This is a genomic window from Helicobacter heilmannii (genome assembly GCF_001283065.1).
Classification (GTDB): Bacteria; Campylobacterota; Campylobacteria; order Campylobacterales; family Helicobacteraceae; genus Helicobacter; species Helicobacter heilmannii.
Genome location: NZ_CDMK01000003.1, coordinates 168,594 through 225,854 on the forward strand (window position 1 = coordinate 168,594; position 57,261 = coordinate 225,854).

General features: G+C 48.8%; 55 protein-coding genes and 2 pseudogenes (1 of these 57 cut by a window edge). 25 read left to right on the forward strand and 32 right to left on the reverse strand.

Features of this window, described 5'->3' with window-relative positions; all coding sequences use genetic code 11:
- Positions 1-149: 149 nt before the first annotated feature.
- From AOG36_RS09405 to AOG36_RS07370, 4 genes and pseudogenes are all read left to right on the forward strand, one after another.
- Positions 150-695: pseudogene (locus tag AOG36_RS09405) on the forward strand (PAS domain-containing protein); the annotation flags it as partial.
- A 93-nt stretch (positions 696-788) separates the two neighbouring features.
- Positions 789-1,208: pseudogene (locus AOG36_RS09410) on the forward strand (methyl-accepting chemotaxis protein); the annotation flags it as partial.
- A gap of 180 nt (positions 1,209-1,388) precedes the next feature.
- Positions 1,389-2,279, forward strand: coding sequence for a DMT family transporter (locus AOG36_RS07365; protein WP_015107354.1), 891 nt, complete (start codon positions 1,389-1,391; stop codon positions 2,277-2,279).
- A gap of 176 nt (positions 2,280-2,455) precedes the next feature.
- On the forward strand, positions 2,456-3,556 hold the full coding sequence (locus AOG36_RS07370) for a hypothetical protein (RefSeq protein ID WP_231850655.1): 1,101 nt from the start codon (positions 2,456-2,458) through the stop codon (positions 3,554-3,556).
- On the opposite strand, the gene gatC is transcribed toward AOG36_RS07370, so the two are convergent.
- From gatC to AOG36_RS07385, 3 genes are all read right to left on the reverse strand, one after another.
- Positions 3,553-3,837: an Asp-tRNA(Asn)/Glu-tRNA(Gln) amidotransferase subunit GatC gene (gene gatC / locus AOG36_RS07375; protein WP_015107356.1), complete on the reverse strand. Its 285-nt coding sequence runs from the start codon at positions 3,835-3,837 to the stop codon at positions 3,553-3,555. The two genes, AOG36_RS07370 and gatC, sit on opposite strands and share 4 nt — an antisense overlap.
- Before the next feature lie 9 nt (positions 3,838-3,846).
- Positions 3,847-4,800, reverse strand: coding sequence for a Gfo/Idh/MocA family protein (locus tag AOG36_RS07380; protein ID WP_015107357.1), 954 nt, complete (start codon positions 4,798-4,800; stop codon positions 3,847-3,849).
- A gap of 67 nt (positions 4,801-4,867) precedes the next feature.
- A complete protein-coding gene (locus AOG36_RS07385) occupies positions 4,868-7,390 on the reverse strand; it encodes a TonB-dependent receptor domain-containing protein (RefSeq protein ID WP_202903441.1) in 2,523 nt (840 codons plus the stop codon).
- 325 nt (positions 7,391-7,715) lie between these two features.
- Between AOG36_RS07385 and AOG36_RS07390 the strand changes: the two genes are divergently transcribed.
- The gene (locus AOG36_RS07390; RefSeq protein WP_053825822.1) at positions 7,716-8,669 is read left to right on the forward strand and encodes an outer membrane protein; all 954 of its coding nucleotides are present in this window, start codon (positions 7,716-7,718) and stop codon (positions 8,667-8,669) included.
- Between the two features lie 14 nt (positions 8,670-8,683).
- Here AOG36_RS07390 and AOG36_RS07395 read toward each other — a convergent pair whose 3' ends face one another.
- The 8 genes from AOG36_RS07395 to AOG36_RS07435 all read right to left on the reverse strand — a co-directional run bounded on the left by AOG36_RS07395 (position 8,684) and on the right by AOG36_RS07435 (position 17,575).
- On the reverse strand, positions 8,684-9,706 hold the full coding sequence (locus AOG36_RS07395; RefSeq protein ID WP_015107362.1) for a GDP-L-fucose synthase family protein: 1,023 nt from the start codon (positions 9,704-9,706) through the stop codon (positions 8,684-8,686).
- Positions 9,700-11,229, reverse strand: coding sequence for a hypothetical protein (locus tag AOG36_RS07400; protein WP_015107363.1), 1,530 nt, complete (start codon positions 11,227-11,229; stop codon positions 9,700-9,702). Before AOG36_RS07400 ends, AOG36_RS07395 begins: the two co-directional genes overlap by 7 nt.
- Positions 11,226-11,765: a HyaD/HybD family hydrogenase maturation endopeptidase gene (locus tag AOG36_RS07405; RefSeq protein WP_053825787.1), complete on the reverse strand. Its 540-nt coding sequence runs from the start codon at positions 11,763-11,765 to the stop codon at positions 11,226-11,228. Before AOG36_RS07405 ends, AOG36_RS07400 begins: the two co-directional genes overlap by 4 nt.
- Position 11,766: 1 nt before the next feature.
- On the reverse strand, positions 11,767-12,435 hold the full coding sequence (gene cybH / locus AOG36_RS07410; protein ID WP_015107365.1) for a Ni/Fe-hydrogenase, b-type cytochrome subunit: 669 nt from the start codon (positions 12,433-12,435) through the stop codon (positions 11,767-11,769).
- Positions 12,428-14,185 carry a nickel-dependent hydrogenase large subunit gene (locus AOG36_RS07415; RefSeq protein ID WP_015107366.1) on the reverse strand — a complete coding sequence of 586 codons (1,758 nt, stop codon included), beginning with the start codon at positions 14,183-14,185 and terminating at the stop codon, positions 12,428-12,430. The genes cybH and AOG36_RS07415 overlap by 8 nt, the downstream gene beginning before the upstream one ends.
- On the reverse strand, positions 14,185-15,351 hold the full coding sequence (locus AOG36_RS07420; protein WP_015107367.1) for a hydrogenase small subunit: 1,167 nt from the start codon (positions 15,349-15,351) through the stop codon (positions 14,185-14,187). Before AOG36_RS07420 ends, AOG36_RS07415 begins: the two co-directional genes overlap by 1 nt.
- Positions 15,352-15,937: 586 nt before the next feature.
- Complete coding sequence (locus AOG36_RS07430; RefSeq protein ID WP_015107369.1) at positions 15,938-16,282, reverse strand: restriction endonuclease subunit S domain-containing protein; 345 nt, start codon at positions 16,280-16,282, stop codon at positions 15,938-15,940.
- 816 nt (positions 16,283-17,098) lie between these two features.
- Positions 17,099-17,575: a restriction endonuclease subunit S gene (locus AOG36_RS07435; RefSeq protein WP_015107371.1), complete on the reverse strand. Its 477-nt coding sequence runs from the start codon at positions 17,573-17,575 to the stop codon at positions 17,099-17,101.
- 1,259 nt (positions 17,576-18,834) lie between these two features.
- Here AOG36_RS07435 and AOG36_RS07440 point away from each other — a divergent pair.
- The 5 genes from AOG36_RS07440 to purB are packed head-to-tail and all read left to right on the forward strand — an operon-like array spanning position 18,835 to position 23,311.
- Complete coding sequence (locus AOG36_RS07440; RefSeq protein WP_015107377.1) at positions 18,835-19,395, forward strand: pyruvate flavodoxin oxidoreductase subunit gamma; 561 nt, start codon at positions 18,835-18,837, stop codon at positions 19,393-19,395.
- Positions 19,396-19,405: 10 nt separating this feature from the next.
- Entirely contained in the window at positions 19,406-19,834 is a 429-nt protein-coding gene (locus tag AOG36_RS07445; RefSeq protein ID WP_015107378.1) for a 4Fe-4S dicluster-binding protein, read from the forward strand.
- Positions 19,824-21,047: a 2-oxoacid:ferredoxin oxidoreductase subunit alpha gene (locus AOG36_RS07450; protein WP_053825788.1), complete on the forward strand. Its 1,224-nt coding sequence runs from the start codon at positions 19,824-19,826 to the stop codon at positions 21,045-21,047. Before AOG36_RS07445 ends, AOG36_RS07450 begins: the two co-directional genes overlap by 11 nt.
- A gap of 9 nt (positions 21,048-21,056) precedes the next feature.
- Positions 21,057-22,001: a thiamine pyrophosphate-dependent enzyme gene (locus tag AOG36_RS07455; RefSeq protein WP_053825789.1), complete on the forward strand. Its 945-nt coding sequence runs from the start codon at positions 21,057-21,059 to the stop codon at positions 21,999-22,001.
- Entirely contained in the window at positions 22,001-23,311 is a 1,311-nt protein-coding gene (gene purB, locus AOG36_RS07460) for an adenylosuccinate lyase (RefSeq protein WP_015107381.1), read from the forward strand. The genes AOG36_RS07455 and purB overlap by 1 nt, the downstream gene beginning before the upstream one ends.
- A gap of 138 nt (positions 23,312-23,449) precedes the next feature.
- Here the strand turns inward: purB and AOG36_RS07465 are convergent, their stop codons facing one another.
- Genes AOG36_RS07465 through AOG36_RS07485 form a run of 5 tightly spaced genes read right to left on the reverse strand, consistent with a single transcriptional unit; the run spans position 23,450 to position 28,157 of the window.
- Positions 23,450-23,941, reverse strand: coding sequence for a methylated-DNA--[protein]-cysteine S-methyltransferase (locus AOG36_RS07465; protein ID WP_015107382.1), 492 nt, complete (start codon positions 23,939-23,941; stop codon positions 23,450-23,452).
- Entirely contained in the window at positions 23,938-25,317 is a 1,380-nt protein-coding gene (glcD, locus tag AOG36_RS07470) for a glycolate oxidase subunit GlcD (RefSeq protein WP_015107383.1), read from the reverse strand. The genes AOG36_RS07465 and glcD overlap by 4 nt, the downstream gene beginning before the upstream one ends.
- Positions 25,318-25,325: 8 nt before the next feature.
- Entirely contained in the window at positions 25,326-26,414 is a 1,089-nt protein-coding gene (locus AOG36_RS07475; protein ID WP_015107384.1) for a plasminogen-binding N-terminal domain-containing protein, read from the reverse strand.
- Complete coding sequence (locus AOG36_RS07480; RefSeq protein ID WP_015107385.1) at positions 26,407-27,006, reverse strand: NUDIX hydrolase; 600 nt, start codon at positions 27,004-27,006, stop codon at positions 26,407-26,409. Before AOG36_RS07480 ends, AOG36_RS07475 begins: the two co-directional genes overlap by 8 nt.
- Positions 27,006-28,157, reverse strand: coding sequence for a peptidoglycan DD-metalloendopeptidase family protein (locus tag AOG36_RS07485; RefSeq protein WP_015107386.1), 1,152 nt, complete (start codon positions 28,155-28,157; stop codon positions 27,006-27,008). The genes AOG36_RS07480 and AOG36_RS07485 overlap by 1 nt, the downstream gene beginning before the upstream one ends.
- Positions 28,158-28,229: 72 nt before the next feature.
- Between AOG36_RS07485 and AOG36_RS07490 the strand changes: the two genes are divergently transcribed.
- The 4 genes from AOG36_RS07490 to flgK all read left to right on the forward strand — a co-directional run bounded on the left by AOG36_RS07490 (position 28,230) and on the right by flgK (position 31,026).
- On the forward strand, positions 28,230-28,436 hold the full coding sequence (locus AOG36_RS07490) for a hypothetical protein (protein ID WP_015107387.1): 207 nt from the start codon (positions 28,230-28,232) through the stop codon (positions 28,434-28,436).
- 59 nt (positions 28,437-28,495) lie between these two features.
- Entirely contained in the window at positions 28,496-28,696 is a 201-nt protein-coding gene (locus tag AOG36_RS07495) for a flagellar biosynthesis anti-sigma factor FlgM (protein WP_015107388.1), read from the forward strand.
- Between the two features lie 68 nt (positions 28,697-28,764).
- Positions 28,765-29,193 carry a hypothetical protein gene (locus AOG36_RS07500; RefSeq protein ID WP_015107389.1) on the forward strand — a complete coding sequence of 143 codons (429 nt, stop codon included), beginning with the start codon at positions 28,765-28,767 and terminating at the stop codon, positions 29,191-29,193.
- A 9-nt stretch (positions 29,194-29,202) separates the two neighbouring features.
- Positions 29,203-31,026 carry a flagellar hook-associated protein FlgK gene (gene flgK, locus AOG36_RS07505; RefSeq protein ID WP_053825790.1) on the forward strand — a complete coding sequence of 608 codons (1,824 nt, stop codon included), beginning with the start codon at positions 29,203-29,205 and terminating at the stop codon, positions 31,024-31,026.
- A 113-nt stretch (positions 31,027-31,139) separates the two neighbouring features.
- Here flgK and AOG36_RS09160 read toward each other — a convergent pair whose 3' ends face one another.
- The 12 genes from AOG36_RS09160 to fliW all read right to left on the reverse strand — a co-directional run bounded on the left by AOG36_RS09160 (position 31,140) and on the right by fliW (position 44,096).
- Positions 31,140-31,823, reverse strand: coding sequence for a hypothetical protein (locus tag AOG36_RS09160; RefSeq protein ID WP_231850656.1), 684 nt, complete (start codon positions 31,821-31,823; stop codon positions 31,140-31,142).
- Between the two features lie 10 nt (positions 31,824-31,833).
- The gene (locus AOG36_RS07515; RefSeq protein ID WP_015107392.1) at positions 31,834-32,754 is read right to left on the reverse strand and encodes a DNA cytosine methyltransferase; all 921 of its coding nucleotides are present in this window, start codon (positions 32,752-32,754) and stop codon (positions 31,834-31,836) included.
- Between the two features lie 396 nt (positions 32,755-33,150).
- Positions 33,151-33,306: a hypothetical protein gene (locus AOG36_RS07520; protein WP_015107397.1), complete on the reverse strand. Its 156-nt coding sequence runs from the start codon at positions 33,304-33,306 to the stop codon at positions 33,151-33,153.
- Positions 33,307-33,398: 92 nt separating this feature from the next.
- A complete protein-coding gene (locus AOG36_RS07525; protein WP_015107398.1) occupies positions 33,399-35,765 on the reverse strand; it encodes a hydantoinase B/oxoprolinase family protein in 2,367 nt (788 codons plus the stop codon).
- Positions 35,766-35,774: 9 nt separating this feature from the next.
- Complete coding sequence (locus tag AOG36_RS07530) at positions 35,775-37,910, reverse strand: hydantoinase/oxoprolinase family protein (RefSeq protein WP_053825792.1); 2,136 nt, start codon at positions 37,908-37,910, stop codon at positions 35,775-35,777.
- Complete coding sequence (locus AOG36_RS07535) at positions 37,907-38,350, reverse strand: acetone carboxylase subunit gamma (protein WP_015107400.1); 444 nt, start codon at positions 38,348-38,350, stop codon at positions 37,907-37,909. Before AOG36_RS07535 ends, AOG36_RS07530 begins: the two co-directional genes overlap by 4 nt.
- Positions 38,351-38,359: 9 nt before the next feature.
- Positions 38,360-40,270: a hydantoinase/oxoprolinase family protein gene (locus AOG36_RS07540; RefSeq protein ID WP_015107401.1), complete on the reverse strand. Its 1,911-nt coding sequence runs from the start codon at positions 40,268-40,270 to the stop codon at positions 38,360-38,362.
- 34 nt (positions 40,271-40,304) lie between these two features.
- A complete protein-coding gene (locus AOG36_RS07545) occupies positions 40,305-40,922 on the reverse strand; it encodes a 3-oxoacid CoA-transferase subunit B (RefSeq protein WP_015107402.1) in 618 nt (205 codons plus the stop codon).
- Positions 40,923-41,618 carry a CoA transferase subunit A gene (locus tag AOG36_RS07550; protein WP_015107403.1) on the reverse strand — a complete coding sequence of 232 codons (696 nt, stop codon included), beginning with the start codon at positions 41,616-41,618 and terminating at the stop codon, positions 40,923-40,925. It lies immediately after the preceding gene.
- Positions 41,619-41,626: 8 nt separating this feature from the next.
- Positions 41,627-42,802: a thiolase family protein gene (locus AOG36_RS07555; RefSeq protein WP_015107404.1), complete on the reverse strand. Its 1,176-nt coding sequence runs from the start codon at positions 42,800-42,802 to the stop codon at positions 41,627-41,629.
- A 123-nt stretch (positions 42,803-42,925) separates the two neighbouring features.
- Positions 42,926-43,699, reverse strand: a complete 774-nt coding sequence (locus tag AOG36_RS07560; protein WP_015107405.1) for a pyrroline-5-carboxylate reductase — start codon at positions 43,697-43,699, stop codon at positions 42,926-42,928.
- Positions 43,689-44,096 (reverse strand): flagellar assembly protein FliW, encoded by a 408-nt coding sequence (gene fliW, locus AOG36_RS07565; protein ID WP_053825794.1) that lies wholly within the window; start codon positions 44,094-44,096, stop codon positions 43,689-43,691. Before fliW ends, AOG36_RS07560 begins: the two co-directional genes overlap by 11 nt.
- A 116-nt stretch (positions 44,097-44,212) precedes the next feature.
- Here fliW and AOG36_RS07570 point away from each other — a divergent pair, with 116 nt between their 5' ends.
- The 5 genes from AOG36_RS07570 to AOG36_RS07590 are packed head-to-tail and all read left to right on the forward strand — an operon-like array spanning position 44,213 to position 49,138.
- Positions 44,213-44,854 (forward strand): outer membrane protein assembly factor BamD, encoded by a 642-nt coding sequence (locus AOG36_RS07570; protein ID WP_015107407.1) that lies wholly within the window; start codon positions 44,213-44,215, stop codon positions 44,852-44,854.
- Between the two features lie 8 nt (positions 44,855-44,862).
- Positions 44,863-47,265, forward strand: coding sequence for an endopeptidase La (gene lon / locus AOG36_RS07575; protein WP_015107408.1), 2,403 nt, complete (start codon positions 44,863-44,865; stop codon positions 47,263-47,265).
- Positions 47,265-48,098 (forward strand): prephenate dehydrogenase, encoded by an 834-nt coding sequence (locus AOG36_RS07580; RefSeq protein WP_015107409.1) that lies wholly within the window; start codon positions 47,265-47,267, stop codon positions 48,096-48,098. Before lon ends, AOG36_RS07580 begins: the two co-directional genes overlap by 1 nt.
- A 9-nt stretch (positions 48,099-48,107) precedes the next feature.
- Entirely contained in the window at positions 48,108-48,374 is a 267-nt protein-coding gene (gene fliQ, locus AOG36_RS07585; RefSeq protein WP_015107410.1) for a flagellar biosynthesis protein FliQ, read from the forward strand.
- A complete protein-coding gene (locus tag AOG36_RS07590; protein WP_015107411.1) occupies positions 48,374-49,138 on the forward strand; it encodes a UDP-N-acetylmuramate dehydrogenase in 765 nt (254 codons plus the stop codon). The genes fliQ and AOG36_RS07590 overlap by 1 nt, the downstream gene beginning before the upstream one ends.
- Positions 49,139-49,145: 7 nt before the next feature.
- On the opposite strand, the gene AOG36_RS07595 is transcribed toward AOG36_RS07590, so the two are convergent.
- The 4 genes from AOG36_RS07595 to rpoD all read right to left on the reverse strand — a co-directional run bounded on the left by AOG36_RS07595 (position 49,146) and on the right by rpoD (position 54,168).
- Complete coding sequence (locus AOG36_RS07595; protein ID WP_015107414.1) at positions 49,146-50,501, reverse strand: FAD-dependent oxidoreductase; 1,356 nt, start codon at positions 50,499-50,501, stop codon at positions 49,146-49,148.
- A 67-nt stretch (positions 50,502-50,568) separates the two neighbouring features.
- Positions 50,569-51,834 (reverse strand): C40 family peptidase, encoded by a 1,266-nt coding sequence (locus AOG36_RS07600; protein ID WP_053825796.1) that lies wholly within the window; start codon positions 51,832-51,834, stop codon positions 50,569-50,571.
- Positions 51,827-52,273 (reverse strand): low molecular weight protein-tyrosine-phosphatase, encoded by a 447-nt coding sequence (locus AOG36_RS07605; protein WP_015107416.1) that lies wholly within the window; start codon positions 52,271-52,273, stop codon positions 51,827-51,829. The genes AOG36_RS07600 and AOG36_RS07605 overlap by 8 nt, the downstream gene beginning before the upstream one ends.
- Positions 52,270-54,168: an RNA polymerase sigma factor RpoD gene (gene rpoD, locus AOG36_RS07610; protein ID WP_015107417.1), complete on the reverse strand. Its 1,899-nt coding sequence runs from the start codon at positions 54,166-54,168 to the stop codon at positions 52,270-52,272. Before rpoD ends, AOG36_RS07605 begins: the two co-directional genes overlap by 4 nt.
- A gap of 135 nt (positions 54,169-54,303) precedes the next feature.
- Between rpoD and tatB the strand changes: the two genes are divergently transcribed.
- The 6 genes in view from tatB to AOG36_RS07640 are tightly spaced (each overlapping or abutting the next) and all read left to right on the forward strand, a layout consistent with a single transcriptional unit that may run on beyond the window.
- The gene (gene tatB, locus AOG36_RS07615) at positions 54,304-54,738 is read left to right on the forward strand and encodes a Sec-independent protein translocase protein TatB (protein ID WP_015107418.1); all 435 of its coding nucleotides are present in this window, start codon (positions 54,304-54,306) and stop codon (positions 54,736-54,738) included.
- A complete protein-coding gene (gene tatC, locus AOG36_RS07620) occupies positions 54,731-55,477 on the forward strand; it encodes a twin-arginine translocase subunit TatC (protein WP_015107419.1) in 747 nt (248 codons plus the stop codon). The genes tatB and tatC overlap by 8 nt, the downstream gene beginning before the upstream one ends.
- A complete protein-coding gene (queA, locus tag AOG36_RS07625; protein WP_015107420.1) occupies positions 55,470-56,498 on the forward strand; it encodes a tRNA preQ1(34) S-adenosylmethionine ribosyltransferase-isomerase QueA in 1,029 nt (342 codons plus the stop codon). Before tatC ends, queA begins: the two co-directional genes overlap by 8 nt.
- Positions 56,495-57,019, forward strand: a complete 525-nt coding sequence (gene rsmG / locus AOG36_RS07630; protein WP_015107421.1) for a 16S rRNA (guanine(527)-N(7))-methyltransferase RsmG — start codon at positions 56,495-56,497, stop codon at positions 57,017-57,019. Before queA ends, rsmG begins: the two co-directional genes overlap by 4 nt.
- Positions 57,019-57,231 (forward strand): PP0621 family protein, encoded by a 213-nt coding sequence (locus tag AOG36_RS07635; RefSeq protein WP_015107422.1) that lies wholly within the window; start codon positions 57,019-57,021, stop codon positions 57,229-57,231. The genes rsmG and AOG36_RS07635 overlap by 1 nt, the downstream gene beginning before the upstream one ends.
- Positions 57,225-57,261 carry the beginning of a hypothetical protein gene (locus AOG36_RS07640; protein WP_015107423.1) on the forward strand. It continues 347 nt past the right edge of the window, so the window shows 37 of its 384 coding nt (coding positions 1-37); the start codon lies at positions 57,225-57,227; its stop codon lies off the right edge, out of view. Before AOG36_RS07635 ends, AOG36_RS07640 begins: the two co-directional genes overlap by 7 nt.

A 57,261-nucleotide genomic window follows, 5' to 3' on the forward strand; every position in this document is an offset into this window, starting at 1 on the left:
CAAACCAACACACATCATTAAGGAATGCAATATGAAAAGAAACTTTTAGACCATACATTGTCTTGCCATCTGCCCTTTGGTTTGTAAAGGCTTTGAGGACAAGTTTGGGAATTTGTGAGATAAAAGCGATCTTTTGCGACCCTAATTTGGTGTCCTCGGCCAGATACACGCAAATTTGGGGAGAGCTCACCAGCGGGCAGTTCAAACAAGGCACATTTAAACGCATCACCAAATCAGGCCAAGAAGTCTATTTAGAGGCCACCTACAACCCCGTGTTTGACAATGAGGGCAAGGTGGTGAAGGTGATTAAATTCGCCACGGATGTCACCGATAAAATTTTAGAATTGAAAGAATTGCGCGCCATTTACAAGACGGCTTTAGGATCCATGGCCCTGATTGAGTTTGATACAGAGGGCAAGGTCATATTCGCCAATGAGAACTTTTTAAAAGTCGTGGGTTATACTTTAGAGGAAATCAAGGGCAAGCCTCACGCGATCTTTTGCGACCCCGACTATGTCAAAACCCCCCAATACACGCAGTTTTGGGACCGCTTAAAATCCGGGCAATTCACTAGAGGAACTTTTAAACGCATCACCAAATCAAGCCAAGAAGTTTATTTAGAGGCCTGTTACAACCCGGTATTTGATGAAGAAGGCAACATTTATAAATTCATTAAATTCGCCCTAGATGTCACCAGCAAAGAAGAGAAGATTTTAATGACCCTAGATTTGATCAAGCAAAACCAGCGGCTCACCAGCGATGGGGACAACATGATCAAAAAGACCACGGACAGCATCCAAAGTGTCGCCAACACTATGAAAAACAATGTATGCTTGGTAGACAATTTGAGCGCGCAATCTGATTCGATCTCTAGCATCACCCAAACCATCAAAGACATCGCCGATCAAATCAACCTCCTCGCCCTAAACGCCGCCATTGAAGCCGCGCGGGCAGGCGAGCATGGACGGGGCTTTGCGGTGGTGGCCGATGAAGTGCGTAAACTAGCCGAGCGCACCGGTAAGTCCGTGACTGAGATTGCAACAATCATTGGCTCGATCAGAGAAATCACCACCAAGGTCGTGACCAACACCAATACCGGCACAGAGGAAGCCGAAAAGACGGCTCATCTCTCTTGTGAAACTGCGAATCTCATGGGTAGGATCAAGGCTGCTAGTGACTGCGTGGCGCAGGGTATGGGCGTGGTCTAACCTATAGATTTAGGTTGGTTATGCGCCCCAAAAGGGTGGATACAGCCCTGGCCTTTTTCTCTCTACAAAGCCATCTTTAGCCCCTGCTTAGGGGAAGTTTTATCCATACTTGTTTGCTTTAAAGAGATTGTGCTATGGTTATGCCATCCGTCTTTGTTGGCATTGAAAGAAAGGCGTTTCATGGAAGTGAAAAAAGGTTTGGTTTTTATGGCTCTTGGGGCGTTGAGCTTTGGAGTGATGAACGCCCTCATCAAGATCACAAGCCATCACTACTCCCCCCTAGAAAATGTCTTTTACCGCGCCTTTTTTATGATCTTGTTCACGGGTTTGCTTCACCTGGCCAAGCCGTTTAGGTTTAGGGCGTATAAAAAGGGTGGGGGCAAACTCTTGGCCTGGCGCATGGCCCTGGGAGCGGTGGCCATGGTACTTTTGTGCTACAACATTTATGCCATGCCCCTTGGCACGGCGATCGCCTTTGGACAAAGCGCGCCCATTTACGCAATCTTCATTGCATGGTTGGTGTTTAAAGAGCCCTTAACCTGGCATTTAGTTTTAGCGGGGGTGTTGGGGCTTGTGGGCGTGATCTTGATCGCCAATCCACACACCAGTGGCCTTAGTTGGGGTTTGATTTTGTGTGGGGTGCTTAGTGCCCTATTTAAAGCCATCGCCTACACGAGTTTAAGCCGACTGAAGGCCTATTATGACAGCGGGTTTGTGATCTTCATTTTTTCGCTTTTTTTATGTGTTATTGGATCGTTGGGGTTTTTTATAAACCTCCCGCCCTTTGCCACAGGACATCATCCCATCCGCTTTAGCGGGGCGTGGTGGCGATGGGATATTTGGCTTTTAATGGGCATGGGCTTTTTTGGCATGCTGGGGCAGTATTTTTTAACCAGGGCATATATGTGCGCGCCGGCGGGGTTGGTTTCGCCTATTGATTACACCCGCTTGCTGTGGGCAACCCTCTTTGGCATGGCACTGGGCGATCCGTGGCTTGGCGTGTATGAAGGGCTTGGCATGGCTCTTGTGGTGGGGGCGGGGCTGCTCATCATCTTTAGCAAAAAGAAGTGATGGAGGTTTATGTTTGTAGGGTATAATGCCGGTTTTCACGCTAAGGATTTTAATGTGTATCCCAAATCGCTTTAACCCCATTGAGTAGTCTGCCCCAAAACACCCCCACCACAATCTACCACTTGGGCTTAGGTCTGCTCGTACTCGTGAGTTTGGGCTTAGGGGTATGCAAGAGCTTGGAAATCTCCATCAGCTACAAAGAAGCCTTGCTTTACTTTAGCCCCTCGCATTTTTTCCTAGACAAACTCCTTTTAAGTGTCCTGCACGCTTTTGTTAACAGCGCACTGCTGCCAAAAGACCTGGCCCTGCGCCTGCCCGGTTTGCTCTTGCATGGCTTGAATATTGTCCTGATCTACCTTTTAAGTGTACGCATCTGTGCCCAAAAGCCCTACGACCCACTCTTAGTGGCCATCACCTTTGCTCTCCTGCCCGGCGTGCAATTGGGAGCGGTGTTGCTGAGCAAAGCAAGCCTACTCATCACTTTAACCCTCTTATGTCTACTTTTGTATAAGACCTATGCGCTCTATCTCTTGGCGGCTTTAGCCACCTTCTTGGATGCGAGCTGTGCAGTGTTGCTGGCTGGCTTGTTGCTCAACGCTTTGAAACACAAACAGTGGCTGCTTGCGGGATGTTTGTTTGCCGCCTTTTGCGTGAACTTCTACATCTTCGCACCCATTATGGGCATCCCGCAGGGCTTTTTCTTAAACACTCTCTTTTTAATGCTCATCCTCTACTCCCCCGGCCTTTGTATTTACTATCCCTACACCCTCTACGCCCAAGTGGTCAAAGACTACAAGCAAGAAAGTTTAGTGGGGATTGTGGGGGCTGTGGGTTTTTGTGCCCCCCTATTGCTCTCCTTGCGCCAAGAGCCGGCTCCTGAGTTTTTGAGCTTTGGGGCTTGCGGCATGCCTATTCTACTACAAAGAGCCCTTTCAAGCATCCGCTCACATTTGCCCATTTTCCGCAGCCATTACCGCATCCGCTATAGTCTAGTCTTTGGTACGCTTTTACTAGAGAGCGTGTTTTTGCTGGGTGGGGGGTATAACCAGTTTGTGCGCACCCACTATGTCGCTAAAGAACTCGCCAGTGCACTACAAAAGCGGGGGATCGATCGCATCAACACCCTTTCTCCCAAAATGGCACTCCGTTTAAAGTTTTATGGAATCGGTTTTGGGGGAGATTTATATTTGATCCAGCAAGACCAGCATGCAGATATACAAATCCGCTACAGGCACAAGACCATCGCCCGCTACGCGGTGTTGCAAAAACACCCCTAGGTTTCTATGATCTTAGGCACAATGAAATAGCCCTCTTGGGCCTTTGGAGCGTGGGCTAAAATGTCTCTAGAGATGTTGGGGTCGTTAGCGGGCGTGTCCTCTCTTAGAGGAGTGGGCGCGCTTTGGTGTGGCTGCACGCTGCTTAAATCGATTTCATTTAGACTATCCACAAATTCCAACACCTCTTTTAAATGCCCCTTCAGGTCTTCTTTTTCATCAGGAGCAATCTCCAACATAGAGAGTTTGGCAAGTTTGTTTAAGAGTGCATCGTCAATTTGCATGTTTATCCTTTAATCGTGGTGGTGGCAAGCGACCTTGTGGCAGAGCGGGTGGCACTCCTCATCGGTGTGCGTGAGGTTAGCGTGCCTAATGTCAGAAGCTAACTCTAAAGAGGGACGCACATCCTCTAAACCCAGCCCCTCCCCGCTCAAAATTTCTTGATAACTCTTGGTACATAAATCCTCCATGCCATGGCTAAAGTCGATCTCTTGCCCTTCTAGCACTAAAGAGCGGTAAGAGCCGTTGCGGTGCAAGCCCAGTTTAGCTGGGTTGATGGAGAGAAACCACAACACATGGGCGTGCTCCAGGCGTAAAGTCCCGCCGATGCAATCGTGTTTGTGCACATGCACAGCAAAGTCCACCACTGCCCCAAAAATGTCCAAGAGAATGTCAAAAAAATGGATACACAGATTGAGTGCTAGTCCGCCGCTGCGCTCCTCATCGCCCTTCCACGAGTTGAAATACCATTTGCCCCGCAAGATCAAATAGGTCAAAGAGATGTTGTAGATTTTATCCGGCTCGTCTAGCAGTGCGGCCTGCACACTCTTTTTTAGATCGATCACATTGGGGTGTAAGCGCAACTGCATGATGTTGAACACCCGCCTATCATACTTTTTCTCTAGGTTACGGATCTCATTGAGTTCGCCTGGATCGAGCACCAAAGGTTTCTCACAAATAACATTGATCCCATGGCTTAGGGCAAATTCGATGTGCTCGAAGTGTAGGTAGTTGGGCGTGCAAATCACCATAAAGTCCAAGAACTTCTCATCAGCCTTGCACTCTTGCAGGTATTGGTGCAGGTCCTCTAGACTCGTGAAAAACTCACAATCTAGATAGTATTGGTCCAAGACCCCCACGCTATCGTGGATGTCCACAGCGCAATCCAACACATGTCCGGTTTCATAAATGGCTTTAATGTGCTTGGGGGCGACAAAGCCCCCCACCCCAATGATCCCAAACAGCATGCAAGCTCCTCGAATGGTTTAAATCCTAAGAACCCCCATGCTAGCAAAACTCCCTTTAGGCTGTACTTTAATACTGGTAAGAAATCTCAAAGCGGGCATTAAAGCCGGGCTCGGGTAGTGCCATGCGGATTTGCCCAGCGCGGGCAACCATGTCCTCGTGTGGTGCATCCGCACTGGCCTGCCACACGGAGGTTTGGTTGACATAGTATTTGTTGAAGATGTTGTTGAACACCGCTGAGAGTCTGAGCCCATTCCAATGTTTATAGGGCGGAACCCAGTTGACAAAGATACTGCTCACGCCATAGCCGGGCTTGTGCACGGGCATGAGCCCATAGCCGGGGTAGTAAATGCTGTAGCCATTGTAGAACATGTTCGTGACAAAGCGGCTAAGCCATGTGAGGCTAAGCCCGGCGTGTTTGAAAACATAGTCGGCTTTTAAAATGAAGACATTGCCATAGGTGGCGGCCAGCGCGTAAGTGTCGGCTAGCAGGTAATAGCCCCGATGATAGCCCGTAGGATTAGCCACCGTGGGCCACGAGCGTGCGATGGAGAAGGTTCCCGTAAAGCCTTTGTACTTGACATTCCCACTCACCTCATACCCGAAAATGGCGATGGTTTCAGGAAGGTTACCTGTGAGGTTTTTAGCCGTGGCGTTGCCCCCGCCGTTTTTAGAGATGTCTTGCCCATAGGAGTTAACAAAGTTATTGATGACCTGATAGAATGCAGCTCCTCGGACATTAAAATAAGGGCTATTATAGTCAATGTTAAACTCTACATTTTGCCCAATAGTGGGTTTTAAGTTCTTTTCATAAATGACAGTTGGATCGCGCATGAGCACCCCATCCCCAGGCAATGCCCCCTTTGTAACATAAGCATAGGAGAGTTTCAAGCCCAAAGCTTCAATGGGGTTATATAAAATCGTGGCACTGGGGCTAAAACCAGATGTCAAGTGGTTGTACCCATCCTTATCTTTGAGGGTGTAGATGTCATAGCGCGTACCCGCCCCTACGATGAGGTTTTTAAGAAAATTATAGTTGGCCTGCACATAGCCCCCGATGATGTTGCCGATGCCATAGGAGTTTTGGGGCAAGCCACGGTAGGCGGGGTTAGCGGTACTCATGTTTTGATCATATTCGTCGGTTGTTGGATCAACATAGTAATGGCGGTAGGGCAGGCCTGGGCCAGTGGGGTCGTTAGGATTAATATTGCCCGGATACAAGCCGTTTTTCTTGTCAAGTCCTGAAAAGGCACTGAGGTTTTGGTAAATTGCCCCGTATTCAAAGACATTGCCATAATCGGGTGTGATGGGGTGCTGGACCTTGACATTGACCCCGGAGTTGATGAGGAAAATATCCCTTTGCAGCGTCCCTTCAGCGTCCGCGTTGCCCAGTGTCCAGTCATTGGGGGTGGGGTTTTGGGCGTTGGGGGGAGTCATGTCATAGGCTTGGTGGGTAGGGACCATTTGGTCACCACTACCATAGCCAATGTTATAGCCACCCCCGGCAACGGGGGTGATGGTGCCTTTCTCGCATTGGCTAGGATTTGCAGTACACCAACTATTGACTTCTGAAACATAGTAGGGATTAGTGGGCTCATTGGAAGTGTAGGCAAAAGGATTGCGCACGGGTTTATAATTGCCGTTGCGGACATTTAAAAAGGTGGTGGCGGTGATGCGCGGCTCGCCAAAGCTATCGCCCCCTTCGTGGTTGTATTTAAAAGATAAGTTGTGGTTCACATTGATCAAATACGCCAGCTCTTTGCCAAAGTCAATCAAAAAAGGGGCGGGCTGGGTGCCCGGGTCGTTGGCTTTGCTCAGCGCACTGGTGGCGTTGGGGCGCAACAAGCGCTCGGAGTTGTAGCGGGTCATGTTATAGCTCATGGCGAGGCTGTCTTTTTCATTGAAGTAGCCATTGATTTTAAAAAGAATGTTGTTTTGTTGGCCACTACTGCCGATCACCTTGTCGCTTTTGGGCGGGTTGTCGACATCGTAAGTGGGGTGGAAGAGGTTTTTCATGTCATTTGTACCATCGCGGTAGTAAAAGATATTTTGGTTGGTGTAGTAACCCAAAATGTCCCACTTAGTGGCCCGGTAAGCTGCGATAGTGTTGATGCGGTAACCAAAGTTTGTGTAAAAGCTCACCGCTGCCTGTCCGCCATAGGTCTGCCCTCGGCGCAAGAAGTCGTTCGCCCCGATCGTCTCCATCGCCATTTTGCCCGCAATGGCTCCAGGCCCAGCCGAGGCATTGGCCGCCCCCTTGATCACATCAATTTCTTTGAGCATCCCCGGGTCGATGATGGTGTTCGCGTCGTGGTGAAAGATGTTGCCATTTTGCGCTGCGCCGTCAATTGTAACACGCAGCAAGCGGCTCTCCATGCCCCGCACATAGACCTTTTGTGCCATATAACCCCCACCGGCGACATTCACATCCGCCCTTGTTCGAAACAAGTCATTGACTTGGTTGCTCTGGCGTTGTTGTAACTCTTTGCGGCCGATGGTCATGCGGTTGTTGTACTCAAAGGTGCGCTCGCCTAGGGTTGTAACCTTGCCCAAGGTGTGCGACTCTTGAGCGTCCAAAGTAACCCCGCCCATCGCCCCCAGCACACAAAAAGCGTGGGGAACATAGGATTTTAAACCGCCAATAGGGCGGTGTTTACGCTTAACTCTCATCGATAATCCTAAAGAAGTGGAATAAATGAGAGTATTCTATATGCAAAAAGCTTATATCTTATTTAAAAATATTATTTTAGTAATATTTAAATGATTTTCAAAATTGGATTTAATGTTGTCTTTTTGGTTTTGTTTTATTTGCTTTTTATAATTGTTTTTGATATAATAAAAAATCTATCTTTAATAATACCTACAAGGAAAATGCGATTTTATGGAAAATCAAAGTCAAGCTTGTTATGGGCGTAAAATGCTCAAGATGTGGTTACTTTTTGGGACCTGCGTACTGCAAGCCGAGCAGAGCGGAGCTTTCATTGGCGTGGGGTTGGAAGTGGGGCGCGCGAACAAACAGGTTGTGGGCGAGAGGAATGGTCAAGTTTTTCAAGTGCCCAGCGGCACGGTCGTACAATCCGCCTCCTATGTCCCCGGCCACGGCAGCGATGAATGCGTGGAGGGCAATTGCAAGGCAGTTTGGACACCCGGGGTTAATGGCGTGATGAACAGCACAAATGCCACCAACTATGGGCGCAACCAACCCATGTTTGGTCTCAATGTCTTAGCCGGTTATAAACAATTCTTTGGTAAGAAAAAATGGTTTGGCTTGCGCTACTACGGGTTTTTTGACTATGGGCATAGCAACTTCTCTAATGCCACGGCGGCTAATCGCGTGAGCGTGTTCTACCTCAACAACGACAAAGTGGATATGTACACCTATGGGGCAGGCATCGATGCGCTCTTTGACATCATCAATAAAAAGAAATTTGCCATTGGGCTGTTTGTGGGCGTGCAATTTGCCGGCAATTCTTGGACGAGCAATAAAACGGGCTATTACAACCAAGGTTTTGTGATCGGCACCGTGAGTGGGCAATGCGCCTACATCCCCGAGGGCAATGTCAACCCTTGCAATCCAAGCGCACACCTCACCAATCCAGTGGGCACCACGGGTGTGGTTAATCCCGCTAGCCTCATCTCCACAGGTCCTTTAGCGCACCGCATCAACAGCACGCATTTTCAATTCTTGGTGGATGTGGGTCTGCGCACCAACTTCATCAAGCACCATGGCGTGGAGTTTGGGATCAAAATCCCCACTATCCCCAATATGTACTACAAGGGCAACACCACCAAGGGTGGCGATCTTTATACGCTTACCGAAACCTTTAGACGGCAATACTCCATGTATTTGCGCTACATCTATAGCTTCTAAATTTTTAGCTCGCCCTAGTGGTGCGCCAAATACCACGCATACACCCCTTTAATCCCCTCCTCTAGCTTAATGCCCGCCCTCCAGCCCAAGCTAGAAATCTTAGACACATCGCAGCACTTCAATAAAGTCCCATCAGGTTTAGAAGCATCAAACTCCAACTCCCCTTGAAAGCCCACAATCCCCTTGATCAAATACGCCAAGTCTTGAATGCTGATGTCCTCACCCGTGCCTATATTGGTGTGGTTTAATGTCGGTGTGCCCTTTTGGTGTTTTAAGAGGAATAAACAGCCATGCGCCAAGTCCTTGACATGCAAAAACTCGCGCCTAGCTTTGCCACTACCCCAAATGCGCACACTCTGGGCACTGATGCCATGCTGGGCTAAGAGATTTAGGGCCTGCTCTTCGGGGAGATTCAAGTCTTTAAGCACGGCATCCATTTGCTTGTTTGCCAAGAGTTTGGCTAAATGCAACTTTCTAAGCAGGGCGGGCAGGACATGGGAGTTTGAGAGATCGAAGTTGTCAAACTCGCCGTATAAATTTGTGGGCATGGCAGCAATGAAGTTTGTGCCGTGTTGAGCGTTGTAGGCCTCACACATTTTCAGTCCTGCGATTTTGGCGATGGCATAAGGTTCGTTGGTGGCCTCTAGGGGGCTATTTAATAAATACTCTTCTTTAATGGGCTGGGGGCATTCTTTGGGGTAAATGCAAGTCGAGCCCAAGAACAAGAGTTTTTGCGTGCCGTTTTTGTAGGCGCAGTGGATGGTATTGGTTTGGATCGCCAAATTCTCATAGATGAAGTCAGCTTTATAGGTATTGTTGGCTAAGATCCCGCCCACTTTGGCCGCTGCTAGCACCACCACTTCAGGCCGCTCCTTCTCAAAAAACGCCTCCACCGCGCTTTGCTTGCTTAAATCCAGCTCGGCGTGGGTTTTAAAAATGAGGTTGCTATAGCCCTGCTCTTGCAGGCATGCGCTGATGGCGCGCCCAACCAGCCCTTGATGTCCCGCGACAAAAATGCGGCTACTAGGTGTTAGCATGTGTAATCCATCCCATAATCAGGGAAGATTAAGGGGCACTCTTTGGGGAAGTATTGCAAGCACAAGTCTAAAAAGACTTTTTGTAAAAACACTTCCCCGCATAAATACATCTGCGGGCAACTAAACTTCGTGTGAGCATCGTAAATGAGATTGCCTAAAAACTCGGCTAGAGAGTCTAAAATCCCAAAGCACATGGTGGGCGCGTCCGTGCCCCCCAGCGTGTAACTCACCGCACTTTTGAGCGTGGAGGCTGTATTTAGGCTCAAGGGTTCTTTGGTGAGTTTAAAATCCACTCGCGGGCCCTTGTTGCGTAAAAAGCTGGTGGCAAGCTCAAAAATCGCGCGGGGGTTAGGTTCTTGGCTAAAGCCCAAGACTTGCAAGAGCCCGGCTAGAAAGTCTAAAAGGTTTTGGCTTGGCGGGGTGGCGGGGGTTTGCTCTAAGCTTTGGCACAGATCGGGGAAGGCCTCCTTGTAATTAGCATAGAGTTTGCGCCCCTTGGCGTTGCTTTGCAACTGGGTAAGCAGGGCAACAGGGTGGGTTTCTTGCTCTATGCTTAAAAGCTGCTTGTAGCCTCCCTCTTGATACACCCAAAAGCAACTGGGGCGTGTGAAGTTCAGGTAAATGAGTAAATGGGGCTCTTTGGGGGCTTCTTTCTGGATAAAGTCCGGGGTATCCTTAGCGTAGATGAGGGTATGGGGCAACATAAGACCGCTTTGCGCCACGCTGTAGAGTTGCCATGTCGTGCTTGGGGCGCGGCACTCATAGGTAAAAATGGGCGGGCTTTGGGGGGTCTTGCTTAAAAAGAGATAGGAAATGCCCTTTTGAAGGGCAAAATGCGCCAAGAGGGCCAGCCCCAAATCATAGGGCAACAGCGCACTGATCTCTAAGCATCCAAATTCTTTAGCAAAGACTTCTTTAAGCGTGGCACGGATCGCGGGCTTCTCATAGGTGCATAGCACCTGCGCGCTCTTGGGCTCTAGCCTTGTTACCGATAACACACTCGCCAAGTCCATGAACAACACACTGGCCTCTTTACTTGGCGTGCTTGAAAGGCTAATCACCCCCCTAGAGGTTTGCACCACAAGAGCCCCGCTCTGTAGGGTTTGCAAGGCTTCTTGCATCGCCTCTTGCACCTTGGCAGCGGTGTCTAATTCTTGGTGGTTGTAGCTTAGGCTTTGAAAATGCGCTTTTGGGGCTAAAAAGTCTTTATGCGTGGGGTCTAAAAAGGCTTTGGCGTGGCTGATGTCAATGGGCGGGCAGACGACTTCTTGCTCCTGCCACTTCAAGGCCTCTTTAGCCACTTCTATGCCCGTAAAACTAAAGCTAAAGGCTAGGGGCAGGCGTTGGCTTAGTTCTGTGGCAAAGTTCTCCGCCTTTTTAAGGGGAGCTTTTAGGTAAAAGACCTCTTTGCTCGTGGCGTAAGGCAGCCCCTGAGCGTAGGCGTGGTGCGCCATAAAGTCCATAAACAGGGGAGCCAATCCTTGTGTGCCGGCAGATTTAAACTTAAACGCAAAGGTGTTCATAGAGCACTCCTATAAGAGTTGTTGGCAATGTCTTGTAAGCTTAAGGGTGTGGGCTTTGGCGTGGCTTTTAACCCCCATGCGGTCAAAATCTCTAGGGCTTTTTCTGTGGCAAGTTGCGCGCCTTGTTGCAGGGCGGGGCTTAAATTAAAGGTGGTGTTCTCTAGGGCAATTTCAGGGACAAGCCCGATGATGGTTGTGGGGGGTAGGTCGCCCATTAAGGCGGTGAGCTTTAAGGTTTGTAGCATCTCCACCTCGTGCGCACTCCCCGCCCATGTGATGTTGGGGGGGATTTGCACAAAATCAAAGCAAAAAACTTCACCCACTTGCGCCCCCTCCACGCTCACGCAGTCTAAGAGCAGGATTTTTTCATACTCCACAATCCAGGGGATCAACGCCTGCGCCATCGTGCCCCCATCCATAAAATCTACATCCTGCCCGCTAAAGGCGTAATTGCGTTGCAGTTGGTTACACAAGTGCACCCCCACCCCCTCATCGCCAAGGAGAATGTTGCCGATCCCAAGCACTAAGATTTTCAGGCTAATCTTTCACATAGCGGATGCCGCTTACCATCACATCCGCCCCACCATCGGGGAATTTGATGGAGTGGAAAACGACCATGTAAACATGTACGGGGATGAAGAGACAAATGCCCCAAGTGGCCAAGTGGTGCAAATAGCGCACATTAGAAAGCCCCCCGCACAGCACTTCAAACCACTTAAAACAAGGCTCCAACACCCCGCCTAGCCCCAAGTGGTAGACATTGTAATACAGCACCAACCCGCTCAAAATCACAAGCACCAGCAAAACACAAAAGGTGAAGTAAGCCACAAATTGCATGGGGTTGTAGGCCCCTTGTTCGTGCTGGGGCTTGCCTAGCCAAAAATAGACTTTCAGCTGAGAAACCCACGCCCCCACACTGGCAAGATTTTTTGCCGCCGCGCGCTCGCCCTTACTCTTGCGGTCGAAAAAGAAGAGGTAAAAGCGGAAAAGACAAATGGCGATCAAAAGAAAGCCTAACATGATGTGGGTGCTTCTAATGTAGGCTTGCAACAAGCCCATGTGCTTATACACGCTCGAGTGGGGGGCTAGGAAGGGGTAAGCGATGTAAAAGCCCGTCCCCATGAGCGCAAAAATCGCCAACGCCCGCCCCCAGTGGAACAAGCGCACCAGTCCGCTAAACTCTTGTGTTTTGTGGTAACTATCCATGTTGTCCCCCCTTGTCAAAACGGGCAAAGCTGGGATCGACCCTAAACTCTCCAAAGTTCTGCCCCTTGCTGTCGATGACATGCACGGAGCAGGCGATGCAGGGGTCAAACGAGTGGATCGTGCGGATGATCTCTAGTGGCTGAGTCAAGTCGGCGAGTCTTGTGCCAATGAGACTCATTTCATAGGGCCCCTTTTGCCCCTTAGAATCTCTAGCCCCCGCATTCCAAGTGGAAGGCACCACGGCTTGATAATTCTCCACCACCCCATTTTTGATCCGCACCCAGTGGCTAAGCATCCCCCGGGGCACCTGCCCGATGTAACGCCCCTTGTATTCTTTATCTTTATCGATCACATAGGGGGCACAAGTGCTTTGATCGGATTTTAAATTTTCTACCAAAGAGTCCCAAGTCTGCAACCCATTGTCCACTAAAATTTTTGCCTCCAAACAACGCGCCGCCGTGCGTCCTAGCGTGCTAAAGATCGCCTCAATGGGCAATCCCGTGTCTTTTAAAAACTGCGTGGCGACTTTCGTGGTGTAGGGGTTTTTGGCCGCAAGCCCCACGGCTAAGGACGCTAAGGGCCCCACCTCCATAGGCATGCCGTCGTAGCGGGGGGATTTGATCCACGAGTATTTATTATGTGGGTCTAGAACTTTGCTTTTTTCTAATTTGTCGCTAAGACCGATGCTTTCGCCGTCCTTAAAGCCCGTGTAGTGTGGATTTGTCTGCCCATCATAGGGGTGCAACTGGATCTCTTTGGTGCCTTTGTATTCATACCAAGAGTGCGTTACCTCTTCTTTGATCAAGTCCTCATTGATAGGGTGCAGGGTGTTTAAATCGCCATTGAGTACAATCCCCGAGCTTAAAAGGTGCTTGCCTCGGCTAAGCAGCACTTCCTCATAGGCGATGAAGTTTTTGAGCCCACAGCCATGCAGCACGCTGTCCTCTTTGTTAAACATGGCCGCTGCCATGACAATGTCAGGATAGTAAGCCCGCTCAACAAAGTCTTTCACGGTTTCAAATTTGCTCTTCCACTCAGCTAAACGGGTGGGATCGAGTACATCCATGACAGAAGTGATCCCGCCCACAGTTAGGCTTTGGGGGTGGGGTTGTTTGGCTCCAAAAATGGCGGTCATTTTCGCCGCCTCGCGTTGGATAGCCAGCAGTTTTAAATAGTGAGAGAGCACGATTAAATTCTGTTCAGGACTAAAATGGTAGGTCTTGTGCCCATAGTAGCCGTTGTTAAAAGGCCCTAGCGCGCCTTGTTTGGCAAAATCGCCCACGCGTTTTTGCACCTCTTTTAACTCATCTGCCCCTGTGCCTAGGGGGTATTGGCTGTAGTTAAAGGCGATCTTGCTCGCTTTCTTTGGGTCGGCTTTAAGCGCACTTAGAAGATCGCACCAATCCAGCCCGTGCAGGGTGTAGAAATGTACCACATGGTCATGTAACAAGAGTGCGATGTTCATCAAAGAGCGTACGAGTTGGGCATTTAGGGGGGGTGTGATGCCCAAAGCGTTTTCCACGGCACTGATGCCCGCCTTGTAGTGCGAATAGGTGCAAACCCCGCAAATGCGCTGCGCGATGAAGCCTGCATCTCTTGGGTCGCGGTGCTTGATGATCGTTTCTAGCCCTCTAAAGAGCGTGGAGGAGGAAAAGGCATCGGTGATGACATTGTTATCGTCCACCACCACCTCGATGCGTAAATGCCCTTCAATGCGCGTGATCGGGTCTACAATGATTTTCTTAGCCATTAAGCGTCCTTGTTTTGATTAAGCCCTGAGATCAAAGCGTGCGCCGCGATGCCGATCGCGCTCGCACTCAAAGCCACCACGCCCACAGTGTCGGCGACCTTATCTGCCCCCGCCCCCCCAAAGGCGGTCGTAACGGGCACAATGAGGCGGTTAGAAATGGGCTCTTCAAAGGGGCTCATTGTGTCCCAAAAGTTGGGCTCAGAGCAGCCAATGCAACCATGTCCGGCCTGAATGGGCCAAGAAGTGTGGGAGTTGAAACGCAGTTTTGAGCAGTTGTTGAAGGTGTAGGGCCCCTTGCAACCCACTTTATACAAACAAAAGCCATTTTTGGCGTTTTCATCGCCAAAATGTTGCACGAACTCGCCGGCGTCAAAATGCCCCCGTCTTTCGCAAAGGTCGTGCACACGGTGACCATACGCCCAAGTGGGGCGGTTGTATGCGTCCAAGCGGGGCAAAGTGCCAAACATTAAATAGTAGATGATGTTGCCCACGATGTTCTTTTCACTTGGCGGGCAGCCGGGGACATTCACAATGGGTTGGGAGATGATTTTATCTAAGGATTGGGCGTTTGAGGGATTGGGGTAAGCCGCTTGCACGCCTCCAAAGCTCGAGCATGTCCCAATGGCAAAGATCGCCTTAGCGTGCTCGGCTGCGTGGATACACTCCTGGGCACCTGTGCGCGCCTGTGCGCCCATCGTTAAAAAGTATTCTGTACCTTTAGGAATCCCCCCCTCCACCATTAAAATATAATTACCCTTGTGTTTTTCAATCGCCTGCTCTAGGCTCAAATCCGCCTGGTGTCCACTGGCAACCATGATCGTTTCGTGGTATTCTAAATTGATGTAATCAAAGATCACGCTGTCAATGCTAGGGTCTTCGCTCCTTAGCAAGCTCTCGCTGCAGCCTGTGCACTCGGCCATGTGTAGCCAAATCACGGGCAGGCGGTTAGCCACCTCCACAGCTTTAGCCGTCAAGGGGTTGAAACTAGCAGGCAGGGCAAAAGAGGCAGTCATAGCCCCCGCCCATTTGATGAAGTCACGCCGTTCAATGCCGTTTTTTTCCATTTCTTCGTAGATGTTTTTATCGGCATTGTGGGCAGCTAAGGGCATTAAACCTTCTAGTCGTTCGGATATGCTTTTAAAAAGAGTGTTGCTAAGATCTAGCATGAAATCCCCTTCATCTCAAAAATAGAACTCAATGATACAAAAATCAAAATATCAGTGGGCTTAAGCTTGCTTTTTTAGAGGAAAAATACAGGAGAGTGTGCCCTTTTTGTTTTAAGTGAGTCTAGGGGTGATTTATGGAGCGTTTAGCCTGCTTGGATTGTAATTGGATTGCAAAATGTCCTGGATTTAGGGCGTGTGGAGGGATTAAAGCTTGCTTTGGGCGCGGTTTTGGAGTATGTGGGTTATTGGGGACTTTGGAGCTTAAGTTTATTTGGGCTTTTTTATGGGTTTGTTACCTTGGCTAGGTTACCCCTTGGGGTTGCTAATTGGGGTTACAAGGCTTTGGAGAGTGGAGAGGGTTTGGCCTCTGCGGTGGCTCAAGATGGAAACTTGAAAGTTTCCCCCTGGAGTACACCCATCTTCAGGCTTTGCAACTCGTGGAAACAGGGGTTTATGGAGGTTGTGGTGCCAGCTCCATTTCAGACTCTTGGTTTTGGCTGGGTTTCAAGGCGTTTTAGCATTTTAGTGTTAGGTTTGTGGTTTAGCCAAATGCCATTAAATCTTCACCTCTTGGCCCTCTAGGGCTTTAGTCTGTGCTTGCAGGGCACTTAGGATACTCAATGTGGGCAATGGTGTGGGTGATGTACTGGACTTCTAGGGGAGGTAGGTGGATTTTAAGGACTTCGTAAAAAGCAATCGGCACTCTCTTATATCCGCTCGTCCATGTCATGTGTTCGGCTGCCTCGTGGCGATCGTTTTTTGGTTTGGGCATAAAAACAAGAATGTAGGCAAAAACCCTTTTTTTGGCGCGGAAGGCATGAAACTTGGCACCACATAAGCCGATGCCATTGGTTAAATTTGTGACTAGGGCGTATTTACAAGGTGTGTTTTGGCAATGATGTCGTTTTAGGCGAAGTAGGTGTATCCCCATCTTAAAATCTTTTGGGGTTTTGGGATTTGGATATAGCCATCTTTGGATACCCCTGCCATTCCCATAAAAGAAATCAGGGTGTTTTATCCAAATCTGCGAGCACCTTTTAGAGTGTGTGGTGTGTCCCTAGCATGCAGTGATCCCATTTGTGCAGATTGTACTTGCGCTTGGGTAAGTTGTGTACCCATTTGCTCTTGCCCTTCAAGGGTGGCAATCTCTTGTTCTGGTGCAGTGATTTGCGCCTCAATTTGGGAGAGGGCGCGGTGTTGATGTGCTTTTCACCTCTAAGGGTAGAAGGAGGGTTTTAAGCTCTTCTAGTGTGCTTAAAGAAATCTCAATTTGCTCGCTTGCCCCTGCGCCATTTTTCAATGTTTCTAAACCCCATCTTCATAAAACGATAAAGCTCAGATTTTAGCAACAGTGTGGAGAGGTTGGGTCTAAAAAAATGGTGATGTGGTTATCTGCGAGAAAATCCCCCTCTCGCTTTAAATAAAGCTATATGTCCCGCTGTGTCCACCATGTAGAGTTGATGAGAATATCCATTTTGTCGCTTGCGCTTATCTAGGATAAAATCCTCATCTACATAGTGTTTTTGTGAAAAATCAAATGTGATTACCCCTATGCCTGCCCTGATTTGATGAGCTGGATATGAAGGTTTTCGTATCTGGGTGCTTGCCCCGCTTTGAGTAACGGCTTGAGATTTTTAAGCTTTTCTTGCACCCACCCCACGAAGATGGGCTAGGCAGGGCTTGCACGACGCTTTTTGAACTGCTCGAGCTTGGGCTCTGTGGGCGTGGGGGCTCTAGTTTAGGGTGGCTAGGGTTTATAGGATTTGTTTAATGGGGGCGAGCTTTTAGTGGTTTTAGCCATGCCACATACCTCTAATACCGATAAAATTAAGGCCTGATAATTTTTGGATGCCGTTTGCAACTCTTGAGTCCGTTTTTTCACCGCCACGCACTCTGTAATTATTTGCTCTTGCACTTCTAGTGGCGGGAGGGAGATTTCAATCCCCATCAATGAATTTTTAGCGATGTTTTTTAGCACAATGCCATTAAACCTAGAAAGCTCCAAATGGTGGCGCAATATAAGATAGGCATGCTTTAAGCACAATGGGGCGATCCCCTCAAAAACATAGTTGTGGTCTGAGCTAGCAAATTTGCCCTTGGCATAGTGGATATTTGCACTCCCCCAATCCCCAATGATTAACACCTCCACATCGAAGTCGTGGCCCTCGCATCCATACACCTCTAGGGACAGTGTAAAAGTCAAAAGCCCCACTGTTGTTTTCAAAGGGTATTTGCCCTTGCACACTCTTTCAGATATTCCACAATTTCACGAGCCCCCACTTGCCCCTCTTAAAGGGATTAACCACCTCTTTACCTAAAATGCCTTTATGCAAGTCTAACACCTGCCTTAAAGGTAGTGCTAAAGAGCTGACAGCTCTAGGTCTATGTCTAAATAGGGCGTTAGATTGGGCAGGAGGTGTGCTCTTCTAAGAGAAAGCCCATAAGGCTTTGGAGGGCATGGGCTAATTTCGTGGGGTCTATTGGGTCGCTAAGGTTGTATAAGGTGGTTATAATGTGTTTCACGCTTTGAACATTGCCTAGTGCTTCGTTGTCGTGGTCATCTGTATTAGGGTTCTGCGATTTGATGCCCTCATCGCCCTTGCGCTTCTCTAATCATAGCTTTAGCAACTCCTTGTCTTGTTGCTGGTGTTATCCCTTTTCTCTGGCGCGCTTTTTAATACAAACACCTCCTTGCTTAGTATACTGGTGAAGAGGCGCATTTTTTCTAGCTCTAGGGCGTGAATTTGCTTAAGGATCTGTTCTTTTTGCCACGCTTGTCGCCTCTCTTGTATAAACTTGGCTTTAAAATAGGCGGCTTGTTTGGCTTTATGGGCTTGCTTGTCTAAGTCGTGGCAAAAAAGTACAAATCGTTAAACCAGATCTTGTTTCAGGCTCTCTTGAGAGAGAGGTTTCTTAAAGATTTTGGGTTTGTTGGAATTAAAGTCGTCTAAATACTCTTTAAAACTTTTCTCTAGGGCTGGGCTTAAGCTCTGCTTTTGTAAAAAGGCTTAAAAATCCTCTAAGGGATGGCCTTTGAGGGCGCAATACTCTCAAAAAGGCATGTTATTTTAAGGTCGTCCTCTAGAATACCCTTCACTAGAGTGTTGATGAGGTCGTTGTGGAACTTTCTCACTTTTTGGGCGTAAAAATGCTAATTCCCAAGGATAGACACTTCAAAAGCTCTAGGGCTGGGCTCTTTGGGCGTTGTTTGCAAAGCAGGGTACCAGGACTGCTTTTGCTTTTTGATTTGCTCTAGACTAGATGGGGTAGACTTTTTAACTTGGCCAAATGCTTTTTGTAGTGCGCTTTTTGTTGGACACAAGGGGTTGTGAGCAAAAGAGTAAGAGCTCTTGGGCTGTAAAAAGTATTCTGTAGTGCATGCATTCTTAAAATCTCCCTTATTTTGCGTAAGTTTACCAAAAATCTTGTATAATCCTCACGCACTGCGGACTATTTTTTGTCTATTTTTAAGGAAGGAGAACAATGCTAGAAATTCGATGGCACGCACGCGCCGGCCAAGGCGCGGTTACGGGCGCAAAGGGCTTAGCCGATGTGCTCACCACCACAGGAAAAGAAGTGCAAGGTTTTGCGGTCTATGGGTCAGCAAAAAGGGGGGCAGCGATGACGGCATATAACCGCATCGACTCCGAACCTATTTTAAACCATGAGAAATTTATGCACCCAGATTATGTTTTGGTGATCGACCCGGGACTCACCTTCATCACCGATATTACGGAAGATGAAAAGCCCAACACGATCTACATCATCACCACGCACTTAGGCAAAGAAGGACTGTTTGAAAAAAAGCCTGAATTGGCAAACAAGAAGGTCTTCACACTCGACTGCATTAAAATCGCGATGGACACGATCAAGCGCCCTATTCCAAACACCCCCATGCTCGGGGCGTTGATGAAAGTATCTGGTATGTTAGAGTTGGAGTTTTTCAAAAATACTTTTAAAGAAGTCTTGGGTAAAAAAATGTCCCAAGCCTTGATCGATGCGAATATGCTTGCCATCGACCACGCCTACGCCCAAGTACAATAAGGGGACAACCATGAAAAATTGGCAAGAATTTGAAACGGGGGCGGTGCTCTTCCCCTTTGAAAAACAAGGGCAAGAAGAACTAGGTAAACATAACAACGAACGCACCTACACCACGAACAGCTCTTTTACGGCGAGTGTGGCCAATTGGCGGGTGGAAAAACCCGTACACAACAAGGATGTTTGCATCAACTGCTTTAATTGTTGGGTATATTGCCCTGACGCATCCATTTTGTCTCGAGAGGGCAAAATGAGCGGGATCGATTACGAGCACTGCAAGGGTTGTGGGGTGTGTGTGGATGTTTGCCCCACTAACCCCAAATCTCTGTTGATGTTTGATAATTTAGAACCTCTAGAAGAGGCACTCACCAAATGGCCAGAAAAGAAAGAGGGGTTGAAAAAGAAAAGCTACCGTACAGAAGGGGGTTATAATGGCTTCTAGTTATCAATTAAATGGCGTGGAGGCGTGGGATGGTTGCACTGCGAGTGCGCACGCTCTAAGACAGGCCCAGGTGGATGTCGTAGCGGCCTATCCCATCACCCCCTCTACACCCATTATCCAAAACTACGGCTCTTTTAAAGACAATGGCTACATTGATGGCGAGTTCGTTTTGGTCGAATCCGAACACGCCGCCATGAGCGCATGTGTGGGGGCAGCTGCTGCTGGCGGAAGGGTCAGCACCGCCACAAGTTCACAAGGTTTTGCCCTCATGGTGGAAGTGCTTTACCAAGCCGCAGGGATGCGCCTGCCTATTGTGCTCAATGTGGCTAACCGCGCTCTGGCTTCGCCTCTAAACATCCACTGCGACCACTCGGACATGTATTTGGGCAGAGATAGCGGTTGGATCAACCTTTGCACCTGCAATCCCCAAGAAGTGTATGACTTCACTCTAATGGCGTTTAAACTTGCCGAGCATACAGGAGTTAGGGTGCCTGTGATGGTGCACCAAGACGGGTTTTTATCTTCGCACACCGTGCAGAATGTCCGCCCCCTAGCCGACCATGTTGCTTATAAATTCGTGGGTGATTATGTGGCCGTGCACCCCATGTTTGACTTTGATAGGCCCGTAAGCTACGGGGCCCAGGCCGAAGAGGAGTGGCACTTTGAGCACAAAGCCAAGTTGCACCACGCCATCATGGAGTCTAGCCATGTATTAGAGGAAATCTTTAACGATTTTGCCAAAATCACCGGGCGGCAATACAACATCCTAGAAACCTTTGATATGGAAGATGCTGAAGTGGCGATTTTTGCTTTGGGCACCACTTGGGAGTCTGCCATTGTGGCGGCTAAGAAAGCCAGGGAAAAGGGCATTAAAGCGGGTGTGGTCACCACCCACTTATTGCGCCCTTTCCCCTTTGTAGCTTTGGGTGAAGTCTTTAAAAAGACCAAAGCGGTGGCGGTGATGGATAAAAGTTCGCCCTCTGGTGCGATGGGCGCGCTCTTTAATGAAGTGGCTGCAAGTTTGTATCAAGTGCAAGGCTCGCGCCACCCGGTGCTTAGCAACTACATTTATGGGCTAGGTGGGCGCGACTTGACCCAAGCGGACTTAGACCATATTTTTGAGGACTTGAGCCAAGACGCGCAAAAAGGCACACTCACCCACCCCACCCAACAATTCATCGGGCTTTCTAGGCCTGAATTGTCTTACTTTTAAGGAGAACACATGGTTAAAGAAGTCAAAACACTCAAGAGTTTTAGCCAATCAGCAGAAAAATTTGAAGGCTCTCACCTCCTTTGTCCGGGTTGTGGGCATGGGATCATCGTTAGGGAGGTGCTAAACGCCGTGGATGGCCCCATTGTTTTAGGCAACTCCACAGGCTGTTTAGAGGTGTGCTCGGCGGTGTATCCGCACACTTCTTGGGATGTGCCTTGGATTCACATTGGGTTTGAAAACGGCTCGACCGCCATCAGCGGCGCAGAGAGCATGTATAAAGCTCTAGAGCGCAAGGGCAAATACACCGGTCAGCGCCCCAAATTTGTTGCCTTTGGGGGCGATGGCGCGAGCTATGACATCGGTTTTCAATTCATCAGCGGGTGTATGGAACGCGGACATGACATCACCTACATCTGCCTAGACAATGAAAACTACGCCAACACAGGGGGACAAAGGAGCGGGAGCACGCCTATGGGCGCAAGCACCAGCACCACCCCTGCGGGTAAAGTGAGCTTTGGGAAAAAAGAGCGTAAAAAAGACCTGCCCTTGATCATGGCAGCGCATGGCATCCCCTACACCGCCCAAATCGCCCCCAACAAGTGGAAGGACATGAATAAAAAGATCAAAACCGCTCTAGACACAGAGGGGCCCTGCTTCATCAATGCCCTTAGCCCATGCCCGACTGAATGGAAATACCACTCTTCTTTGGCGATTGAAATGACAGATTTGGCCGTGGATTGCTTGATCTTTCCTTTGTTTGAAATTTTTCACGGGCAAGAGTTGAAAATCACCTACCGCCCCCGCAATGTCCTGCCTGTGCGCGATTATTTGGGTGTGCAAAAACGCTTCGCCCACCTCTTCAAAAAAGAGAACGAACACATCATTGAAGCCTTGCAAAAGGATGTGGATGCCCGTTGGGAATACTTGCAGCGGCGGGAGGAAGCCAAGGTTTAATGGTCGATCGTTATGCTTTGGAGGGGATGGCGCACCTTTGGGGTGCACAGAATAAGTTTAACACTTACCTAAGAGTTGAAAAGGCGATTGTGCAAGCGTGGCACGCCCTAGGCGTGATAGACGCTAAGAGTTGCCAAAAAATCCAAGAAGTTAGCTTTAGCTTAGAGCGCATTTATGAGATTGAGCAGACCACTAAACACGATTTAATCGCCTTTGTCAATGCCGTCTGCGAGAACTTAGGCGAGGAAGCGCGTTTTTTTCACTATGGAATCACCTCCAGTGATTGCATCGACACGGCCCTAGCTCTCATGCTTAAAAAAAGCCTAGAGATCATCCTTAAAGACTTGCAAGGGCTTTTAGAGGTGTTAAAAACTAGGGCTCTTGAGTTTAAAAGCACGCCCATCGTTGGTCGTAGCCACGGTATCCACGGCGAGCCGATGAGCTTTGGACTGGTGTGGGCATTGTGGTTTGAAGAAATACGCCGGCATGTGAAATCTTTAGAAGGGGTGCTCGAGGAAGTGAGCGTGGGCATGGTGAGCGGGGCGATGGGCAATTTCGCCCATATCCCCCTAGAGCTAGAGGAAAAGACTTGTGAAATTTTGGGACTAAAGCCCGCCTTGATCACCAACCAAGTCATCTCAAGGGATCGGCATGCCAAACTCATCAATGCCCTGGCAGTGCTTGCCAGCAGTTGCGAGAAGATTGCTATCAATGTCCGCCACTACCAGCGCACTGAAGTTTATGAGGCGGAGGAATCCTTTAGCGTGGGGCAAAAGGGCAGCTCGGCCATGCCACATAAACGCAACCCGGTTTTAAGCGAGAACATCACGGGGCTGTGTCGGGTTATTAGAGGCTATGCCACTCCCATGCTAGAGAGCGTAGCCCTGTGGCACGAGCGCGACATCAGCCATAGTTCGGTAGAGCGCTTTGTCTTTCCCGACATTTTCACCACCACGGATTTTATGCTACACCGCCTAAACAACTTGCTTAAAACCCTTGTGGTCTATCCTAAGAATATGCAGGCAAATTTGGAGCGCACGGGTGGGCTAGTGTATTCGCAAAAGGTGCTTTTAGAACTGCCAAACTTAGGTTTGAGCAAGGAGGAGAGTTATGCCATCGTACAAGAGTGCGCCGCCAAGGTGTGGCAGGACTTACAAGAGGACAGACATCACAAAGAGGGCTTTTTAAACACACTGCTTGCCGATCCCCGTTTAAAGGCGATAGACATAGAAAAAATCAAGGCGTGCTTTTGCCAAGAGCATTACCTAGAGCGCACGGAGCAAATTTTTCAGCGCGTATTTGGCAAATAAGCTAAACTTAAGTGAGAATACGGTAATTTCAGCCGTCCTTTCATGAGTTAATCTTGTGGGCTTTTTAGCCCACTGGTCGTGCTTAATCCCCCCAAATTTTGCGCCCCACCTTTGGTCCCAATTCCAACCGATGTAACTTTATGGGGCTTTGATGTGGGGTTTGTGGTACTCCTCGTGTTTTAACAACCATTCTTTAATCTGCACCCCGCCCCCATAGCCACCTACCCCGTTGCTTTTAGGTACCACGCGGTGGCAAGGGATAATAATAGGGATGGGGTTGTGGTGGTTGGCGTTGCCTACGGCTCTACACGCTCTAGGATTGTTAATGGCATAAGCGATTTCTTGATAAGTCCTTGTTGTGCCATAGGGGATATTTTGCAGGGCTTGCCACACTTGCAAGTTAAAGGGGCTAGCTGACAAGCTCAAGGGCAGATCAAAACTAAAAAGAGTGCCACTAAAATAGTCTGCTAAACTCTCTAGCACGGCTTGCATGAGTGGGTCGGGACTTGGGGCAGGGACGCTACGCGTCCTTTTTACAAAATCCACGCTCACCAAGCCCCGATCATCTGTACATAAAGCCAAGCAGGGGATAGGAAAACTTTTAGGGAGCTTGAAATAGGCTAAAATCACAGCCCCATTTTAAAGGGATTTAAAATATTATTGGGATCAAAGGCTTTTTTAATCGCTCGAAAAAGCCCCATCTCTTCAGGGCTGAAGGCTAGGGGCATGAATTTGGCTTTAGACAGTCCAATGCCATGCTCCCCGCTTAAAGTTCCCTCCAAAGCGATGGCACATTTAAAAATCTCCTCCATCGCCCTTTGCCCCTGCTCTAGCTGTGTTTCGGGGTTTTCAAGCATGATATTCACATGCACATTGCCATCACCTGTGTGCCCGAAACAGGGGATGGGCAAGTTATAGGCTTTAGAAATGCGTCCAACCTCCTCAAGCAAAGCGGGCAGACTCGCTCGTGGCACCGTCACATCTTCGTTTAGTTTTTTCTTGCCATAAACACTAATACTCTGGGACGCGTTGCGGCGTGAAAACCACAGGTTTTCCTCCTCTATGGCGTTGTGGGCTGTTTGAAAATCCACACAGCCATTGGCTTTAAAATGCCCCTCAATGGCGTTTAATTGCCATTCTATTTGCTCGGGCACGCTCCCATCCACTTGCGTGATCAAAATCGCCCCCGCTTCAATGGGTAGCCCCTTATGAAAACGCTCCTCCACTGCCCGAATACTTAAGTTGTCTAAAAACTCCATCGCCACAGGCGTAACCCCGCTCGCCATCGTTTTATACACCGCTTCCATCGCCTCTTGGATGCTTTGAAACACCCCCATTGCCGATTGGCGCAACTTGGGCTTGGCCAGCAGTTTTAAAGTGATTTCGCTGATCACCGCCAAGCAACCCTCACTGGCGATCAAAATGCCCGCCACATTAAAACCCGCTACATCTTTGATCGTTTTCTTGCCCGCGCGGATAATGTCGCCATTGGGGAGCACCGCCCGCAAAGCCATCACATAGTCTTTAGTGATCCCGTATTTAGCCGCACGCATGCCCCCCGCATTTTCGCTCACATTGCCCCCCAAAGTGCTTTGATCTTGGCTGGCTGGATCGGGCGGGTAGAAGAGCCCTAATTTTTCCACTTCGTTTTGGAAGTGCTTATTAATCACGCCCGGCTGCACCCTTGCGATTAAGTTTTTGGTGTCGATCTCTAGGATTTTGTCTAAATGCTTTTCTACGCTTAAAATCAGCCCCCCACTCACCCCCAAGGCCCCGCCTGTAAAGCCACTGCCCGCCCCTCTAGGCACAACGATGATCTGATGCTGGTTGCAATAGGCCAAGATTTGGCTGATCTCTTGTTCGTTTTTAGGGAAGATCACGCCCTCGGGCAGGTGGCGCTCTCTAGTCGCATCGTAGGCGTAGGTACTCAAATGGGCGGGGTCGGTGAAAAAATTGTCCCCCCCCACAAAGCCGCGCAAAGCCTTGGTGTGTTCGGGGTTTAGCATGGGCTCTCCTATTGTCCTAGTTCTTTCTCCTCTTGGAGGATGCGTCTCTTATCTGCTTTCTCTTGTTGTTTCTCGGCTTTTTTAGCTTTCTTCTCTGCCTTTTCCTCTTGTTTTTCTTTAGCCAGCTCCCGCTTGCGCTCTTTTTTCGCCTCTTTAGCCTCTTTTGTCCGCTCTTTGGTGGTGGCTTGGTCTAGGGATTTTTCCTCTGCCTTTTGTTGTTTGGAGAGTTCAGGGGCGATTTGTCGTTCTTCCTCTTGGATTTCCTTGTGGTATTCCCTTTCTAGGGCTTGTTTTTGTTTTTCGCTCTTGGCTTTTTTGATGTCTTTTCTTAGTTCCTTTTTATCCTCTGACTTGATCTCACGCTCTAACTTTCTCTGCCCCTCTTTGCGCAACAAATTATCGTAATAGCTGAAGTAATGCCGTGCCTTGCCCCCGGCGACTAACTTACCAAAAGTCCCTCTATCCACGCCCTCCACACGGGAGAAAAAGGGTGTGAATGTGCGCCCCACCTTTGAAGTGTCAAAAGGTTTGGTTTCCAAAATAGCAAAGCTTTGGCAGTCTAGGATATTTAAGCGGTTGGTACTGACAAGGTAGATAAGCCCCACACTGTAAATGTCGCAAGCCCGCCTTAAAGTCCTGGCGGTTGGGTCAAACCCGTTTAAAAACGCCACCAACAAATCTGAGTTGATGAAGACCGTTTCTGGGTAGTCGTCCTTCACCTTTTCGTAGCTATGCACATCGGGGGCGATCAAAAAGGCTTGGTTGTTGAACTCCCTAAAGATCGCCAAATTGCCCTTTTTAGGTACCATGCGGGGGGTGGGCAAGTGCTTTTGCTTCATCACCTTGTATGGAGTGTATTTGGCGTAAGCCACACCGTTTTCAATGGAAAACACTTCAAGGCCTGCGACGATGACATCGTAGTCAGTGAGTTTGGCGAGCACATACCCGCTCTCACCCACCTGCAAATCGTAGGCTTGAAACTGCACGACTTTTCTAGAGGTGTCCACGCTGTCGATGTTGATTTTTAGGGGTGCACTCCAATCTTTGGCAGACATGAGCCCACACAGCCCTAAAACCACTAAAAACCACTTAAACATGCCCATCCTTAAAATGTTGTTGGAACCACACCAAGCCGTAGCCCACCCCCACACTTTTACAAAGCTGATCGTTTGACATGAAACTCTCCACCTGATCTAAGGGCAAGTAAATGATCTCGATGTCCTCAGTGTCAATCCCCCCGCCTTGATGGGCGTGTTGGTTTTGACTAATGCGCGCAAAGAACATGGTCTGCTTGCTCCCACTAATACCCGTGGAGCTGTAAAACACCCCGATTTTTTGCAACATTTCAGGCACAATGGCATACCCGCACTCTTCAAGCACCTCTTCGCAAGCGATCTGCGCCACACTCTTATGCGCCTTGTCCACAAGCCCCGCACACAGCTCATAAGTGTAGCCATCCACACTCTGCCCTCCATAGATGCATGCACTCACAAACACAGGGGGCCTAAACTGCTTAACCAACACAAAGCTTTGCTTCTCTATGTGGTAAAGCAAAATGGACACGCTATCATGCACGCGGACCATGTCCCAACTTTTATTGATCCCATCTTCCTCGTATAAAATGCGCTTAGGCTTGAAATAGGCGGAAGTGGGGCAGTCTGTGATTTGGATATTATCGTAAGCGATCATTAGTCTGTGTTCTTTGCGTTTTCTTTTTGGGCGTATTCAAAGGAGGTCAAGTCTTCCAGGGTTTTTAAATAGGGCTTGATGGCTTGGCTGAAAAGCTGCTTATCGTGCCCTAGAAGTTGGCTTTTGGCGGTGCGGATACGCCCGAGCGGGTCAACAGGGCGGTCGTTAAGATACGCCCCAAAGTGCAGGTGTGGGCCTGTACTAAGCCCCGTGCTGCCCACCTTGCCGATCACCTGCCCCCTTTTGACATAGCTGTGCACATGCAAGCCCTTGGCAAAGGCACTCATGTGGGCGTAAACCATGCGCAAATCGCTGCCATGCTTGATCTCAATTTCATTGCCATACCCCCCTCTGCGCCCGATAGACACGATATAGCCATCGGTGGCCGCGTGGATCAAACTTCCCCTTTTGGCGGCAAAGTCTATGCCATAGTGGGGACGGATTTGCTTTAAAATGGGGTGCATGCGGCCTAGAGAAAAGGGCGATGAAATGCGAGTGTAGTGCACGGGGGTTTCCAACAAGAACGCCACGACCTCCCTCCCCCTTTCATCGTAATACTTACCCTTGTAAGAAAAGACATAATGATCGCGCCTGTGGGCTTGCAGCATAGCGGCTTTGATGTTGGGGTAGCCAAAGGGTTGGTTTAGGCGGTATTTGCGGGTGTAAATGAGGCTTAATTGGTCGCCTTTGGTCACGGTGCGTTTTAAATTGAGGATTTTTTGGTAAATCCCGATGAACTCTTGGGCAAGTTTAGCATCCCCCGTGGCCTTAAAAATGTCGTGGTAGGCGGAGTGCTTGATGTGTACGCTTAAGGTTTTTTTAGTGGTGCTGTAGATGATAGGGATGAAGTCTAATGCATACTGCCCGCTAGGCTCTTTATAAAGGCGCAGCTGCACGGACTCACCCACGGGGACCAAGACTTGCAAGAGTTGGCCTTTGTCGTTTTTAAGTGCATAGTAGGGTACGCCCGCGCGGATCTCTGTGCCTAATTCCTTGTCTTGGTAGGACAAGTTGTAATAGATTTTGGGGTCAATGTGGTGTTTGTTAAAAAACTTGAGTAAGGTCATGCCATGCTCCCAAATGAGTCTCTGCCCCACAGATGCCCCGCTAAAACCCACGCAAAAGAGCCACGCCAAAATGAACCGAACCATCGCCTTCCTTATTTTGTAAAAAGTTGGATTTTAATATAGAATAGCTTATAAATAAACTTTTTAGAGGTCTTGATGAAAAAAGTGCGCTTCAACCGACATGTTTGGCTTGTACCGACCATCACCTTTTTGCTCTTTTGCTGTGTGCTGTTGCTCTTGTTGGTTTACACCTTCAGTAGCACGCAGTCCGTGTTTTCAGCGATAGACACCGTTAAAAAATCCCCGACGAACGCAAAGGAATTGCGCCAAGAATTGTCCAAAACGATGCGTATCATGCAATGATTAAAAAATTAAAACTTTTGCCGATCTAGCCCGAAAGAAACTTCGAGAAAGGATTTGCCATGGTCAAGCCTGTAGGTACCACCTCCTCTTATAGCCACCTAGGCTCTGTGCAAGCGTCCCGCCCCGCCAACCACGCCCAAGCCAGCGAAGCCCAAGAGTCCAATCGTGTCGCCCAAATCAAAAAGGCAGTAGAAAATGGGCATTATAAGGTAGATATGGACAAAACCGCCCATAAAATGGCACGGGATTTGCTTGGCTAAAGCGATACCGAGCGTTTCATAATTCTTCATCAAAGATAGCTTGGTATGAAACCACTTGAAGGCGGCGCATGCTTTATGGCTATCTTGAGCAATCCGTGCAGGATTTGCAAACCCTTATCCAACTCACTTCCCAAGATTTAGAAGACATTAAAGAAGCCAACCACGAGGCGGTTTTTGCCCGCAACGGCCTTAAGAAAGAGCGCATTGCTTCTTTTGAAAACTGCAAAGCCCTTTTTGACCAAGAGATGTTGGTCTTGATGGAAAAAAACCCCGGCACACCACTAGTCAATCTCTTAGACGAGCGTGGCTCTGTGCTTTTAAAAGAAATGCGCCAGCTTTTAACCGAACTTAAAGAGATCAACGCCGATTACGCCCGCATTGTCTTTGCGGTGTCGGACTTTTACTCCAAACTCATGCAACAGATTGTGCCCTATGAGAGCACGGGCTATTACAACCAAAAGACCGTTGCCAGTAGCTTTTTACAAGTGCGGGCATAAGGGGATTTTATGGGCGGGATATTTGCGACTTTAAACACTTCTTACACCGGCTTACAAGCCCACCAGGTCATGGTGGATGTGACCGGCAACAACATTTCCAACGCCAACGATGAATTTTACAGCCGACAGCGCGTGATCGCCACACCCCAAAGCACCCTCATGTACACCAACCGCAACATGAACATGGGGGTGAATGTCCAAAGCATCCAACGCACGCACGATGAATTTGTCTTTGCCCGCTATGCCCATGCCAAACAAGAGCAAGCCTATTACAGCACCCAATTTGACAATTTGCGTGAAGCGTCTTCTTACTTCCCCGACATGGACGAAGTGGGCGTGCATACAGACCTGCAAGACTACTTCAACGCATGGAAAGACCTCGCCAAAGACGCTAAATCCCCCGCCACCAAGCAAGCCCTCGTACAGAAAACAAAAACCTTGACCACGAGCATCCACGATGCCCGCGCACGCCTTGTAGACTTGCAGAAAAAAGCCAGCCATGAGCTCACCAGCACCATCACCGAAGTGAACCGCCTAGGTAGGGAAATCGCCAACATCAACAAGCACCTTAAAGAAATGGAGGACGCTAAAACCCTCAAACAAGCCAACGAACTGCGCGATAAACGCGACCAGCTAGAGTTTCACCTCAAAGAGCTGATCGGGGGCAATGTGACCAAGAACCACATACAGACCTACTCGCTCAATGACATTAAAACCGCCGACTTTGACGATGGCTATGTTTTTAATGTGGGATATGGGTTTAACATCGTGGACGGGGCGATCTTCCACCCCCTAGTGGTTGAGCAGAATAAAAACGAAAACCAGCTTGCCCAAATCTACTTTAGGGGCGATGATTTTAAAGTCGTCAACATCACCGACAAGATCGATCAGGGCAAGGTGGGGGCGTTGATGGGTGTGTATAACGATGGCTTGAATGGCACTAGAAAGGGTAAATTGCAAACCTACATCGATCGCCTAGACACCTTCGCCAAAGGCTTGATCCAAGCCACCAACGCCATTTACGCCCAAAGCGCGGCGCACCGCATTGAAGGGCACATCATGGACTTTCAAGGTACTGAGGTTTTAAAGGACACCAACCACAACATCAAAACGGGGACTTTTGATTTACTCGCTTACAACACCAACGGGCAAGTGATCGCCAAAAAAACCATCACCATCACCCCCATCACCACCATGAACGATGTGATCGCCCAAATCAATGCCAACACAGACGACAACCACGACAACAACACCACGAACGATTTTGACGATTACTTCGTGGCGCATTACGACAGCGATGCTAAACAATTCACCATCCAACCTAAAAACCCCTCTCAAGGGCTGTTTGTGTCGCTTAGAGACCATGGCACGAATTTTACGGGCGCGCTAGGGCTTAACACCTTCTTTGAAGGCGACAGTGCCAGGGACATTAAAATCAACGACACCTACCGCAAAGAACCCACCGCCCTGCGCCCGTGGCTTGCCCCCATTGATGGCAACTTTGATGTTGCCAATATGATGCAACAACTCCAATACGACAAGGTGGACTTCTTCAAAGACAACAAGCTAGACAGCAAACCCATGACGCTTGAGAGTTATTACCAATTCCTCGTGGGTAAGGTTCACACCGAGGCTGAACATGCCAAAAAGACTTTAGAGAGCAAGGATGCTATTTTGCATGTCATCAAAAAAGAACAACAAGCCATTTCAGGGGTCAGCACCGATGAAGAAATGGTCAATCTCATCAAATTCCAAAGTGGTTATGCCGCCAACGCCAAAGTCGTTACAGCGGTCGATCGCATGATCGAAACTTTGCTAGGGATGAAACAATAGAGTTAAAGTTATGGAATGTGGGGCGCAAAGGTGGGGTTTAGGAGTTTATGAGCCAAAAAAAATCTCTTGCCACCCCCGCGCTCACTCTTACCACCAAAGTTGCCCTATAACTTCTAATCTTGCATACGCACCCAATTCCCCTTAAATCCCATTTGTTCTAAAAAGGTTTGAGGATTTAGGGGTGGAGGGTGTTTCAGGCTAAATTTGAGGGCGTTCTTAGGGATGGGGGTGATTTTCGTGAGCTGTGCGCCGTGGGGTTGCCATGTGAAGCAGTGATGCTCCTGTTTGTCAAAGCCCATTAAATTACCCCTAGGGTTAAGCTCCCAAGAGTAGAGATTTTTAAGGGGCTTAACGAGTTCTTCAAACAAGATAAACTCTTTTAAATCTAGTGAGCGCACCAAAACCATTAACCTTAATTGTTGACAAGAGTGCAAAGCGATTTTAATCCGTTCGTTATAAATATTGATGAGAGCCAGCCCCGTTTTTTGTAGGTCCTTTTGCCACTCCATTTTGTAAGAGTAAAAGGGGCTAGCCCGCCCTATGATTAAACGGGCCGCTTTAAGTTTGAAGGGATTTTTCGCCTTAATGGTCTTTGCGCTGTAGCCAAGCCCCTCATGTTCTAAATCAAGCAAGCCTAAGGGGGAGAGGCGTATTTGTGTTTTAAACGCTCCTCCTAAAGCGCGCACAAAATCATCACCCCCAATCTCCCCCTTAAGCGCAATCCAATAGATTAAATGCCCGCCCAACTCCACAATAAAACTTTTAGAAAAGGCATTTAACCCCCCTTGGGGGCGCAAATCCCTTAACCTAGGCGCATTGGGCATTTTTAAGCAACTCCACTAAGTGCCTAGCCACCGCAGCGATCACGGGCACACACACAGAGTTGCCGCACTGGGTGCGTAAATGTCTGGGGCTCACCACGATTTTAAAACCTTTTGGAAAGCCCATAAGGTTTAGCAACTCTCTAGGCGTGAAATGGCGCACGCCATCGACCAATTGGTAATTATGTGAAGCGTTTGCCCTAAGCGCACAGGCGTGGTTTAAAATGCTGACATTCCCGCTCTTGTTCTCATGCCAAATAGAAGGGCTGAAAAGGCGTTTGTTTTGCACGCTTTGTAAGCGTTTCTTGCGGATATACACGCTGGCTAGACTAGATTGCGGGGGGTTGGGCTCTAAGACTTGGGCTAAATCATAGGGGATTTTCGCAAAGTCAAAACTAAAGGTCTTGGCTAAATGCGCATCTAAAAAACCCACGAAAATCAAGCGCTCGCGCTTTTGGGGCAAGCCAAAATCTAGAGCATTTAAGACTCGATAACGCATAGAGTAGCCTAAGTTTTCTAGGTGTTTTAAAAGGACTTGTAGGGTCTCTCCTTGTTTGTGGGTGGCAAGTTGTTTGACATTTTCAAGCAAAAAGGCTTTGGGCTTGTGGTGGGCTAAAATACGCACAATCTCAAAGAACAACGCCCCCCTTGGGTCGTTTAGTCCGCCTTGTGTGCCTATGATGCTAAAGGCTTGGCAAGGGAAACCTGCGCAGAGGATATCAAAGGGGGGAATGTCGCTTGCCTTAATTTCTCTAATGTCGCCTGCCGGGGTGTCTTTAAAATTGGCATGGTAAGTCTCTCTAGCGTGAGGGTCGATCTCGCTAGAAAACACGCACCGGCCCCCTACTTGTTCAAAAGCAAGCCGAATGCCCCCAATACCGGCAAATAAATCAATGAAGCGCAACATTGAGGGATTATAACACAGTAAGAGACACCACAAACCACCACAATGCCATCGCCCTAGATGTTTACATGGGCAAATCTAGTTTCAAGCAAGATACGGACGGTCAAAGTCGTGGAAAAGTGCGCCCATGTCGAGGTGATAAAGGTTACTAGGCGGGCTTTTTCCTCCGCGCTGTGGGTGCGTTAGTAATATCAAAGTCTGCCATGTTTTGGCGCACATACGCCTCTATGGCCTTTTTTTCTTCTTGCCTTCGGCCGTCCTTGAAACTGCCGAAAGTAGCACGGGGAGTTAAAGTTTCATTCATTGCCCCATGATACACCAAAACGCTTAAGATTTTTCTTTAATCAACATTTCTATTACTAAAGTCCGTTTATGTTTTGGTGTATCTGTGTGTAAATGTTAAATATACTGATATAAGTTATATTTCTCATCAAACGCCGCGTTTAGCTCCTCTAAGCCCTTGCGTTTGGCCGTGGCTAAGTCCAGTGGTTGCAGCACTCCATTAACCACCACAGAGCCCACGCCGTAAAATTTTTCTTTGCCTTTTTGTAGCATCAAGTAAACCATTAGATGAGAAGCAAGAAAACCAAGAATGACTAAAAACCCCACCACCACTCCTTCTAGTGGAGCAAGGTTTGGCGAGCAGACTAGACCAACCTAGGTCTAACCCCCCCCTCGTATTTGATCTCTAGCTCTTCTACGCGTTTTTCTAATTGCGCGATTTTGACCACATGGCGGTTGGGCACTACCACCAAGGGAATGTCTTTGAGCTTGCCTTTGACGCGCTTAGGGCCATGGTGATCCCACACGGTAGCGATGAGCTCCTCAGGGTTTTCCTCGCCCCAAGAGCCATAGTAAAGCAAATCCTTAGGCGGCTCGTCCTTGACATGTTTTTTGATAAATTCATCATAAGGCAAACCTCTTTTAAGGCGGGCCTTTCTCTCTTTATCGCGCATCTGCTTGGTGGCATGTGCATCGACTACAAAAGTTTCCTTATCCCAGACCACCTTGTAAATGTTAGAGGCCACATGCTCAGAAATGCGCCCTACTTGCAAATCCTCCATGACAAGCTCTGGATCGCGCTCGAGCACATCTCCATAACCCCCGCCACAGCCTTGGGCAATCATATACAGCTCGCCCTCTTGAGACCTGTCAAACTGCAAGCCCATGTGATAAGTCGTATAAACCCCCCCTTTGAAAGGGCGTTCATTCATCACCCGCTCCATGGACAGATCAAATTCCTCGGGGTTTTTCTTGATGATCTCAAAGATGTTGATCCCTTTAACCATCGCTAAGGGGTAAGTAGCGCACCCATACCCTCCAAAGAGCCCGCCCACGCTAGAAAACTTTGCGCCTGAAGTTACGGTCATAAAGCCCCATTCAGGAGTGTTGCGCGCGGCTACAATCATCTCATAGCCCATCCCTCCGCGGAATTTGCCAAAACCCTGGTTGTCGCGCACCACGCGCTTGCTGACTAGTTGCAAGAAAGGTACTTCCTCCTCCATCACCTCTTGCTCGCCAATATCGGCCATCGCACAAAACAAAGGAGCCACCGCATCCTCACCATCTCTAAAGGCCTTCGCCCCCCCGCCCATGCCATTTAAATCCGCGCACAAATTGCCGACCTGTTCGCCATGCTGGGTTTCTCCGCCCCATAAAAAGTCGTTGATCTGGTTAAACCAGGGCGCAAGCACATTGGCGTACTTGGTGTGCATGGAAAACTGCAACTTGGCATAGGCAATTTGGAGCGCACTAAAGGCCCTAAAAGAGGCTTGCAAATTCTGCCCATTGGGCGCATCATAGGAACAATCTCCCCAAGTGCCCTCATCGGAGATCACCTCAATAGGAGAAAACGCGCCAGTGGATCTGGGCAAATCAGGCCACCAATAAGAGAGCACAGCTTGGGCAAAAAAGGCCTTGGTGGAAGCTAGTGGGGAGTTAATGGCGCGGTTGATGATCTCCTTGCCCGAACCTCTCAAATCTACGGTCATGTGATCACCCTTGACGGTGATCTTACAAGCAAATTTGATCAAAATATTTTCTTTGAGCGTGGAATCCACAAATTGCTCCACGGTTACCATGCCATCTGGCATGGCCGCAATGCGCCGGCGCACTTCATTTTCCACATCCTCCACGGTCATGCGGATTGCTCCCACAAAAGCATCAACGCCGTATTCATCGATCATGCGATCCACAATATCCATCACGCGGCGCACCGCCCCCATTTTGACCTTAATATCAGCGAGCATCAGCTTTGGATCGCGCGTGGAGTGCTGTAAAAAAGTGAGCAAATCCCGGCGCAACTTGCCCCTCTCTACGATCTTCATGGGACTCCCACGCAAACCATCATCAAAGGGGGTTTCAGAGCCGCTAGGCATTCCGCCCGGCTCACACGCCCCATTTTCGCCCTCATGGATGGTTGCGCCCACCCAGGCGATGATCTCGTTGTTGCGGATCACCGGGGTCAGCATAGATTGATCGGTATTATGCACACAGCCAAAGCGCGCATCGTTGTGGAAAAAGCCATCGCCCTCATGGATGCCCACGGTAGGCTCGTCTTTCCAATACTTCATGATGTAGCGGATGGGGTGGTGTAACACAGCAGCAAAGGCGATCACGCCCCGATTGGACATGTAACACACATCTCCACTTGCGGTATAGACCGCTACAGACAAATCTGCCCACTTGGCTCCGGGTGCTGCGCCCATGCTTTCACACATCTCAAAGGCTTCATCAAGCGATCCACTCAAACGCCTGCGGATGCGATCGTAGAGTAAGGGATTCCCCCCTTTTTTAAGCACCTCTTCTTCTAGGGGCGTGCGCTTGGCGATGGAATGGTGGCGCATAATCTTAGGATCAGGACCCAAAAATAGGGTGGTTTCATTCATAAAATCATCTACCCAGGCCTGTTCTTCTGGAGTTAATCCCTTTTTAGAAGGGTGTTCATGGTGGCTGTGGGCGTGGGGGTGTTTGTGGGCCTCTATGTGGCTTCCTTGATGGGCTTTGCTTGGCATATTTCCTCCTTAAAATGTTTGATCTTTTAAAAGCCAGACAGCACCTTGAGGTGTGGGTTCTACGCGCCAGTTTTTCTCTACCAAATAGGTCGTGCTCTTAGTGGTGATGATGGCAGGGCCATGGATGACATAGTCTGCACTCAAAACGCTCTCATCATAAATGGGCGTCTCAATGGGCTCTTTCTCATTGACATAATGCACCTTGCGCACACTTTTAGCGCTGGGAGTTTTTCTCTTGTGGCTAGAGTAGAGTTCTTTAAAATGCACAACATCGGTCTCAATGAAAGTTGCCACGCGCACGGTCTGCACACGCACGCCTGCCTCAGGAGCTTCTACCCCCTTGCCATAACGCTTAGCATAGACATCTGAGAAAGTTCTAATGGCGTGCAAAACATCACCCACATTGCTGATGCGATTCATGTCTAAAACCACCGAGGTTGTTACCCTCTGGTTGCCATAGCGCATATCCATCTCTAAGCGGTGTTGCACATTAGAAATATCATAACCCTGGCGGCGCAAATCCTCCTTACCACGCCTCTCTAACTCCTCAATGTATTCGTTTAGGCGATCGTACTCATCAAAGAGTTTGCGCTCGATGGGTTCATAGAGCACGATATAACCGCTTCTCTCGTGGATGTGCAAAGGCTTCATGTTGCCCGCACCCAAAGCGGAGAAAACAGAGGCAAAAGGGGGGAAAAGGATTTTACTAATGCCAGCGTGGTAGGCGATCCCGCAAGCATGCAAAGGACCATTGCCCCCATAGGCAACCATGGTAAACTCATCTACATTGCCCCCATTTTTGCGCAACTCCATTTCAATCCCAATTGCCATTTGCTCATCAACAGATCGCTTAATGACTTTGGCTACCTCAATCACATCCAAATCCAGTGCATCACAGAGTTTGTCTTCAATGACAAATTTAGAGCGTTTGGGATTGAGTTTGATCACCCCATTGGCATAATTATCCGGGTCTAAATAACCCAAAAGCAAGTCCGCATCTGTGACCGTGGGGTTTAGCCCGCCCCGATCATAACAAGCAGGTCCGGGGTCCGAGCCCGCGCTCTCAGGTCCAATCTTGATGGCTTGGTGGATACGATCGTAAGTGGCAATCGATCCGCCACCCGCCCCTAGGGTGTTAAGGTGGATCATGGGCAAGGTTACCAGCCAGCGGCAAATCACGGGCTGAAAATCATAGTGCTTGACCCCGCCTTTGGGCAAAATGCCTATGTCAAAGGAAGTTCCGCCCATGTCCATGCACACCACATTACCAATATCTGTTGTCTCTGAGAGGTGCTGGGAAGCACTCACCCCGCTTACTGGCCCGGAGTGGATGGTTTGCAGACTATCTGTAGAGTTGCTTTGGGCCATCCCTCCGCTATTGTGGATCACGAGCATGGGCTTGCCATACCCACTATCACGCAAATTAGAACTCAGTTGGCTGAGCGCATGGAACATGATCTCGTATAAAAAGGCATCAATAATGGTTGTGTTAGCGCGCACATATTCACCCTTGCGCCCGGAGACTTGAGAGCTCAAAATCACTGGAATTGCGCCTAATTCGTGGGCAGGATATTCCTCTAGAATCGTCTCGAGCACGAGTTGCTCATGGCTAGGGTTTTCTGTGGCATTGGTGAGCGCAACCACAATCGCTTGCGCGCCATTATCCACCAGATCGCGCACCTGTTTGCGTACATCTTCCTTTTGCAGAGGCACTAAAATCTCGCCCACGCTATCCACGCGTTCTTTGACAGATCGCACCATGCGCCTAGGCACAATCGGATCAGGGCGTTGGGCGTTGGGCATGTTGCCCTGCTCGGTAACATCTAGTCCTTCGCCATAGCCCTTACCTCTTGATAAATGGATGGTATCCTCAAAACCATGCGTAACAATGGCCCCCACCCTTGGACCCTTACCCTCAATGAGCGCATTCGTGCCCAAAGTGGTCGCATAGCGCACACTATCCACTTCTTTGAGTACCTGCTCTCTAGTGAGCCCCGCGATTTTGCACGCATTGTCCAAGGCGGCATTAAAGCCTAAAGACAAATTATGGTGGGTGGTTAGGGATTTGGACTCGATGTATTGGCCATCCCACGCAAAAAAGCAATCCGTGAAAGTCCCACCAATATCTACAGAAATGCGTTTCATGCGCCCCCCTTATCTTGATCAAAATCCTTATCAAAGCGCGCCCGCAAGTCCGCCTGTGCGTTTTCACCCGGGCCATAATGCACGCTAGTTTCCGGGTCTTGCCCAATTTCCTTCCAACGCCTTTTTAGATCGTCAATATCCCATAGCATGTCTATGGTGGGGGGATAGTGGGGAGGAACATACTCGGTTTCAATCTGTGTCCCACAAGTGGGGCAATAGTATTCGTAAATACGGCAAAACTTGGGGTCGGGCGAAAAGGTGTATTGGTAGCGTTTGGGGTCTAAAATGGGCGGATGGATCTCCTCGGGGTTTCTGTCGTAAATGAGAGTGCCCTTTTTGTAAGTATCTCTAGCATCGCCAAAGTCATGCCCACACACACGGCAGAGCCACCGCTCGCTGTTTAAATCGATCATCAGGTATTCGGTCATAGGAACGCGCATGTTCTCTCCTTATGTTTTCAAGTCTTCTAAAATCAAATCGCCATTATCCGTTACGGCAAGGCTCCAGCCCTCTGGCACCCTAGCGGTGAAAAAGGGCCCCTCTACAATCGCTGGGCCCTCCATATACGCCCCCATCTCCTGTTTATCAAGGATCAACACCACCTCTTGGTGCATGCCATCTAAGCCCATGACATTTCTTGTGCCGCTCACTTTGGGCCCGACTTTGCGCTTGGGCAGACTGGCGCGCAGGCTGGGGTGGGAGAGTTCATAGCGGATATGGTAGGCCAAGATGCGTCTTTGGTCTTTATTGATTTGGGCGGTGTCCTCTAGGGTGGTGCTGTGCGCTTCAGAGCCATCGGCGTTTTCCACGATCACCCGCCATTCCCCCTTGCAATCTTCAAAGTCATACCCCTCTTGAAACATGTGCCTTTTGGCGCGCTCTTGCATCTGGGCTTTGATTTTTTCAATCTCGTGTTTGTTTAAGCCCGTGATGTCTCTCTCAAAGGTCTGGGCCACATCCGAGAAGCTGATCCCATAGGCCGAAAACACCGCGGCAAGTTTGGGCACGATCACGCGCTTAATGCCCGCTTTTTTGGCCGCCAAGCATGCGCTCATAGGCCCCCCACCTCCAAAGGCAGCTAGCACAGTGCCCTCTTGCACCCTATCTTGCAAACATGTGGCCAATTTTTGTGCGTAGACCTCCTCCATTTTAAACAGCGCCTCCTCTAGTTTCAAGCCTAAAGGCTTGGCGATCTTTTCACGGATGGCCTGGATTGCGCGCTCCTTATCTAGTCTTTGTTGCCCATTCAGATAGGTATCTGGATCGATGATCCCCAAAGCGACATTGACATCCGTGATCGTTGCGTCCGTGCCTCCAAAGCCAAAACAAGCAGGCCCGGGTGCTGCACCCACGCTATCAGGACCCACGCTGATCGCCCCCTTATTGTCCACACGAAAAATCGAACCCCCACCCACACCAAAGGATTTGACATCACTGAGCTCAAAGGAGATCTGAATCCCCTCCACACTGCCCCGCCTCTCTGTCTTGATTTTATACTGGTGTACCTCCCCAACATCTGAGGTGGTCCCCCCTACATCTACCATCAAGACATGCTCAAAACCATAGGCCTTTGCTAGTGCCTTGGTGCCCTCAATCCCCCCTCTTGGGCCTGAAGAATAGGTCTTCAACGCCACAGATTTAGCCACCCTTGAGGATGCCCCATCGTTGCGATAAATCAGCAAAGGGTTTCTAACCTTGTGGGCTTTCAAGCGGTGCTCGGCAGAATACAAAAAGCGCTCCATGGTCGGGTGCAAAAAGCTATTGAGCAAAGCTGACCAAATGCGCCTAACTCGACTGGTATCGTTGGTAAACTCCCAAGAAAAGAGCACGGGCACAGAGCCTAGCAAATGCCTAGGGAATTGCAATAAAAAGGTATGTTTGAAGTCCTTTTCATCGTCCTTATCTTCAATGGCGATGACGAGCCGCTCTGCTCCTTTATTGGTGAGCGTATTTACGGCATTGGCTAAATCCACCTCAAAGTCCTCACCTGCCAAATTAGCGATCACAAAGACACGATTGCCCACTAGGCTAGCAAGCAATTCTTGTTGTTGTGTGCTCTGAGTGAGCTTCTCTACAAGGGTGGCATCGTTGGTGATGAGACCTAGTTTAGGACCTTTTCTTTCTACTAAGGCGTTGGTGCCTTGGGTAGAAGAATAGCGGATAAGCTCCGTGCTGTGTAGCAACTTAATAAACCCATCCTCACCATAAATTTCCTCACTGGCTTTTGTAATGCCCTTAAAAAAGCACTCAGAGAGATCCACAGGGGTGGTAAGGGTTTTGGTGTAGTGCACCTCTGAGCCTTGCACCACACAAATATCTGTAAGCGTCCCGCCATTGTCTAGGTTGATGAGGTATTTCATGGGTATCCTTTTTGGTTGATTTGGTGCTTAAACTCTAAGGCAGAGGGGGGTTAGACACCCCAGGGGCTAACTCTAGGGGTACAAACTTGCCTTCTTGGATGACAAACACCCCTAAATTGGTGATGACTTTTGAGACACACTTGGGTCCTGTGAGCGGTAAGCTACACTCCTTAACCAGTTTCAAATTTCCCTTTTTATCGGTGTGTTGCATGATCACAATCACCTTTTTGGCACTGGCCACCAGATCCATAGCCCCCCCCATACCTTTGACCAATTTACCCGGCACCATCCAGCTGGCCAAGTCCCCTTGAGCAGAAACCTCCATCGCCCCCAAGATCGTTAAATCGATGTGCCTCCCTCTAATCATCGCAAAGCTCTCGGCCGAGCTAAAATAACTCGCCCCCACACTAGCGGTGATGGTCTGCTTGCCCGCATTGATCAAATCCGCATCCACCTGCTCTTTGGTTGGAAAGGGTCCCATGCCCAAGAGGCCGTTTTCGCTCTGCAACATGACCTGTATATTCTTGGGGATGAAGTCGGCTACTAGAGTGGGGATACCAATGCCTAAGTTGATGGAGTATCCATCTTTAATATCCTCTACTGCCTTTTGAGCCATCTGCTCGCGGCTCCAGCCCATACCATTGTAATCCATTCACTCTCCCTTTTTTAGTGTCAGCTGTTCGATACGCTTTTCAAAACACCCCTTGAAAATGCGATCCACATACACCCCGGGGACATGGATAAAATTAGGATCGAGTGCGCCCAGCTCTACGACCTCTTCTACCTCCACAACGGTAACTTTAGCCGCTTTGGCCATCATAGGATTAAAATTCATGGCGGTTTTATTAAAAATTAAATTGCCATAAGTGTCAGCTTTTTGGGCCTTGATAAAGGCAAAATCTGCTCTAAGGGCTCTCTCTAAAATATAAGTGCGTCCCTCAAATTCCTTATGCTCCTTACCCTCTGCAATGATGGTGCCCACTCCTGTGGGGGTGTAAAAGCCCGGAATGCCAGCCCCTCCAGCTCTAATGCGCTCGGCTAGAGTGCCTTGTGGGTTAAATTCCACATCGATCTCGCCGGCTAAAAATTGCTGCTCGAAGGCGGCGTTTTCCCCCACATAGCTGGCGATCATCTTTGTAATTTGTTTATTATTGATGAGAAGCCCCAAGCCGAAATCATCTACCCCGGGGTTGTTGGAAATGCAGGTGATGTTTTTCACCCCGCTATGGCTCAGGGCTAAAATGGCGTTTTCAGGAATGCCACACAACCCAAAGCCTCCGAACATGATGGTCATGCCATCTTGCACGCCCGCAATCGCCTCCTCTATGCTTTTTACGACTTTATCCACAGGTGGCCTTACAGGCGCTCAACAAGGATTGCCAATGCCTCGCCCCCGCCCACACACAAACACGCCACGCCCAAATGTTTATCGTAAAAATGTAGGGCATGCACCAAAGTCGTTAAAATCCTAGCCCCGCTGGTGCCAATAGGGTGGCCTAAAGCGATCGCCCCCCCATTGACATTGATTTGGCTGTCCTTAAGGCCCAAATCTTTTTGGGTCAAAATCCCCACTACCGCAAACGCCTCGCTGATCTCATAGAGATCAATGTCGCCGATTTGTTTATTGTTGTTTTTTAAAAGCTTTCTAATGGCGGGAGCGGGCGCAGCGGTAAATAAGTGGGGGTCGTGGCTAAAGGATGTGTAATCCACGATCTTGGCTAGGGCTTTAGTGGAGGTTTCTTTAGATAGGTTGGCAGAGCCTAGCACGAGCATGCTCGCCCCATCGCTGATCTTACTGGAGTTAAAGGCGGTGATGGTGCCCTCGGGATCAAAGACGGGTTTGAGCTTCAAGCCCTTGTCAAAATTAACTCTAGTGGGCTCTTCATCCGCGCTCACCACGATCTCATCTGTGCGCCCGCGCATGGACACGCTGAACATCTCGGGTTTAAAGGCGTGGTTTTCAATGGCCCTAAGGGCTTTTTCATAGCTGGCTTTGGCAAAGCTGTCTTGTTCTGCCCGGCTTAGGTGGTTTAAACGGGCGTAATTTTCAGCAAAGTCGCCCATGCGTGCCTTTTTGTAGGCATCTTGCAAGCCGTCTTTAAGCATACTATCCTCCAAGGCAGTGTCGCCCATTTTAAAGCCCGCCCGGCTTTTCATGAGCAAATGCGGGGCAAGGCTCATGTTCTCCATGCCCCCCACCATAGACACCCGGCTACGCCCTAAAGCGATCTCATTTGCCCCGAGCATCACCGCCCTCAAGCTCGACCCGCAAGCCTCATTGACTAGCCAACAGGCGATGGACTTAGGCAAATTCGCCCCTAGGGCGACTTGTCTAGCGGGAGCTTGTTTTAACCCACTGCTAAGTACATTGCCGACAATGCAACTATCTACAAAGCTGGCATCAAATCCACTTGCAAGCAAGGCCTGCTCAGCTGCCAAAGCCCCCAACTTTGTGGCAGGAACACTAGAGAGAGTGCCGTTAAAAGACCCAATGGGGGTGCGTTTGGCACTGTAAATATGGACTTCGTGCATGTTTGCTCCTCGTGTTGTTGTGGGGGCATTATCGCACACAAAAAGTCGGCGTTACGCTAACAAAAGACAAAGTTGCGCTCAAAAAAGGCATAAGCGTTTACATTTTGTAACAGATAGAGGGGGTTAGGATTTGGATTTGTAGTGCTTTGCGGTGGCGTGGCAGGCTTGCATGATTGCCCCCCTAACCCCCTTTTCTTCAAGCACGCTTAAGCCCTCAATAGTTGCGCCCGCGGGGGTGCAGATGTTTTGGCTAATCTCTTGGGGGCTTTGGGTGGCAAGCAGGGCATTAAAGCCTTTAAAGCTTTGGCTGATGAGTTTTTTAGCTTGGGTGTGCTTTAAGCCTGCCCGCACACCGGAGTCGATCAGGGCTTGGGTAAAGAGGCTTAAAAAGGCGAGCGTACTCCCATTGGTCACCATGGAAGCGTCGATCAACTCTTCTTGATCCACGGGCACGGCTGTGCCAAAGCTGGCGAGCAGTTCTATGCATTCCTTAGGGGCTAGGGTGGGGCTGTAGTAGGTTGTGGCTGAGAGCCCTAAAAAAGCAGCAACATTGGGCATGAAGCGCACAAAATGGGGGGCTTGCAAATGGGCTTTTAAAATCTCAATAGACACGCCCGCAAGTGCACTCAAGATAGCATTGGCTTGCCCGGTGTAGGTGAAGGCACTTAGGGCGTGGGGCTTTAGGGTGAGAAAGACGATGCTATCGGTGATGTCGATGTTTTGATCGCAGGCTCGCAGATTAATAAACTCTAGCCCTTCTTGCTTCAAAAAGGGGGTGATTTTACTTGGGTCCTTGCCCGCAATGCTGATAGATCGCCCCGCCAACACACCTTGCATGCCTTTTAAGATCGCTCGAGTGATTTGGCCATAGCCGATGAATAAGATTTTACTTGTCATGGACGGGTTGCCTTTCTTGGTAGAAGCTAGAAATTTTTTCAGAGATTTGGTATTGGGGGTATTTTGCGCTGTCTAAAATCACTTGCGCCATGAGTTTGTGGTCGAAGTTAAAGACCAAAGGGGCTAGAAAATTGATGGTGGATTCTTTTAGGGGGCTTTGGATCACCATAATGTTGGCGATTAAAATGTTCTGGGCTTGGTCTAGGTTTAAGAGCGTTTGCAAAGCTATAGGGATTTCAAATTCATAGGAGCGCAGGGCAAAGGGGTTTACCAAAGTGAAGGTGGGCGTGTGAGCATCGGCGTTTCTTAGGCGCATAAACACTTCATCAATTTTCTCCAAGTCCATTTGAGAGACTTCTTCAAACCCCAAAATGGGGGATTTTACACTAAAAACCATACCAACCCTTGAATTTGTGTAACTTAAGAGCTCGATTTTACTAAAACTGCTCCAAAAAATCAATTCAATTAATTTGGGGTTTTGGTATAATGGTGGCTTTAGCTTTAAGGATCAGGATGCGTGTAGTTTTACTCTCAGCTGTGGTTTTAGCTCTATTTTTTGGGTGTGCTAAGAAGACGAAGGAGTCTATTTATAACCGGCCGGCGATTTTTTGGTATCAAGGGATTTTGCGTGAGATTTTGTTCTTAAACCTAGAAACTGCAGACAATTATTATTCATCATTGCAAAGCGAGCACATCAACTCGCCCTTGGTGCCCGATGCCATGTTGGCTTTAGGGCAAGCCCATTTGAAAAAGAAGGAATTTGTGTTGGCGGAATACTACTTCGATGAGTATATCAAACGCTTTGGCAATCAAGACAACATTGACTATTTGAAGTTCATGAAGTTGCAATCCCGCTACTATGCCTTTAAAAATCACAGCAAGGACCAAGAGTTCATGTCTAACACGATCGGCATGCTCAACGACTTTGTAGACAAATACCCCAACAGCCGCTTTTTAAACCAAGTGGAGTATATGCAAGTTAAGTTCATTTTGGGGCAAAATGAGTTAAACCGGGCGATCGCTAATGTTTACAGGAAACGCCACCAAAAAGAGGGGGTAAAGCGTTATTTAGAGCGGGTGGATGAGGTTTTAGAGAAGGAAACCCACCCTAAAAAATCCTACATGCCTTGGTATGTAGCTATCTTTAACTGGTAAGGGATAAAATGACAGACAAGTTTCCAAGTGTTGTACCTGTGATCGTAGAAGAAGAAACCTTCATGTACCCCTTCATGATCGCCCCCATTTTTATTAACAGCGAAGCTAATATCAAGGCGATCAACAAAGCCACCCAAGAGCGCAACGACTTGATCTTTGTGAGTTGTTCTAAGGGAGAAACGGGTGGCGTGGTGGATAAGGACAAGTTTTACGATGTGGGGGTGATCGGCTCGATTGTACGTAAGGTGGTCCTGCCAGACAACCGCATGAAAATCCTTTTTCAGGGCATTTGCAAGGGGAGGATTTTAAACATCGAATCCACCGACCCTTTGGAGGCGATGGTGGATGTCATCACCTATAAAGACTACAGCACCGAAAAAATCAATGCCATCATCGATATTCTTAAAGAAAAAGTCGGCAATCTAGCCAACATCAGTCAGTTTTTCCCTCCCGATTTGCTCAAAGCCATTGAGGACAACACCGACCCTAACCGTGTTGTGGACTTGGTCGCCTCTGCCTTGCGCCTAAAAAAGGACCAGTCTTACACCCTTTTTGCAAGCAATGACACCGAAGAGAGGTTGCTTGGGCTGATTGATTTGGTCATGGAGGAAATCAAAACCCAAAAGCTCCAAAAAGAGATTAAGAGCAAGGTGCATAGCAAAATGGAGCAGGTGAATAAGGAGTACTTCTTAAAAGAGCAGCTCAGACAAATCCAAAAAGAGCTGGGCATCGACAAGCAAAAAGACGAGGAGATTCAAGAGTACACCCAAAGACTGAGCACCATTGAGCCCTTCATCACTAAAGAAGTACATAAGGAGATCAAAAAGCAGATCGAACGGCTTAGCCGCGTGCACCAAGACAGTTCGGATGTGGGGATTTTGCAAAACTACATTGAGTGGGTGCTCGACATCCCCTTTGGGCAGTACAGCGATAAAAAACTCTCTATCAAAGATGTGGAGAAACAGCTCAACGCCGACCACTACAGCCTAGAAAAACCCAAAGAACGCATTGTGGAGTATTTTGCCACAATGGAGCTGATGCGCCTGCGCAAGCAAGAAAATAAAGAAATCAAGGGTACGATTTTATGCTTTTATGGCCCCCCCGGGGTGGGTAAAACCAGTTTAGCTAACTCTATCGCTAAGGCCATCGAACGTCCTCTTGTAAGGATCGCTTTAGGTGGGCTAGAGGATGTCAACGAGCTAAGGGGGCATAGGCGTACCTACTTGGGCTCCATGCCAGGGCGCATTGTGCAGGGCCTCATTGAGGCGAAAAAAATGGACTGTGTAATGGTGCTTGATGAGATCGATAAGGTGGATAAAAGCATGCGAGGAGATCCGGCCAGCGCGCTTTTAGAAATTTTAGACCCTGAGCAAAATACCAGCTTTAGGGACTATTACACCAACTTTAACATTGACCTCTCTAAAATCATCTTCATCGCCACAGCCAACGACATTTCAACAATCCCTCCGCCCCTAAGAGATCGCATGGAGTTCATCGGCGTGTCCAGCTACACCCCCCAGGAGAAGGAACAGATCGCGATTAACTACTTGATCCCCCAAGAGCTCAAAAAACACGCCCTAAAGCCTAGCGAGGTGGTCTTCACCCATGAGGCGGTACAGCTCATTATAGAGAAATACACTAGAGAGGCTGGGGTTCGGGGCTTAAGGCGCACGATTGCCACAATCATGCGTAAATGCGCTAAAAACATTGTTAACAACCAAGAGGAGGGCAGGAAACGCAACCGTAAAACCACAATCACCCCCGAGAAAATCCCTGACTTTTTAGAAAAAATCGTATTTGAGATCGACCCTGTGGATAAAGAAGATGCGCTAGGCATTGTCAATGGTTTGGCGTGGACGAGCGTGGGCGGCGATGTGCTGAAAATCGAATCGGTGAAAATCAAAGGCAAGGGGAATTTAAAGCTCACCGGCTCTTTGGGTGAGGTGATGAAGGAGTCTGCACAAATCGCCCACTCGGTGGTTAAAACCCTGTTAGATGAAGAGGTGCTGGTAACCAAGAAAAAACGCTCCAAAGAGAAGGATAAAGAGAAAGAGAAGATCTACAATCTCTACGACATCCATTTGCATGTTCCAGAAGGGGCCACGCCCAAGGACGGACCCAGTGCCGGGATCACGATGGCGACCAGCATCGCGTCTATCCTATGTGAAAAAAAGGTACGCAGTGATGTGGCGATGACGGGCGAGTTGACTTTAAGTGGTCGGGTCTTGCCCATCGGCGGACTTAAAGAAAAGTTAATTGCCAGTTTTAAGGCGGGCATTAAAACCGCTTTAATCCCCGAAAAGAATTACCAACGGGATTTAAAAGACATCCCCAAAGAAGTGCAAGAGCACATGGAGATCAAAGCCGTACAGACGATCGAGGATGTGCTCGGCGTGGCGTTGGTACCCTAATGCAAGTAGGCATTGTCGGACTAGGCCTTATGGGCGGGTCCTTGGGACTCGCTTTGCAAGAGGTGCGCCAAAATTTAGGCATCAAACGCATTTTAGGTTGTGATAGTAACCCCTTGCACGCCCAAATGGCACTCAGCTTAGGGCTTGTGGAGGAGTGCGTGGAGCTCTTTGCCCTGCAAGATTGCGCCGTGGTGTTCTTGGCAACTCCGCTCGATGGCATTGTGAATATTTTACAAATCTTCAAGCCCAGCTTGCAAACCACCATTATCGAGATCGGCTCCGCCAAAGAGCAGATCATCAATGCCATCCCCTTAAGCCTACGCCCCCAAGTCATCGCCACACACCCCATGTGTGGAACGGAGTTTTATGGCCCCAAAGCCGCCCTTAAAGGGCTTTACCAACACAAAATCGTGATCTTTGTGGATTGCGACAGGAGCGCGCCCGAACATGTCGAGAGGGCAAAAGAAATTTTTAGCGCAATTGGCATGCAATTGGTGAAAATGGACGCGCCAAACCACGATGCGCACATCGCCTTTGTGAGCCACCTACCTCACGCCATCAGCTACGCTTTGGCCAATGTCGTGCTCTCGCAAAAAAGCCCGCAGACGATTTTATCTTTAGCTGCTGGGGGTTTTAAAGACATGAGCCGCCTTTCTAAAAGCTCGCCGGTGATGTGGCGCAGTGTGTTTAAGCAGAACAAAGAGCAGGTGTTAAAGGCGATGGGGGCGTTCTTAGAGGAAATGGGGGCTGTGCAGGGCTTGCTTGAAAATGAGGATTGGGAGGCGTTAGAGGCGTGGATGGGGCGTGCAAATCAACTACAAGAATTTATATAAGGGGGTCTCATGGAGGCACAACTGATGAAACTTGCCATTGAAACTTATAAAATCACCTTGATGATCTCTTTGCCCGTGCTTTTGGTGGGCTTGGTGGTGGGCTTGGTGGTGAGCATTTTTCAAGCCACGACCCAAATCAATGAAATGACTTTATCTTTTGTGCCTAAGATTTTAGCCGTGATCGCGGTGATCATCTTTACCATGCCATGGATGCTTAACATGCTCTTAGACTACACCCACACGCTCTTTAAGCTCATCCCAAAGGTGATCTCCTAGTGTTGATCGACTTTGCCCGCTACTCCAGCGTGAAGATCGGTGGGGTGGTTCAGGTGCAGGTGCTTGAAACTTGCGCCCCCTATGCTAGCGTGCAGATGGTGGGCTTGGCAAACAATCTTCTAGTCGCCCCAAGTGCCGAGAATCTAGCCATCTTGTCTAAACATTTTGATTACATCACCGACTTAGGCACACATTTAGAAGTGGGAGCAAGGACAAGTGCTCAAAGGCTCTTTAGTTATTACAAAAGCCACGATCTACAAGGGCTAGAGTTCTTGGGCGCACTGCCCGGCAGTGTGGGCGGTTTGGTAAAAATGAACGCGGGCATGAAGGCCTATGAGATGAAAGAGGTCATCGAGGCGTTGAACATCAATGGGGAGTGGGTGGAGACTAAGGATTTGGGCTTTGCTTACCGCACTAGCAAGATTCAAGGCGTGGTGTTTAAAGCCCGCTTGAAAAAACATAAGGGTTTTAGACCGGGCGTTTTGCAAGAATGTGCACACATGCGTTGCCACCCCAAGAAGCCCAGTTTTGGCAGTTGCTTTAAAAACCCTGTGGGAGATTTTGCCGGGCGACTCTTAGAGGCAGTGGGACTTAAGGGCTTTAATTTGGGGGGGGTGGGCTTTAGCCCATTGCATGCCAATTTTTTGATCAACCTTGGGAACGGGCGTTTTGAAGAAGCACTAAGGCTCATCACTCTGGCCAAAGAGCGGGTGTTTAACGCCTTCGGTATCGCCTTAGAAGAAGAGGTCTGTATCTATCGCTAGTTCTACCCTAGAGCGTATCTAGCTCTTCGGGGGATAGGTCTTCATAAAAATGCTCGAGCGCAAAATCCACGCCCAAGTATTTAGCGATGTCTTGAGCATCGATTAGGGCGTTTTGTAAACAGCTGGTTGCCCCGGGGGAGGGGGTCATGTTAAAAGTGATGCCCTGGTTGGTTTTGATCCGTTTTTCGCCTAGAACGAGCTTTCTTTTGGTGCGGTCCAACACCTGCGGACGCACTTCCCCAAAGCCATGGGCGTAGTGCAGATCGGTGAGAGACAAGGAGGGGATGATTTTACGCGCATCTTTTAAGAACTTTCGTTTGCCGATGTAGGGGACTTCAAAAACCATGTTTTTAAAGACATAGTTGCGGATATCCCGCTCGACAAAGAGATCAAAGACGATGTTCAACACATCCGTGTTGAAGTCCATTTTCAACAGCTCCCAGCTCAAACCCTTGAGCAGTTTTTTATTGCGCTCGAGTTTGGGCATGGCTAGGGCAGTGGGCCCGATGCGTGTGCGCCCTTTGATCACCACATCGGGGTCGCCATGCAGCGCGGCAAAGGGCAGTTTGGGGTTTTGCACGGTGTAGACCTTGCCACGCAATAAGTCGGGTACAAAGTAAAAACTGCCCGCCACAGGCATACAGCCCAAATCCAAGCCATAGCCTAGCGATTGCGCTAGGGGCAGGGCGTAGGAGCCAGCATTGACCAAAATATATTTAGCGTAAATCTCATCGGTTTCATCGGAGATCAACGCCCAGTCGCCCAGCCTTTTTTCAATGGTTTCCACATGGAAGTTTAAAAAAACTTTATTATTGGGCTTGATTGCCATTGCTTCTTCTACAAAGTTTTCACTAAGTAGGGCGTAATTCATTGCGCACCAATCTTTTTCAAACCCGCTACCCACGATATTTTCAGGGCGCTCTAGCCCGTGGTCCTCTAAGATCACTTGCGGTTCGATCTCTTTGACCTTTTTCTTATCAAAGAAAGTAAGCCCGGGATAGATTTCTTGGAACTCTTCATGTCTTTGGGTGATGAAGGCGCATTCCACATCACCCACGCCGATCGCCATTTTTTGACACTCAAAGATCGCCTTGTTTTGTAAGCCCTTATTGAACGCATAGCGACGCACCTTGTCGGCAGACAGCTTAACCTTGCGCGCCTTTTGGGCGGTGTAGTTGGTTTCAATCGAGCCATCATGGATGGTTTGGGAGTTGGCTTTTGCACTGGAACTCACTTTGGCCAACGCGTCCTTTTTATCTATAATGGCGATTCTCTTAAGGTCGGTGTACTGGCTAAGCACCCAAAAGGCAGCACAGCCAGACACCCCGCCCCCGATGATCGCCACATCAAACTCATGGTTCATTCTTGTCCTTTGTTATGAGCAATAAAGGGCGATTTTAGCACATTTACATATGAAAACCTTTAATCCCTTAAAAATTGTTGGGTAGCTTAAACGCATAGTGGTAGAGATCCGACATCCCTAAAATCCGCGCCAAGAGCGAAAAGACGGGAGGGTGTTTAGAGTGCCCGTAGCCGATATCTAAGGTCGTGATTGCCGTTTTTTTGATGTCGTAAGCGTTGTCCTTAGACACCAGCACAGACCACACATTATGCGCCACAATCGCCCTATGGTGCTTTGCACCCAAGTAGAGCATGATGTGCCCTTTGAGCCATAAAATCGTGGCAAAGGGGGTGGCGTACTTGATGATGTAGGCTTCTTTTTTGCGCGGGGACAGGTGGCTTAAATCCACCATGTTGTTCGCATAGCGCACTTGGGCCAGAGAGTTACGGGGCAAGAGTATCCCAAAGCTGGCAAAGCTATCTCTAGTGAATGCCGAGCAGTCGCGCTTTTGCTGGGCCCCGCCCCAGCCATAGGGTTGACCTAGCATGGTGTCGATCACCACCGCCATCGCTCTTTGGGTGAAGGGGCGGGGAAAGGGGGTGAAGTGGAGAGAGTGCAGGGGAGTGGGGATGAGCCTTGCAAAGCCCTTTGCATCCTTACCATAGGTGTAGATTTGGTGGTGGTGAGGGACTTTGATAAAAATCTCGCCCATGTGTGCCACAGCCCCATTAACCAAAGGGATTTTATCCTTGGTGGGGGTTAAATAGTGCCTAAAATGCAAAAAGGTTTTCATTTGTTTGGAGCTTATGGCGGCAAGCTTGTCTAGACGCACCCAGCCGAACACAAAGGAGCTTTGGATGTGGGCATAAGTCTTGGCCCTATTGTAATGGGTGATTAAAACAGGAGTACCCGCAAAAATCATGGAGTTTTGCCAGCGATCAAAGGGCTGCCCGTCTTTAAAGTAGTAAGGCGCATCGCTGGGCACAGCGCGCACATTGGCATCGGCGATCACGATTGCCCTAAGCCCCACACTTGGATAATGGGGCATGTCCATGTCTTTTAAAATTTCTTGCAATTTTTCTAGGCTGTAGGGCTGTGCGTCTTTGTCATAGCCTACCTTGCCTAGAGTGTCTTGCATCCAAAAAACCTTGTTTAAATCGTCCATCACCTGCATGTCCACCCACGGGGCGTACCACTGCTTTAGGTAGGATTTTTTCAATTTGGCTCGTGATGGGATGGGCAGGGTGTGGTGGGGCAGGTAGTGGCGCGCCTCTTGGGGCAAGCCTAGCAAACTTTTGGGGGTGGCGTGCACAAAGGATAAAAGGGCTAATAGGGTAAATAATGCCTTACACATGCAAACCATCTAGGAGGTTTTGTACCCCCAGCTCGATCAGAGCATAAACCTTTTCAAAGTCCTTTGGGTCTGTATAGGTGTAAGGATCGGGGATGTCTACCCTTTGTAAGCCAAAATCCCCGAGTTTGCAAACATGTGGATGGGAGATGCCTAGGTCTTTAAGTGCCTTGACATTGCTCTCATCCATCGCCACAATGCAGTCAAACTTGTTGGCGAGCTCTTGGGTGATGGGCTTACTTGCAAAAAGAGTTAAATCAATGCCATGCCTTTTGGCGAGGGCGATAATGGGCGGGTGGGCTTGCTCGCCCTCGTGGTAATTTGAAATGCCCGCCCCATCCACGATCAAATTAAGTCCCCGCTTGTTGATGATGTCGGTGGCGATCCCCCGCGCGAGCATGGAGCGGCAAATGTTGCCTAAGCACAGAAACAAAAGGCTCATATGCGCAAGTAGCTTCGTAGCAAACGCCCGTATTGCGGACTTCTTAGCTTTTTGATTGCACTGCTCTCAATTTGGCGCACCCTTTCGCGCGTCACATTGAGCTCTTTACCGATCTCTTCAAGTGTGCGGTCGCTCTCATCCTCTAAGAGTCCAAAACGCATGCGGATCACGGATTTTTCGCGCTCATTAAGCTGGTCTAAAACGCCATCAATTTGGGCTTTCAGGTCTTCACGCATGATGTGATCCATTGAGCCCACCACATTGCGATCCTCCACAAAGTCCCCAAATTTGCCGTCGTCGTCATTGCCCACGGGCGACTCTAAACTGATGGGCTCTTTGGTGATCTTAATGACATTTTTCACTTTATCTAGGGGCAAGCCCACTTCCTTAGCTACTAAGTCCAAATCCGGCTCTTTGCCATTTTCTTGCATGTGTTTGCGCATGACTTTATTGATACGGTTGATTGTATCGATCATATGGATGGGGATACGGATCGTGCGGGCTTGATCGGCGATGGCACGGCTGATCGCTTGCTTGATCCACCAAGTGGCGTAGGTGGAGAATTTGTAATTTTTCTCATGCTCAAACTTATCCACCGCTTTCATCAACCCGATGTTGCCCTCTTGGATCAAGTCTAAGAAGGGCAGTCCTCTAGAAGTATAGCGTTTGGCAATGCTTACCACCAAGCGCAGGTTGGAGCGCGCCATTTTGTTTTTGGCTTTATCTGAGATGAGCTTGCCCCGTTTAATTTGGTTTAAAATCTCTTTGAGCTTGGTGGGCTCTAAATTAAAGCCGTCCTCGCTCGCCTCCTTGGTCTGAAAGAGTTTTTTGATCTCCATATAGACACTCACCATGGTGGGCTCGGGTACCATCGCCAAAATCTCATCGCGGCTCATGGTGGTGATGTTCTTTAAAATATTCCTGTGGTTCTCCACCAATGCCTCGTTGAATAAAGACAACTTGTACTCTAGACGTTTGAGCTCTTTTTCAAAACCATCCCCGCTTTTAAGCGAAGTTTCCATGGCTTTGACCAACTCGCTGATGAGCTTACTAGTGGGGCCTAGATCATAGAGTTTTTCTTTTAAAACACGGCATTTGTAGGCTAGGGTCAATTCGTGCAAAAGCGAATCTTCTTGCTCCTCTTTGGGGGTGTTTAAAAATTTGAGCCAGTCTTTTTTCGCCTTGCTCAAGGCTTTAAAGCTCTCAAGGACTTTTTCTACCCGTTTTTTATCCTTCTCGGACACATTTCTTTTCACCTCGGGATTGTCCTCTTCCTCGCTCTCACTCTCCTCCATTTCACCCTCTTCGTCCTTTTTGGGCATGCTCCCCTCATCGTCAAAGTTTCTGAACAGCTCCTTGACCCGTCTTTCGCGGTTGATCAAAGCATCCTTGTAGTTGTAAATGAAGTCGATGAGATAGGGCACGGAGCAAATTGCGTCTAAAATAATATTTTCGCCAAGCTTGATTTGCTTGCTTAAATGCACCTCTTCTTCTTTGCTCAAAAGGGGGATTTCACCCATTTCGCGTAAATACATACGCACGGGGCTGTCGCTTCGGGACCACTCGGGCAACTCTTTCTCTTTAAAGTCTAAACTCTCCTCGGGTTCTTCCTCAATGGGCTTGTTTTTTTTACGGGCTGTCTTGCGCTCCAAAGACGATAGAGAAGTGTGGGCGTACTCAGAGGAGTGGATGAAGGTTTTATCGTATTTGACTGCCCACTCTTTGAGCTTTTTGATCTGTGAAGTGCTGGGGACTTTTTGTAAAATGTCGATGATGCGCCCATAAGACACACTGGGCTGCTCTTCTTTAAAAAGCTGCTCTAGCTCCTCTTGGGCGGTGGGCTGTTTTGCAACGGTTTTTGCGGGTTTTGAGGCCTTGTTGTCCTTGTTCTCCATGGTGTCCTCGCTTATATATCATTTAACCTATGGCATGCAGAAGTGGCCTTTATAGCAAAATATGGCTTATAAACGCATAAAAGGTTAAAAATTGCTTGTGCTATAATGGGGTTTTTACTTAGGTAGGGTCAAGCCATGTTTGGGATGGGATTTTTTGAGTTGGTGGTGATCGTGGTGGTCGCCATCATTTTTTTAGGGCCGGATAAATTCCCGCAGGCCATGTTAGATTTAGCCCGCTTTTTTAGGGCGGTGAAAAAGAGCTTAAGCGATGCCAAGGAGAGCTTAGATAAAGAAATCCATATTGAGGAGCTAAAGAGGGAAGCCCTCGAATACCAAGAGCTCTTTAAACAACAAGCCAAGCCCCTCGGGGATTTAAAGCAAGAGTTAGAGAATATCCCCCAAATGCCTGAAGTGCAAGACTTGCAAGAGAGTGTGAAAAGCCTTGCTAAGAGCAACCCTTTGGAGAGTCTAAATACCCCAGAGCTAGAGATAGAGAAACTAGAGATAGAGAAAGTAGAAAAACCTAAAGTAAGTCTAGAAAAACCCCCCAAAAGCTCCCCCGATGCTTGAAGATTTAAAACCGCATTTAGAAGATTTACGCAAACGCCTTTTGATCTCGGTGTTGGTGTTGGTGCTCGCTTTTGCGCTGTGTTTTAGTTTTTGGCAAGAGATTTTTGCATGGATCAAAGCGTCTTATCACGGCAAACTGATCCAAATCTCGCCCATTGAGGGGGTGATGGTGGCGATCAAGGTGAGCTTTTTAACCGCCATCGCCGTGTCCATGCCCGTAATCTTTTGGCAAGCGTGGCTCTTTATCGCCCCCGGACTGTATAAAAATGAAAAAAAGGTTGTCCTGCCCTTCGTGTTCTTTGGGAGCGTGATGTTTGCGGCGGGGGCGTGCTTTTCTTACTTCGTAGTCTTCCCCTTTGTGATGCACTACTTGGCAAACTTTGGGGCGGCGATGTTTGAGGCAAACATTTCAGCCTCCAGCTATGTGAGCTTTTTTACCCGCCTGATTTTAGGCTTTGGTTTGGCCTTCGAGTTGCCTGTGTTGGCGTTTTTCTTGGCCAAAGTGGGGCTGATCACCGATGCCACGCTTAAAGCCCATTTTAAATATGCCATTGTGGCGATCTTCATAGTCGCGGCGATCATCACCCCTCCCGATGTGATGAGCCAAGTTTTAATGGCACTGCCTTTAATCGGGCTCTATGGTCTTTCTATTTTAATCGCTAAAATGGTCAATCCAGCCCCCAAAGAAGCCCCAGAAGAAACCTCCGATAACGCGCCCAAAGAAGCCCCCGATGCCTAGTATTCCCAAAGAGTTTAACCGCACAAGCTACGCTTATGACTTACCAGAGCATTTGATCGCCACGCACCCTATCCAGCCTAAAGAAAGTGCGAAATTGATGGTCTATGAACGCTCAAGCAACAAACTCACCCACGCCACTTTTCAAGAAATCTTTGACTTTTTTCCTAAACACGCCCTAGTGGTGTTAAACGACACCAAAGTGATGAAGGCGCGGCTCTTTGCAAATACGCCTAACAAACGCCAAGTAGAAATTTTACTCCACCACGCCCTAAGCCCCACGGCGTGTTTAGCCCAAATGCGCGGGCGGGTGCGCCCTGGGCTCATTTTAGAGCTGGACCAGGGTTATTCGTGTGAGGTGTTAGAAGTGCGCCAAGATGGCTTAAGGGTGCTTGCATTTAAACACGAAGGGCGAATTTTAGAGTGGGCTAAAGTGCTTCATATGTTAGAGTACCTAGGGCACATGCCTATCCCGCCCTATCTAAAACGCCCCGACACAAGCCAAGACACACAGGACTACCAAAGCGTGTTTGCCAAAAATCTAGGGGCGATTGCCGCGCCCACCGCCTCTTTGCACTTTTCAGAAAGTGCTAAGAACTATCTATTAAGGAATTTTCAACATGTGTTTATCACCCTGCATGTGGGGGCGGGGACTTTTTTAAGCGTGGAGAGCAAGGACATTCGAGAGCACCCCATGCACACTGAATTTGTAGAGGTTTCTTTTAAGGCGGGCAAAGCTTTAGATGAAGCCCACTATATTTTATGTGTGGGCACCACCGCTTTAAGAGCCACTGAACATTATAAAAGGGGCTTTGGCTCTAAACCCTGCAACCTCTTTTTGCACCCGGGCAATCCGGTCAAACATGCGAGTGCTTTGCTGACAAATTTTCATTTGCCCGAATCGACTTTAATCATGCTGGTCGCCTCTATGGTGGGGTTAGACAAATGTCTAGAACTCTACAAAATCGCCATAGAACACCACTACCGTTTTTATTCCTATGGAGATGGGATGTTGATTTTATGAATCCCAAATTAGACTTATTTGCCAACTTGCTTTTAGAGTGGGGCGGGGTGCATAATCTAAGCGGGGGCAAAAGCCACCAAGACATTGAGCGCAACATACAAGATAGCTTGCAGGTTTTGGACTTTATCGCCCCCTTTCAAAGCTGCTTAGATGTTGGCAGCGGGGCAGGCTTTCCGGCTATTCCGCTAAGCCTAGCCTGCCCTAATGCCCGCTTTATTTTGCTCGAGCCCAATGCTAAAAAAATGGCGTTTTTACACCATTTAAAGGTGAGCCTAAGTTTAGACAATGTGCTTTTAAAACGCCTGCGCTTGCAAGAGTTGCCCACTTTAAAGGTGGATTTAATCACATCTAGGGCACTGATGCCGGCCCAAGAGCTGTTAAATTTAAGCGCGCCTTTTTTAGCAAAAGGGGGGCATTTTCTCTTTTACAAGGGGAGTCATTTAAGCCAAGAGATCGCTTGTTTGCCCGAAGAGTGTTTCACCTATGGCAAGCGGGTGTATTTTTACCGCAAGGGAGATTGATGCGCCTATTTTTATTGTTAGCGGTTGTGGTGGGGCTGTTTTTATGGCTAAGGCCTAAGGTTAAAGCCACCCCACCCAAGAGCGATCCGGGCGCAGGACTTGACATGCTCGAGTGCGCCCATTGTAAAACCTATGTCACCAGCCAAGAGGCGGTGTATGCCAGAGATCGCGTCTATTGTTCCCAAGCGTGCTTAAAGGAGGGGCCATGCTAGTTTTTGGACACCCACAAATTCCCACAAGTC

Coding starts and splice junctions, on each gene's coding strand:
- AOG36_RS07365 (WP_015107354.1), top strand. CDS start 1,389: ATGGAAGTGAAAAAAGGTTTGGTTTTTATGGCTCTTGGGGCGTTGAGC.
- gatC (WP_015107356.1), bottom strand. CDS start 3,837: ATGCAAATTGACGATGCACTCTTAAACAAACTTGCCAAACTCTCTATG.
- AOG36_RS07380 (WP_015107357.1), bottom strand. CDS start 4,800: ATGCTGTTTGGGATCATTGGGGTGGGGGGCTTTGTCGCCCCCAAGCAC.
- AOG36_RS07385 (WP_202903441.1), bottom strand. CDS start 7,390: ATGGGCGGGGTTACTTTGGACGCTCAAGAGTCGCACACCTTGGGCAAG.
- AOG36_RS07390 (WP_053825822.1), top strand. CDS start 7,716: ATGCTCAAGATGTGGTTACTTTTTGGGACCTGCGTACTGCAAGCCGAG.
- AOG36_RS07395 (WP_015107362.1), bottom strand. CDS start 9,706: ATGCTAACACCTAGTAGCCGCATTTTTGTCGCGGGACATCAAGGGCTG.
- AOG36_RS07400 (WP_015107363.1), bottom strand. CDS start 11,229: ATGAACACCTTTGCGTTTAAGTTTAAATCTGCCGGCACACAAGGATTG.
- cybH (WP_015107365.1), bottom strand. CDS start 12,435: ATGGATAGTTACCACAAAACACAAGAGTTTAGCGGACTGGTGCGCTTG.
- AOG36_RS07415 (WP_015107366.1), bottom strand. CDS start 14,185: ATGGCTAAGAAAATCATTGTAGACCCGATCACGCGCATTGAAGGGCAT.
- AOG36_RS07420 (WP_015107367.1), bottom strand. CDS start 15,351: ATGCTAGATCTTAGCAACACTCTTTTTAAAAGCATATCCGAACGACTA.
- AOG36_RS07430 (WP_015107369.1), bottom strand. CDS start 16,282: ATGGGGATACACCTACTTCGCCTAAAACGACATCATTGCCAAAACACA.
- AOG36_RS07440 (WP_015107377.1), top strand. CDS start 18,835: ATGCTAGAAATTCGATGGCACGCACGCGCCGGCCAAGGCGCGGTTACG.
- AOG36_RS07445 (WP_015107378.1), top strand. CDS start 19,406: ATGAAAAATTGGCAAGAATTTGAAACGGGGGCGGTGCTCTTCCCCTTT.
- AOG36_RS07450 (WP_053825788.1), top strand. CDS start 19,824: ATGGCTTCTAGTTATCAATTAAATGGCGTGGAGGCGTGGGATGGTTGC.
- AOG36_RS07455 (WP_053825789.1), top strand. CDS start 21,057: ATGGTTAAAGAAGTCAAAACACTCAAGAGTTTTAGCCAATCAGCAGAA.
- purB (WP_015107381.1), top strand. CDS start 22,001: ATGGTCGATCGTTATGCTTTGGAGGGGATGGCGCACCTTTGGGGTGCA.
- glcD (WP_015107383.1), bottom strand. CDS start 25,317: ATGCTAAACCCCGAACACACCAAGGCTTTGCGCGGCTTTGTGGGGGGG.
- AOG36_RS07475 (WP_015107384.1), bottom strand. CDS start 26,414: ATGTTTAAGTGGTTTTTAGTGGTTTTAGGGCTGTGTGGGCTCATGTCT.
- AOG36_RS07480 (WP_015107385.1), bottom strand. CDS start 27,006: ATGATCGCTTACGATAATATCCAAATCACAGACTGCCCCACTTCCGCC.
- AOG36_RS07485 (WP_015107386.1), bottom strand. CDS start 28,157: ATGGTTCGGTTCATTTTGGCGTGGCTCTTTTGCGTGGGTTTTAGCGGG.
- AOG36_RS07490 (WP_015107387.1), top strand. CDS start 28,230: ATGAAAAAAGTGCGCTTCAACCGACATGTTTGGCTTGTACCGACCATC.
- AOG36_RS07495 (WP_015107388.1), top strand. CDS start 28,496: ATGGTCAAGCCTGTAGGTACCACCTCCTCTTATAGCCACCTAGGCTCT.
- AOG36_RS07500 (WP_015107389.1), top strand. CDS start 28,765: ATGCTTTATGGCTATCTTGAGCAATCCGTGCAGGATTTGCAAACCCTT.
- flgK (WP_053825790.1), top strand. CDS start 29,203: ATGGGCGGGATATTTGCGACTTTAAACACTTCTTACACCGGCTTACAA.
- AOG36_RS07515 (WP_015107392.1), bottom strand. CDS start 32,754: ATGTTGCGCTTCATTGATTTATTTGCCGGTATTGGGGGCATTCGGCTT.
- AOG36_RS07520 (WP_015107397.1), bottom strand. CDS start 33,306: ATGCTACAAAAAGGCAAAGAAAAATTTTACGGCGTGGGCTCTGTGGTG.
- AOG36_RS07525 (WP_015107398.1), bottom strand. CDS start 35,765: ATGCCAAGCAAAGCCCATCAAGGAAGCCACATAGAGGCCCACAAACAC.
- AOG36_RS07530 (WP_053825792.1), bottom strand. CDS start 37,910: ATGAAACGCATTTCTGTAGATATTGGTGGGACTTTCACGGATTGCTTT.
- AOG36_RS07535 (WP_015107400.1), bottom strand. CDS start 38,350: ATGCGCGTTCCTATGACCGAATACCTGATGATCGATTTAAACAGCGAG.
- AOG36_RS07540 (WP_015107401.1), bottom strand. CDS start 40,270: ATGAAATACCTCATCAACCTAGACAATGGCGGGACGCTTACAGATATT.
- AOG36_RS07545 (WP_015107402.1), bottom strand. CDS start 40,922: ATGGATTACAATGGTATGGGCTGGAGCCGCGAGCAGATGGCTCAAAAG.
- AOG36_RS07555 (WP_015107404.1), bottom strand. CDS start 42,802: ATGCACGAAGTCCATATTTACAGTGCCAAACGCACCCCCATTGGGTCT.
- AOG36_RS07560 (WP_015107405.1), bottom strand. CDS start 43,699: ATGACAAGTAAAATCTTATTCATCGGCTATGGCCAAATCACTCGAGCG.
- fliW (WP_053825794.1), bottom strand. CDS start 44,096: ATGGTTTTTAGTGTAAAATCCCCCATTTTGGGGTTTGAAGAAGTCTCT.
- AOG36_RS07570 (WP_015107407.1), top strand. CDS start 44,213: ATGCGTGTAGTTTTACTCTCAGCTGTGGTTTTAGCTCTATTTTTTGGG.
- lon (WP_015107408.1), top strand. CDS start 44,863: ATGACAGACAAGTTTCCAAGTGTTGTACCTGTGATCGTAGAAGAAGAA.
- AOG36_RS07580 (WP_015107409.1), top strand. CDS start 47,265: ATGCAAGTAGGCATTGTCGGACTAGGCCTTATGGGCGGGTCCTTGGGA.
- fliQ (WP_015107410.1), top strand. CDS start 48,108: ATGGAGGCACAACTGATGAAACTTGCCATTGAAACTTATAAAATCACC.
- AOG36_RS07595 (WP_015107414.1), bottom strand. CDS start 50,501: ATGAACCATGAGTTTGATGTGGCGATCATCGGGGGCGGGGTGTCTGGC.
- AOG36_RS07600 (WP_053825796.1), bottom strand. CDS start 51,834: ATGTGTAAGGCATTATTTACCCTATTAGCCCTTTTATCCTTTGTGCAC.
- AOG36_RS07605 (WP_015107416.1), bottom strand. CDS start 52,273: ATGAGCCTTTTGTTTCTGTGCTTAGGCAACATTTGCCGCTCCATGCTC.
- rpoD (WP_015107417.1), bottom strand. CDS start 54,168: ATGGAGAACAAGGACAACAAGGCCTCAAAACCCGCAAAAACCGTTGCA.
- tatB (WP_015107418.1), top strand. CDS start 54,304: ATGTTTGGGATGGGATTTTTTGAGTTGGTGGTGATCGTGGTGGTCGCC.
- tatC (WP_015107419.1), top strand. CDS start 54,731: ATGCTTGAAGATTTAAAACCGCATTTAGAAGATTTACGCAAACGCCTT.
- queA (WP_015107420.1), top strand. CDS start 55,470: ATGCCTAGTATTCCCAAAGAGTTTAACCGCACAAGCTACGCTTATGAC.
- rsmG (WP_015107421.1), top strand. CDS start 56,495: ATGAATCCCAAATTAGACTTATTTGCCAACTTGCTTTTAGAGTGGGGC.
- AOG36_RS07635 (WP_015107422.1), top strand. CDS start 57,019: ATGCGCCTATTTTTATTGTTAGCGGTTGTGGTGGGGCTGTTTTTATGG.